The 56,483-nt window shown below is 48.3% G+C and carries 48 protein-coding genes and 1 pseudogene; 30 read left to right on the forward strand and 19 right to left on the reverse strand.

The features are described from left to right. Positions 1-156: 156 nt before the first annotated feature. Complete coding sequence (locus tag K4A83_RS05400) at positions 157-894, reverse strand: biliverdin-producing heme oxygenase (protein WP_265263418.1); 738 nt, start codon at positions 892-894, stop codon at positions 157-159. Positions 895-1,103: 209 nt separating this feature from the next. On the opposite strand from K4A83_RS05400, the gene K4A83_RS05405 reads away from it, so the two are divergent. From K4A83_RS05405 to K4A83_RS05420, 4 genes are all read left to right on the forward strand, one after another. Next, positions 1,104-1,427, forward strand: coding sequence for a phasin family protein (locus tag K4A83_RS05405; protein ID WP_265263419.1), 324 nt, complete (start codon positions 1,104-1,106; stop codon positions 1,425-1,427). Between the two features lie 18 nt (positions 1,428-1,445). Next, positions 1,446-2,027, forward strand: a complete 582-nt coding sequence (locus tag K4A83_RS05410) for an FKBP-type peptidyl-prolyl cis-trans isomerase (RefSeq protein ID WP_265263420.1) — start codon at positions 1,446-1,448, stop codon at positions 2,025-2,027. A gap of 133 nt (positions 2,028-2,160) precedes the next feature. Then, the gene (locus tag K4A83_RS05415; RefSeq protein WP_265263421.1) at positions 2,161-2,478 is read left to right on the forward strand and encodes a 2Fe-2S iron-sulfur cluster-binding protein; all 318 of its coding nucleotides are present in this window, start codon (positions 2,161-2,163) and stop codon (positions 2,476-2,478) included. A 126-nt stretch (positions 2,479-2,604) separates the two neighbouring features. After that, entirely contained in the window at positions 2,605-2,787 is a 183-nt protein-coding gene (locus K4A83_RS05420) for a hypothetical protein (RefSeq protein ID WP_265263422.1), read from the forward strand. A gap of 128 nt (positions 2,788-2,915) precedes the next feature. Here K4A83_RS05420 and K4A83_RS05425 read toward each other — a convergent pair whose 3' ends face one another. Further along, complete coding sequence (locus tag K4A83_RS05425) at positions 2,916-3,938, reverse strand: alpha-E domain-containing protein (protein ID WP_265263423.1); 1,023 nt, start codon at positions 3,936-3,938, stop codon at positions 2,916-2,918. Between the two features lie 105 nt (positions 3,939-4,043). Continuing rightward, positions 4,044-5,486: a circularly permuted type 2 ATP-grasp protein gene (locus tag K4A83_RS05430; protein ID WP_265263424.1), complete on the reverse strand. Its 1,443-nt coding sequence runs from the start codon at positions 5,484-5,486 to the stop codon at positions 4,044-4,046. A 170-nt stretch (positions 5,487-5,656) separates the two neighbouring features. Here K4A83_RS05430 and K4A83_RS05435 point away from each other — a divergent pair, with 170 nt between their 5' ends. The 5 genes from K4A83_RS05435 (at position 5,657) to K4A83_RS05455 (ending at position 10,703) form a co-directional block, all read left to right on the forward strand. After that, positions 5,657-6,706: a YihY/virulence factor BrkB family protein gene (locus tag K4A83_RS05435; protein ID WP_265263425.1), complete on the forward strand. Its 1,050-nt coding sequence runs from the start codon at positions 5,657-5,659 to the stop codon at positions 6,704-6,706. Between the two features lie 4 nt (positions 6,707-6,710). Continuing rightward, positions 6,711-7,535, forward strand: a complete 825-nt coding sequence (lgt, locus tag K4A83_RS05440) for a prolipoprotein diacylglyceryl transferase (protein ID WP_265263427.1) — start codon at positions 6,711-6,713, stop codon at positions 7,533-7,535. A gap of 64 nt (positions 7,536-7,599) precedes the next feature. Then, positions 7,600-8,763, forward strand: coding sequence for a magnesium/cobalt transporter CorA (corA, locus tag K4A83_RS05445; RefSeq protein WP_265263428.1), 1,164 nt, complete (start codon positions 7,600-7,602; stop codon positions 8,761-8,763). Continuing rightward, entirely contained in the window at positions 8,760-9,620 is an 861-nt protein-coding gene (locus tag K4A83_RS05450; RefSeq protein WP_265263429.1) for a sulfite exporter TauE/SafE family protein, read from the forward strand. Before corA ends, K4A83_RS05450 begins: the two co-directional genes overlap by 4 nt. A gap of 54 nt (positions 9,621-9,674) precedes the next feature. Next, positions 9,675-10,703: an ABC transporter permease gene (locus K4A83_RS05455; protein ID WP_265263430.1), complete on the forward strand. Its 1,029-nt coding sequence runs from the start codon at positions 9,675-9,677 to the stop codon at positions 10,701-10,703. Positions 10,704-10,926: 223 nt separating this feature from the next. On the opposite strand, the gene K4A83_RS05460 is transcribed toward K4A83_RS05455, so the two are convergent. Beyond that, positions 10,927-12,150, reverse strand: coding sequence for a hypothetical protein (locus K4A83_RS05460; protein WP_265263431.1), 1,224 nt, complete (start codon positions 12,148-12,150; stop codon positions 10,927-10,929). Positions 12,151-12,390: 240 nt separating this feature from the next. On the opposite strand from K4A83_RS05460, the gene K4A83_RS05465 reads away from it, so the two are divergent. The 8 genes from K4A83_RS05465 (at position 12,391) to K4A83_RS05495 (ending at position 19,723) form a co-directional block, all read left to right on the forward strand. Next, complete coding sequence (locus K4A83_RS05465; protein WP_265263432.1) at positions 12,391-13,041, forward strand: class I SAM-dependent methyltransferase; 651 nt, start codon at positions 12,391-12,393, stop codon at positions 13,039-13,041. A 399-nt stretch (positions 13,042-13,440) separates the two neighbouring features. Continuing rightward, positions 13,441-15,384: a P-loop domain-containing protein gene (locus tag K4A83_RS05470; RefSeq protein ID WP_265263433.1), complete on the forward strand. Its 1,944-nt coding sequence runs from the start codon at positions 13,441-13,443 to the stop codon at positions 15,382-15,384. Next, the gene (locus K4A83_RS05475; RefSeq protein ID WP_265263434.1) at positions 15,381-17,747 is read left to right on the forward strand and encodes a beta-propeller domain-containing protein; all 2,367 of its coding nucleotides are present in this window, start codon (positions 15,381-15,383) and stop codon (positions 17,745-17,747) included. The genes K4A83_RS05470 and K4A83_RS05475 overlap by 4 nt, the downstream gene beginning before the upstream one ends. 110 nt (positions 17,748-17,857) lie before the next feature. Then, the gene (locus K4A83_RS05480; RefSeq protein ID WP_265263435.1) at positions 17,858-18,013 is read left to right on the forward strand and encodes a hypothetical protein; all 156 of its coding nucleotides are present in this window, start codon (positions 17,858-17,860) and stop codon (positions 18,011-18,013) included. Between the two features lie 22 nt (positions 18,014-18,035). Continuing rightward, a complete protein-coding gene (locus tag K4A83_RS05485; RefSeq protein WP_265263436.1) occupies positions 18,036-18,287 on the forward strand; it encodes a type II toxin-antitoxin system ParD family antitoxin in 252 nt (83 codons plus the stop codon). A gap of 462 nt (positions 18,288-18,749) precedes the next feature. Beyond that, positions 18,750-19,007: a hypothetical protein gene (locus tag K4A83_RS23045; RefSeq protein WP_407809855.1), complete on the forward strand. Its 258-nt coding sequence runs from the start codon at positions 18,750-18,752 to the stop codon at positions 19,005-19,007. Beyond that, positions 19,007-19,426 (forward strand): pepsin/retropepsin-like aspartic protease family protein, encoded by a 420-nt coding sequence (locus K4A83_RS05490; RefSeq protein ID WP_006616026.1) that lies wholly within the window; start codon positions 19,007-19,009, stop codon positions 19,424-19,426. Before K4A83_RS23045 ends, K4A83_RS05490 begins: the two co-directional genes overlap by 1 nt. A gap of 120 nt (positions 19,427-19,546) precedes the next feature. Then, the gene (locus K4A83_RS05495; protein WP_265263439.1) at positions 19,547-19,723 is read left to right on the forward strand and encodes a hypothetical protein; all 177 of its coding nucleotides are present in this window, start codon (positions 19,547-19,549) and stop codon (positions 19,721-19,723) included. A 270-nt stretch (positions 19,724-19,993) separates the two neighbouring features. On the opposite strand, the gene K4A83_RS05500 is transcribed toward K4A83_RS05495, so the two are convergent. From K4A83_RS05500 to K4A83_RS05515, 4 genes are all read right to left on the reverse strand, one after another. After that, a complete protein-coding gene (locus K4A83_RS05500; protein WP_265263440.1) occupies positions 19,994-21,613 on the reverse strand; it encodes a cation:proton antiporter in 1,620 nt (539 codons plus the stop codon). A 147-nt stretch (positions 21,614-21,760) separates the two neighbouring features. After that, positions 21,761-22,036 carry a hypothetical protein gene (locus K4A83_RS05505; RefSeq protein WP_265263441.1) on the reverse strand — a complete coding sequence of 92 codons (276 nt, stop codon included), beginning with the start codon at positions 22,034-22,036 and terminating at the stop codon, positions 21,761-21,763. 163 nt (positions 22,037-22,199) lie between these two features. Beyond that, positions 22,200-26,027 (reverse strand): CHAT domain-containing protein, encoded by a 3,828-nt coding sequence (locus K4A83_RS05510; protein WP_265263442.1) that lies wholly within the window; start codon positions 26,025-26,027, stop codon positions 22,200-22,202. 78 nt (positions 26,028-26,105) lie between these two features. Then, entirely contained in the window at positions 26,106-28,205 is a 2,100-nt protein-coding gene (locus K4A83_RS05515; protein WP_265263443.1) for a S8 family serine peptidase, read from the reverse strand. A 270-nt stretch (positions 28,206-28,475) separates the two neighbouring features. Here K4A83_RS05515 and K4A83_RS05520 point away from each other — a divergent pair, with 270 nt between their 5' ends. The 4 genes from K4A83_RS05520 to K4A83_RS05535 all read left to right on the forward strand — a co-directional run bounded on the left by K4A83_RS05520 (position 28,476) and on the right by K4A83_RS05535 (position 34,045). Then, positions 28,476-29,051, forward strand: a complete 576-nt coding sequence (locus K4A83_RS05520) for a hypothetical protein (RefSeq protein WP_265263444.1) — start codon at positions 28,476-28,478, stop codon at positions 29,049-29,051. Positions 29,052-29,677: 626 nt separating this feature from the next. Next, entirely contained in the window at positions 29,678-32,062 is a 2,385-nt protein-coding gene (locus tag K4A83_RS05525) for a response regulator (RefSeq protein WP_265263445.1), read from the forward strand. A gap of 264 nt (positions 32,063-32,326) precedes the next feature. After that, the gene (locus K4A83_RS05530; protein ID WP_265263446.1) at positions 32,327-32,950 is read left to right on the forward strand and encodes a 4Fe-4S single cluster domain-containing protein; all 624 of its coding nucleotides are present in this window, start codon (positions 32,327-32,329) and stop codon (positions 32,948-32,950) included. A 123-nt stretch (positions 32,951-33,073) separates the two neighbouring features. Further along, the gene (locus K4A83_RS05535) at positions 33,074-34,045 is read left to right on the forward strand and encodes a GDP-mannose 4,6-dehydratase (RefSeq protein ID WP_265263447.1); all 972 of its coding nucleotides are present in this window, start codon (positions 33,074-33,076) and stop codon (positions 34,043-34,045) included. On the opposite strand, the gene K4A83_RS05540 is transcribed toward K4A83_RS05535, so the two are convergent. From K4A83_RS05540 to K4A83_RS05560, 5 genes are all read right to left on the reverse strand, one after another. Then, positions 34,020-35,135: an NAD(P)/FAD-dependent oxidoreductase gene (locus K4A83_RS05540; protein WP_265263448.1), complete on the reverse strand. Its 1,116-nt coding sequence runs from the start codon at positions 35,133-35,135 to the stop codon at positions 34,020-34,022. The two genes, K4A83_RS05535 and K4A83_RS05540, sit on opposite strands and share 26 nt — an antisense overlap. After that, complete coding sequence (gene psbQ, locus K4A83_RS05545; protein ID WP_265263449.1) at positions 35,132-35,584, reverse strand: photosystem II protein PsbQ; 453 nt, start codon at positions 35,582-35,584, stop codon at positions 35,132-35,134. Before psbQ ends, K4A83_RS05540 begins: the two co-directional genes overlap by 4 nt. 56 nt (positions 35,585-35,640) lie before the next feature. Beyond that, positions 35,641-36,483: an alpha/beta fold hydrolase gene (locus K4A83_RS05550; protein WP_265263450.1), complete on the reverse strand. Its 843-nt coding sequence runs from the start codon at positions 36,481-36,483 to the stop codon at positions 35,641-35,643. Between the two features lie 253 nt (positions 36,484-36,736). Continuing rightward, a complete protein-coding gene (locus tag K4A83_RS05555; RefSeq protein ID WP_265263451.1) occupies positions 36,737-37,726 on the reverse strand; it encodes a PEP-CTERM sorting domain-containing protein in 990 nt (329 codons plus the stop codon). A gap of 582 nt (positions 37,727-38,308) precedes the next feature. Then, positions 38,309-39,205, reverse strand: coding sequence for an NF038130 family PEP-CTERM protein (locus K4A83_RS05560; protein ID WP_265263452.1), 897 nt, complete (start codon positions 39,203-39,205; stop codon positions 38,309-38,311). Between the two features lie 448 nt (positions 39,206-39,653). Between K4A83_RS05560 and rnc the strand changes: the two genes are divergently transcribed. Next, positions 39,654-40,349, forward strand: coding sequence for a ribonuclease III (gene rnc, locus K4A83_RS05565; protein WP_265263453.1), 696 nt, complete (start codon positions 39,654-39,656; stop codon positions 40,347-40,349). Positions 40,350-40,548: 199 nt separating this feature from the next. After that, the gene (locus K4A83_RS05570) at positions 40,549-43,269 is read left to right on the forward strand and encodes a cation-transporting P-type ATPase (RefSeq protein WP_265263454.1); all 2,721 of its coding nucleotides are present in this window, start codon (positions 40,549-40,551) and stop codon (positions 43,267-43,269) included. 210 nt (positions 43,270-43,479) lie between these two features. Here the strand turns inward: K4A83_RS05570 and K4A83_RS05575 are convergent, their stop codons facing one another. Next, positions 43,480-45,063, reverse strand: a complete 1,584-nt coding sequence (locus tag K4A83_RS05575) for an ABC transporter substrate-binding protein (protein WP_265263455.1) — start codon at positions 45,061-45,063, stop codon at positions 43,480-43,482. Between the two features lie 129 nt (positions 45,064-45,192). Next, entirely contained in the window at positions 45,193-46,677 is a 1,485-nt protein-coding gene (locus K4A83_RS05580; protein WP_265263456.1) for a methyl-accepting chemotaxis protein, read from the reverse strand. 559 nt (positions 46,678-47,236) lie between these two features. On the opposite strand from K4A83_RS05580, the gene K4A83_RS05585 reads away from it, so the two are divergent. Next, entirely contained in the window at positions 47,237-47,671 is a 435-nt protein-coding gene (locus K4A83_RS05585; RefSeq protein ID WP_265263458.1) for a hypothetical protein, read from the forward strand. On the opposite strand, the gene K4A83_RS05590 is transcribed toward K4A83_RS05585, so the two are convergent. Continuing rightward, positions 47,672-48,082 carry a nuclear transport factor 2 family protein gene (locus K4A83_RS05590; protein ID WP_265263459.1) on the reverse strand — a complete coding sequence of 137 codons (411 nt, stop codon included), beginning with the start codon at positions 48,080-48,082 and terminating at the stop codon, positions 47,672-47,674. 78 nt (positions 48,083-48,160) lie between these two features. Next, the gene (locus K4A83_RS05595) at positions 48,161-48,664 is read right to left on the reverse strand and encodes an orange carotenoid protein N-terminal domain-containing protein (protein ID WP_265263460.1); all 504 of its coding nucleotides are present in this window, start codon (positions 48,662-48,664) and stop codon (positions 48,161-48,163) included. A 172-nt stretch (positions 48,665-48,836) separates the two neighbouring features. On the opposite strand from K4A83_RS05595, the gene queG reads away from it, so the two are divergent. The 3 genes and pseudogenes from queG to K4A83_RS05610 all read left to right on the forward strand — a co-directional run. Further along, entirely contained in the window at positions 48,837-49,814 is a 978-nt protein-coding gene (gene queG / locus K4A83_RS05600; RefSeq protein ID WP_265263461.1) for a tRNA epoxyqueuosine(34) reductase QueG, read from the forward strand. After that, entirely contained in the window at positions 49,811-50,473 is a 663-nt protein-coding gene (locus tag K4A83_RS05605; RefSeq protein WP_265263462.1) for an HAD-IA family hydrolase, read from the forward strand. Before queG ends, K4A83_RS05605 begins: the two co-directional genes overlap by 4 nt. Positions 50,474-50,825: 352 nt before the next feature. Continuing rightward, positions 50,826-50,963: pseudogene (locus K4A83_RS05610) on the forward strand (type II toxin-antitoxin system death-on-curing family toxin); the annotation flags it as partial. Positions 50,964-50,976: 13 nt separating this feature from the next. On the opposite strand, the gene K4A83_RS05615 reads toward K4A83_RS05610, so the two are convergent. Beyond that, positions 50,977-54,258: a CHAT domain-containing protein gene (locus tag K4A83_RS05615; RefSeq protein ID WP_265263463.1), complete on the reverse strand. Its 3,282-nt coding sequence runs from the start codon at positions 54,256-54,258 to the stop codon at positions 50,977-50,979. A gap of 716 nt (positions 54,259-54,974) precedes the next feature. Here K4A83_RS05615 and K4A83_RS05620 point away from each other — a divergent pair. Beyond that, positions 54,975-55,214, forward strand: a complete 240-nt coding sequence (locus K4A83_RS05620; RefSeq protein WP_265263464.1) for a hypothetical protein — start codon at positions 54,975-54,977, stop codon at positions 55,212-55,214. A 5-nt stretch (positions 55,215-55,219) separates the two neighbouring features. Further along, positions 55,220-55,702: a hypothetical protein gene (locus K4A83_RS05625; protein ID WP_265263465.1), complete on the forward strand. Its 483-nt coding sequence runs from the start codon at positions 55,220-55,222 to the stop codon at positions 55,700-55,702. Positions 55,703-55,913: 211 nt separating this feature from the next. Here K4A83_RS05625 and K4A83_RS05630 read toward each other — a convergent pair whose 3' ends face one another. After that, the gene (locus tag K4A83_RS05630; RefSeq protein WP_265263466.1) at positions 55,914-56,144 is read right to left on the reverse strand and encodes a DUF4926 domain-containing protein; all 231 of its coding nucleotides are present in this window, start codon (positions 56,142-56,144) and stop codon (positions 55,914-55,916) included. Positions 56,145-56,396: 252 nt separating this feature from the next. On the opposite strand from K4A83_RS05630, the gene K4A83_RS23050 reads away from it, so the two are divergent. Then, positions 56,397-56,483, forward strand: an 87-nt coding sequence (locus tag K4A83_RS23050; RefSeq protein WP_407809861.1) for a helix-turn-helix domain-containing protein, incomplete at its 3' end; no start/stop codon positions are given.

The following is a 56,483-nucleotide window of genomic DNA, read 5'->3' on the forward strand; positions in this document are numbered from 1 at the left end:
AGCACAAATTGTCATGCTAAGAGTGATCCCTGAGCCTTAGCTAAAGAGTCGTGCTTCGCTGTTTCTATACTGGTCGGGTTTCATCCCGTCGGTAAAACCGAGGGTCTTCACCCGACATTGCAGATAATATCTAGTCCTAGACCAGAATTTTGGCTTCTACTCGGCGGTAGCTAATTCGCCATCGGTACTCCCACGACTGCGACGACGAGTTAAAGAATTAAACAGCATTTGACCAATAGCTTTGATCAAATTCCCTTCTAATTCTCCGAACATTTTCATATTCATGCCGAACGCATCATTGGCTTCATCAACAATAGCCTCGGCCGTTTGTTGATCCACAGGTAAACTGTCCATTGCAGCCCGATATTGGGTTTTGAACGCCTTCTCATCGGGAATCTGCTCAAACTGATAAAAAGCCGTCCCTTCACCCTCAGAAAGATTCATCGCCGTCTGAGCAATTTTCTTGAGGATTTGTCCCCCAGAGAGATCCCCCAGATAGCGGGTGTAAAGATGTGCCACCAAGAGTTCTGGCTTTTCATTCGCCACATGATGAATGCGATTAACATAGGCTTGACCTGTAGGAGAAAGTTCAATTTCCTCCCGCCAGTTTGCTCCGTAGTAATAGAACAAATCCCGCTCTAAATTAGCTTTCCGATTTAATTCAGGGAAATAGACCTTAGACAAAATGGGATGATCTTTGAGGCGTTCCATTTCTTCTTCCATCGCCCCATAAACATAGTAGAGATTAGCTGCTAATCTACGGTAGGAATTTTTTTCGACTACGCCTTTGAGGAAACATTTAATAAACCCCATATTTTCCGCCATAGTATGGGATTTTTTCGTCCCTTCCCGTAGCATTGTGGCTAAATTCACATCTGCTAAATTAACACTCATGTTATATATCCCGTTTTATGATCTTAAATGAATCGACATTAATGAACTGCCTAATTTGCTAGGTTAAACCGATTTGACAATGATTTGTGTTAAGAATCTTTACGAGCAACGGCAACTAGAACCAGAATTTTGGGGAGAGAGTCCGGTTAACCCCCTAACCATTACCGAGGGGATATGTCATCATAGAGGAGTTGTGAAGCAAGTGCAACATGGATAACAACAATTGGATTCAGGATCTGTTGATTGCCGGAGTGGGGACGACCTCCTTTGTCGCGGAAAAGTTGCGCGAAGTCGGGGATCAACTGGTGAAAGAGGGGAAAATCGACCCGGAACACGCCAAAACCATGGTTAATGATGTGATGGAACGCATCAAAAGTGATCAAGGGAATTTTGAAGAACAGATGCAGCGTCAAATTCGCAATGTACTACAGGATTTAGGCGTTTCCCGTCAGTCTGAGGTAGATGAATTACGGGGAAGGATTGATCGATTGGAACGTCAGGTGAGAGATTTAGAGAATAAGATCTGGCGTTAAGCACCATCAGGAGAATATATGAGAGAGATTTTACTCAGTTTTGGGGTTGTTGTTGTCTGTAGCTTGCTTCTAGTCCTGTCCCTCCTGTTTAATAGTGGTAAGGGCCAAGAGGCGATCGCCTCAGAAGCACTGGCCCAATCTAACCTACCCCGTGCCGAAGTCCCTAGCGGAGTGTTGGCAACACCTCCCCTCGTGGCTTCTGCGGCGGATTTACTACCAGTAGAAAATAACACAGTAGAAAATAACAACGTGGAAAATATCGTAACGACAGACTCCGGTTTACAGTACGAAGAGATTGTTGAGGGGACTGGAGCCAGTCCTCAAAAAGGACAAACCGTTGTCGTTCATTACACCGGAACCCTAGAAAACGGCCAAAAATTTGATAGTTCTCGCGATCGCGGTCAACCCTTCTCCTTTAAAATTGGCGTTGGACAAGTGATTAAAGGCTGGGATGAAGGCGTTGGCACCATGAAAGTGGGAGGACAGCGTAAACTGATTATCCCCCCTGAACTCGGCTACGGAGCGCGAGGTGCAGGTGGGGTCATTCCCCCCAATGCAACCCTCCTTTTCGATGTAGAATTGTTGAAAATCGGGGCTTAAAGCCTTAGTTACACACCACCACCTTTAGAATCCCTCTAACCCTTGAATCCGAGGTTTAGAGGGTTCTCCTTGGCTACTTGTGTCAATCATCTCGTCTGTTGCCTTTTGCTCAATCTTCACCCTATTTTGCCCCATGACCGAAAGTTACACCGTAGAAATCACCCATCAAGGAACCACCTACACCCTGAAAGCTCCCGCAAATCAAACCATTTTACAAACGGCTCTTGATGAAGGGATCGAACTCCCGAACTCCTGCAACGCCGGGGTTTGCACCACCTGCGGCGCGAAAATCCTCTCGGGAGAAATTGATCAAAGTGATGCAATGGGGGTGTCTCCTGACCTACAAAAAGAAGGCTATGCCTTACTTTGTGTCGCCTATCCTCGTTCTGATCTCAAAATTATTTCCGACCAAGAGGAAGAAATTTATAAGCGCCAATTCGGAGCCGGTTAAACCTCCATTCTCCCCCTAATCTCATCTCGATATTAGACATCTCCTAGAATTAGGCTGGGACTTCTAGTCCATGATTGAGGATTCATCCTTGATTCCCACCATTCCTTAAACCCTTTACTAATTACTATGACCACTCATTTCATTACCGCCGAAATTGACCTCCAAGACAGTCCCGTTAAACTGCAAAAAGCCATTGAAGCCGAGTTAGAAAAACGTGGAGAACCCTTGCGCTGGGCGATTACAGAAGTTAACACCGCAGAAGAAACCGTGCAAGTTGAAGCCGTTGTCACCCAAGATGCGATCGCTTGAACTTGATCTGTGACCTGTGGTATAGTAAACCCAGAGAGAAAAGAAAAGAGAACAAAAAGAGGGGGAATCTACCTCCTCTTTTTGTATAATCACCAATTATCTAATTACCAACGGTTTAAGTCTCAACTCTAAGTTAACCCATAGACCTTTTCCAGTAACACCGTTTGACTTTGAGTTTGACTGAGAGGTTCTTCCCTTTCCTCCTCGGGGACATCTTGACCGAAGAAACTAATCGCAATATTCCCCCCCACCTCATTTAAAGAACGCTGCATCTGGTCTAAAAATTCGTGTAAACCAATGTCAATTACATCCTCAATAGTACAGTACCCCAAACGAGAACATAAACGACCTAGGGAACGTTCTGCGGGATTAGACCAACTGCCGACAGGGGTATTAGTAATCTTATGCAGAGATTTTTCCGACCGAGAAACACAGAAATTAATCGAACGCGGAAAATCATGATCTAAAATCAAAAACTCCGCCACCGCAGAGGGATTAATTCGATGTTGTTGTTTGCGGTACATTTCATAGGCACTCGCCGATTTTAACAACGCCATCCATTGAATTTGGTCTAAAGGCGTTCCTACCCATTGAGCAGACGGTAAAAGTATAAAATATTTAACATCTAAAATGCGCGTTGTTTTATCCGCCCGTTCCAATAAGCGCCCCACATAGCCAAAATGCCATCCTTCATTGTGGGTCATAGTGGCATCCATTACCCCAGCAAAACGATGACTAGCCCGCTTCACTTGTCGGTAAAAATCCGGTAACATATCCACGTGAATCTGAGACGCGGCATCTTTGACCATCAGGTAAAAATCATTGACTTCCTGCCACATTTCTGAGGAAATAATTTCTCGAATCGAGCGGGCATTTTCTCGGGCAATTTGCAGGGAAGATAAAATCGAGTTGTCATATTTTGCGTCAAAGGTTAAAAAGTGAATGACATTATCAGCCGTAGCCTCCCCATACCGTTCCATGAATAGTTCATGGTCCCCGGTGGTGGTGACTAAGGGCAACCATTGTTGCGTTACTCCGGGCGGCAAATCTAACATCATATTGAGGTTCACATCAACAAACCGTGCAGTATTATCTGCCCGTTCAATATATCGATTTAACCAATAAATAGAATCAGCAACACGACTTAGCATTGTTAGTGTATCAATTGAGTGTGGATATAGGGTTTAGACAAAGGTCTAGCAAGCGGCAAAAAAGGCAGCCTCATTGATAATTGATAGTTGACAAAGAACGTTCAATTATGGTGTTAAAACCCAAGTGTCTTTACTGCCACCCCCTTGGGAAGAATTAACCACTAAAGAACCTTTCCGCAAAGCCACACGAGTTAAGCCACCGGGATGAACATAAATTTCATCGCCGCGATGAAGAATGTAGGGACGTAAATCTACATGACGGCCTTCGATACGGTCTTCAATTAAGGTAGGAACTCGGGATAAACAAAGGGTAGGTTGAGCAATATAGTTGCGGGGGTTGGCTTCAATTTTTTTGGCAAAAATTTCCCGTTCGGTTTGGCTAGCTTGGGTTCCCACTAACATCCCATATCCCCCGGCTTCGTTGGCCGCCTTGACAACTAATTTGTCAAGGTTTTGTAAAACATAATCCCGGTCTTTCTCTTGCCAACAAAGATAAGTAGGGACGTTGGCTAGAATGGGGTCTTCGTTGAGGTAATACCGAATCATTTCCGGAACATAGGCATAGACCACTTTATCATCCGCCACACCAGTTCCAGGAGCGTTGGCCAGGGCAACTCGTCCAGCGCGATAGACTTCCATTAAACCGGGGACTCCTAGTAAAGAGTCGGGTCGGAAGGTGAGGGGGTCGAGGAAAGTGTCATCCACTCGTCGGTAGAGGACATCGACGCGGCGGAGGCCTTTAGTGGTCTTCATTTGTAGGTAGCCATCGACCACGACTAAATCCCGACCTTCGACCAATTCTACGCCCATTTGTTGCGCTAAAAAGGAGTGTTCAAAGTAGGCCGAGTTGTAAATTCCGGGGGTGAGGACGGCGACGGTGGGGGTTTGCAGATAGGGGGGGGCGAGATTGAGCAGGGCTTCGAGGAGGTGACTGGGGTAGTCGTCTACGGGTTGGATGGCGAGGTTTTGGAAGATTTTGGGCAGGGTACTTTTCATGACCCGACGATTTTCCAAGACGTAGGAAATGCCCGAGGGGACGCGCAGGTTATCTTCTAGAACATACCATTGACCATTGCGATCGCGCACTAAATCCGTCCCCGTAATATGACACCATACCCCCGTCGGCGGTTCCAGTCCCTGACAGGGAGGCAAAAAACCCGGTGCCGATTGAATAATCTCAGCAGGAACCTTCCCATCCTGCACAATCTTCTGGTCGTGATAAATATCATTGAGAAACAGGTTTAAAGCCGTGATGCGTTGTTTAAGACCCTGTTCCAACCATTGCCAATCCTCAGCCGAAATGATACGAGGAATAATATCAAAGGGTAGCACCCGTTCCACCCCTTGAGTATCGCTATAGACATTAAACGTCACCCCCAGTTTAAATAAGGCAATCTGTGCCGTTTGATGATGTTGTTGGAGTTCCTTGGGGTTTAACCCTTGCATCCATTCCAGTAGGGGGACAGCAGCAGGGCGAGGTTTGCCCACAGCTTCAAATAATTCATCATAGTACGTTGCGCTCTCAGGGTCATAGGTTTCTAGTTGCACGGCGGTTTCCCTCCAACACCCTATACATATTTAAGCTTTGATTAAAGTTGTCTCAGCGACTGTAGCCTCAAATACATTCTCTCAGAAGGATGGGCGCAAGCAACGTTACAATAAGTAAATTTTCGCAACTTTTTCGGTAGCCTAGAAAGTGTCCAAATCCTAAAGCTGTAATGCGAGTACCGCGTTTTTTTCGTTTTTTCCGTTATCTCAACTGTTTCATCCTGCGCAAAACCCTGACGCGGAGTTTCCGGCAACGTCTCACAGGACTCTCGGCAGAAATTGCCTTTAACTCCATGTTGGCGGTTTTCCCGGCAATTCTCGCCATTATTACCGCTATTGGTCTATTTGAAGAATCCATTGTCTCAAGTGTACGCTCATTCGTCGTGCAGTTTTTCCCTGAAGAAGAATCCATTCAAACCGCCCTACGAGAATTAGCCACTAAATTAAAAATTGTCGCACCAGATTTAGTCTGGGGTTTGTTAAGTAATTTTGTCCAAGAAATTACCCAAGTGAAGAGTAAAAGTCTATTTTCCATTAGTTTTGGGGCGGCGATTTGGGTATCTTCGGCGGCCATTAATGCCGCCATGAATGCCCTCGACCAAATTCATTTAATCCCTCGCCGCAGACGGCGACCCTTTTGGCAAGCTAAACTCATTGCACTTTTACTGACTTTGGGCAGTATATTTTTATTATTAGTTGCTTCTATTTCAGTCTTAATTGGGGATGCTTTAGTTCAATTTTCAGTTAACTTAATTCAAGCTATACCATTACGAGAATCAGATCAAGGGGCTGATTTAATATTAGAACTATGGAACTTGTTAAAATGGCCCGTTTCCTTAAGTATTGTTATCGTTGCCTTTGCCTTAATTTATCGTCTCGGCCCCAGTCATTGGCGCAAGGGAACCCCCATCTTACCGGGGGCTATTGTTGCCGCGTTATCTTGGGCAGGAATTTCCCTTTTATTCCGGGTGTATGTAAACAATTTTGCCAACTATAACAAAGTCTACGGCGCATTGGGGGCAGTCATTGTCTTAATGTTGTGGTTATATTTAAGTGCCTTAGTGATGTTGATTGGGGGGCAACTCAATGTTACTGTCGGAGAAGCAATGCGCGCTGATCATCGTCGTCGTCAGATCATAGCACAACCTCCCCCCCCTAGCACCTTTCCCTCCTCCCTCCCCTCCTCAGAGTCTGGGGATTCTTCCTCTAGTCAGTTATAACGGTATGTTTTTACTCACCTTTCAATCCCCCGGCCCCATCTTATTTGAACTAGGTCCCTTAACCCTTCGTTGGTATGGTTTACTGATTGCCAGTGCGGTTTTAATTGGAGCCACATTAGCCCAATTTTTAGCCAACAAACGCCACCTAAAAACCGATATTATGTGGGATTTAGCAGTCTGGTTAGTTATTGCTGCCATTCCCTGCGCTCGGTTATATTATGTATTTTTTGAATGGGAACAATATGTCAATCGTCCGGGGGACATTATCGCCATTTGGCAAGGAGGAATTGCCATTCATGGGGCAATGATTGGGGCTATTTTAGCCACCTTTATATTTTCCAGAGTCAATCGAGTTTCCGTCTGGCAACTGTTAGATTTAATCGCTCCCTCCGCCATCCTAGGTCAAGCCATTGGACGCTGGGGAAACTTCTTTAACTCCGAGGCCTTTGGTCGTCCAACCGATTTACCGTGGAAACTCTACATTCCTTTACAATCTCGCCCCCTCGGATGGCAACAATTCGACTATTTTCACCCGACCTTTCTCTATGAGTCTTTATGGAATTTAGGGGTTTTTGCACTACTTTTAGCCCTATTTTTCTGGGGAATGGGTCAAGGAAACCGCTTAAAAGTCGGAACCCTATTTTTCGTCTATGCCTTGGGGTATAGTACCGGGCGCTTATGGATTGAAGGACTACGCATGGATAGTTTAATGTTAGGAGGATTGCGAGTCGCTCAATTGGTAAGTTTAGGGGGAATTTTAATTGGGGTATTGGGTCTAATTTGGCTCTATATACTAAAAGGTTCTCTCGCCCGTGAAAATCGTTCTTAGTATTGTATAAAACCATGCAAAATAGTTCGAGCATTAACTTAAAGTCAATTAAATATTAATAAAAATGACAAAATCATCTTTAGACCTTGACAAAATGACCCTGAAGATATCTAATCAAAATTCAGAAGAGGAAGAAGAAGATTATTTTGAATATTTCTTTGATGAACCCGGAAGTGAACCCGGAACACTCAGTATTGACCCCGATGCCACTCCTTCCAGTATTGTTCTCATTGATTATTCCCCGAAACACGCCACTCGTCGCGCTAATCTGACCCCTCTTGATTGTGTTTCCTATTTGGAAAGTGAATCAGTTTCTTGGATTGATGTGCGGGGTTTAGGGAGTGAAGATATTCTGAATCAATTGGGTCAAGTCTGTAAAATTCACCCCCTTGTTTTAGAGGATGTAGTGAATGTTCCCCAACGGCCAAAAGTGCAGGATTATGAGGAGCAATTATTGGTCATCTTACAGATGGTTTTGCCCCTACCGGATGAAGATGGGTTTGATTATGAACAAGTGGGTTTTGTTTTAGGTAAACACTATTTAATTACCTTTCAAGAAGAACCGGAAGAGGATTGTTTTGAGCCGGTACGGGTACGAATTCGGGAGAATCGGGGGAAAGTTCGCCAAGCGGGACCCGATTATTTAGCTTATGTGTTGATTGATTCTATTATTGACGGATTTTTCCCAGTTTTAGAGGATTATGGGGAGCGGATTGAAGCTTTAGAGGATGAAGTAGTGGACAATCCGACGCGGGAAACGGTGGAAAAAATCTATGAAATTCGGCGAGAATTATTAGCCTTACGTCGTATGATTTGGCCTCAGCGCAGTGTGATTAATATTCTGATTCGGGGGGATAATGAGTTAATTAGTCAGGATGTACAGATTTATTTTCGAGATTGTTATGATCATGTCATTCAGCTATTAGATATTGTGGAGACGTATCGGGAACTAGCTTCTAGCATGATGGACTTATATATGTCTGCCATGAGTAATAAAATGAACGAGGTAATTAACTTATTAACTCTCATCTCAACGATTTTTATTCCCCTCACATTTATTGCGGGAGTCTATGGCATGAACTTTAAGTATATGCCAGAGTTAGAGTGGCAGTGGGGCTATGGTTTAATTTGGGGAGCCATGTTAGCTATTGCGGGCAGTTTGATTTATTTCTTCCATAAAAAGGGCTGGTTTGATACCTTTTATTTTGTCGGAAAACGGGATAAATGATGAGTTTAGACTATTGGTTTATGTTTCCGGTGGCCATTGGGATTGCAACGGTTGCCATGGCTTCTGGAGTTGAGGGGGCTACTTTTTTTACCCCTTTATTTATTTTGGGCTTAAACCTGCCCACAGATGTGGCCATTGGGACAGGTTTAATGACCGAGGTTTTTGGTTTTACCAGTGGTTTATTTGCCTATGGCTATCAGGGTTTAATTGATTTTAAATTGGGGAAAATGTTACTGGCTGTGACTATTCCGGTGGCTTTGTTGGGAACGGTATTCGCCCAATGGATTCCGGGGGATGTCTTGAAGATTGTATTAGGTTTAGGTTTGTTGGTTTTGGCGGTCAGTTTTTTGCGTTCTGACCACACCTCGGCTGGAGAATCGCCTGTTCTCATGCCCTCCCCAGTTTCTTTCCCCTCCTTCACTCTCACCAGTCGCCGGGGGGATGTGTTCCACTACAGTATCACCCGTCCCCGAGAAGGGCGTATTTTGGCGAGTATTGGCGCGTTATGTTTAGGCATGGTGTCTACAGGATTGGGACAACTCAATGGGTTTTTCCTGCTGCAACGGTCCCGGGTGCCGAGTCCTGTGGCGATTGGCACCAGTGTATTTATTGTGGCGATTACGGCTTTGATTGCTTCTGTTGGTCATATGGTGCAGTTTGCCCAACAGGAAAACCCACCTTTTGGGACGATTCTCAGCTTGATTAGCTTCACGGTTCCTGGTGTTCTCTTGGGGGCGCAACTGGGTTCAAGATTGGCGATACGGCTCCCTCAGCACATTCTGGAACGCAGTATGGGGCTATTATTTATTGTTGTGGGTCTGTTGCTCATCCTAGAAAATTTTCTGCGTTCATCTTAGTGGATGACCCTTGAGCAAAATGTAGCGTAAAACCCTTTTCTTAAAGATGTCAAAATGACCTTTGCTAAGTCTCTAGAATCTGTCTTAATTCCCCTGGGGGCGATTCTTTTCGCCTTGGTGTTATTCGGGTTGTTTTGTGCCTTTGCGGGGGCGAATCCTGTTGAGGTCTACCATTCGATTTATCGGGCGGCCTTTGGACAATGGAGTTCTTGGCAAAATACGCTGATTCGGGCTTCTCCGTTGATGTTAAGCGCGCTCTGTACGGCTTTACCGGCCCGTTTAGGTTTGGTGGTGATTGGCAATGAGGGGGCGTTAGTGTTGGGGGGTTTGGGGGCGATTATTGCCGGGTTATCTTTGGGGGAAAGTTTGCCTCCTTGGGGGGTACAAACGGCGATGGCGTTGTTGGGGATGGTGTTTGGGGGGGTTTGGATTGCGTTGGTGGGATTTTTGCGCCATTACCGGGGGGTGAATGAGACGATTAGTAGTTTGTTGATGAATTATATTGCGATCGCCCTCCTCAATCATTTAGTCGAAGGCCCGATGCGGGACCCCTCCTCCCTCAATAAGCCCTCCACCTTCCCCCTCGCTGTCCTCAATCGTCTCCCAGACCTCCCCGGCACCCGCATCCACTACGGTCTAATTTATGGCCTCGTGGCCTGTATCCTCGCCTATATTCTCATTCAGCGCACCCCCTTCGGTTTTGCCGCCCGCACCACCGGAGGCAATATCCGCGCTGCTCAAATGGCTGGTTTACCCGTCGGGCGCTTAATCCTCATCATCTGCTTTTTAGCTGGGTCCTGTGCCGGATTAGCTGGGATGGTGGAAGTGGCAGCCGTTCACGGACGAGCCAATCAGTCCTTAAATGTGGGATATGGTTATGGGGGGATTTTAGTGGCCTTTGTGGCTCGTCATAACCCCTTAGCGGCCGCGTTGGTGTCGGTTTTATTGGGGGGGATTCTCGCCAGTGGGGGCATTTTACAGCGTGTCCATGATCTCCCCGATGCCACGGTGTTAGTCTTTCAGGGGTTAGTGTTTTTAGTGGTTTTGTTTAGTGAGTCTCTTTATCAGAAAGAGGGAGTTTGAGGGAGCGATAAAACCCCGTCCTCAAAGTTTAGGGGTCTTATCTTAACGGATCATGGTTTGGGGAGACGAGGAGGGGCAACTTGAGCGCCATTCCAGCCCATAGCCAATAATAAATATTAATGGGATCTGTATCGAGGGGATACCAGTATTGATTACAACTCACGAGGAGGACGAAAAGCCAAATCAGGAGGGCGTATCCTTGGAGTTTGGGATCTAAAAGCGATCACCCTTGTTGGAACACAACCCAGCTTAACGTCACCACTACCCCTAGAAAACTCAGCAATCCCAACACCCCCACCTCGAACAGTATTTTAGGGTAAAAGGTTTCCATCAGCTCTGTGGGGCCAAAAATTCGCGCCGCGTTGGTAGCACTCCCCAAACCATTCCCCAAGAATCCCGGATTTTGAGTCAACACCCAATTAAACTGATCCGTGACAAACTCGGTGGATAAAATAATAGAACTGACCACAATAAAAACAACGGCAAAAATCCCAAAACCTTGAACATTTTTTGGGTTTTGTTTCCAATCGGGATGAACCACAAAGTAAGACAAAATGCTAATGGTCGGAACCAGTTTAATCGCTAAATCTTGCCCGGATATTATACTAGATAACGTGAGAAAAGTCAAGGTCAAAAAACTAATCTTTTTCCAGTATTTATTAGGGTCACACCAAGCGCTAGCGGCCACCATAAACGCACTGGAAATTAAGAACCAAGACCAATGCCAAGGGGAGGTAAAAGTGCCGGGTAAACGGATGATATTATGTTCAGGATTAAAGGCCACTGTTCCACCCACAAAGCATTTAGCCTCAAGAGTAGCCTTGAAAAGGTCTTGACCGACTAATCCCCTTGTTCCTTCACAAATTCCCGTTGTGAGTAGCCCATACTGGATGATAGCCAGTCCTGAGCAAATCAGGGCGAGGATGACAAATAAACGGCTAAAAAAATGTAGGTCTTTAACCTGACGTAAGAGCAGAGAACCCACCCCAATTAATGGGATATAGCCAATCCAGGTCTTTAAGCCTATCAACCCCATGAGGATAGGGATTCCGTCCTGATCCCCGGGTAAGATTTGCTGGGCTAAATTGACAGTAATTAGGGTTAATAAACTGAAGCAAAAAAGGATAGTGATTGACCATCGTAGCGGTTTAGGAATACTGACAGGATTGGTTTCTTTTCGGTGAACATTAATTAAGCCAATTAAAGCAGGAAAGTAGAGAAAATCTTTTAAAAATGTACTCCCTACATTACCCGATAAAACTTGATAGGTAATTGTTCCCGCAAAAGGAAGATAGATCAGCAAGAGAATAAAAGCGGTTCGCGGGTACTGGAAGGATAAAATACAAACCAGAACAAGACCGCCTAAAATGGCAAAGGAAGGCTGAAAGACGGCCAGAATTAAGAGAGCAAGGCTGAGGATAATGATGAGCCATTGAGCTTTTTTCATGAATTTTGCTAGAAGTGACGCCTAGGTTAATAATAATGTGCAAGGAGAGAGCAAGAGAGAGACGGTTCAACTTTGTTCTGACCTGTTTAAACTCGGTGAGAGCGGTTTGAGGAGAAGCTACAGGCAAAAAATTGACGATTCCGGATATCTTGCTTCTGGAGTAGCGGCAGAAGCGAGGCACAATTCACCCGGTGTTTGCTTTATGCTGTGGAGTGGAGATCCTACAAATGCCTGTGAACTATGCTGTTGAAACCCGAAGCACGCACAAAATACGATAGCGGGAATGATGAGTTCTTCTATTCGGTTCCCCGCTTGGTGACTCATGTGGATGATCATTTTATTGACCAACTGACTCAACTCTATCGAGAACGCTTAAAACCCAACAGTCGTATTCTGGATTTGATGAGTAGTTGGGTGTCTCATTTACCGGATGAGGTGGAATTTGCTCATGTTGAGGGCCACGGGATGAATGAGGAGGAGTTGCGGAAAAATCCGCGACTGAATCATTATTTTGTGCAGAATTTAAATAGTACCCATCAACTCCCCTTAGCCGATGGGGACTTTGATGCGGTGTTAATCTGTGTGTCGGTGCAGTATTTGCAATATCCCGAAATTGTCTTAAGTGAAGTTTGTCGCATTTTAAAACCGGGGGGATTGTTGATTATCAGCTTTTCTAACCGGATGTTTTATCAAAAGGCGATCGCCGCTTGGCGGGATAATAGCGAAATGGGGCGGGTGGCTTTAGTTAAGGCTTATCTTAAAGCCATTTCTGGGTTTAATGAACCGGAGGTGATTATTCAACGTTCTGAACTCCCCAGTTTCCTACAAATGTTAGGCATGGGAGGACAAGATCCCTTTTATGCGGTTATTGCAGAACGCAAGGTGGAGTGAGGGAATCGATAATTAGGGTCTTTCGTCGGGAATTATGAAACAGTGGATTGTCCATGATGATCACTTGTCCCGGTTCTAGGTTTGACCATAAAAATTTAGCCAACTAGGACTCAATTAGGCGATCGCCCTAAGTAAGGAAGAGGATTTTTGCTCCTTGGAGTTGTCGAGCCAGTCTTTGAAATAAGTAACTAACCATCCGTAGGTTGGGTGAAGCGAAGCGCAACCCAACACCCCTAATCAAGAGATAAACCTTCACCTCCCCAACCCAGAAACCGGGTTTCTGTTCAGAAGTAGCGAGACAACCAAGGAGTGCAAGAAACTCGGTTTCTCCGTGACCCAATTTTTTTGGTATCTTGAGAACAACTTGAATCGTCCTGTTGCCCGATTTTTCAAACCTCCATGAACCCCTCTCACCTGCTCAGACTGAACCAAAGACTCCTAGCGGGAACAGCCATCCTAGGCATAGGTGCCATAGTCACTGGAGCCTTAAGCAACCCAGTTTTTGCACTGGGAACCAATGTCACCTACGGTCTGATTGTCAATAACTTAGGGACCTTAGCCGATAAACTGCGTAACAGTGGCAGTATTTTGCGCAACGAAGACATCGCTAAAGCCGCAGGCCGCGCCGTAGCCAAAACTTTGGAGGAACAAGTTAGCCCCCACTATCGGGACATTCAAGGCTCGTTAGACGATTTCGCCACTAAAATCGAGGAGTATTGGGTACAATGGGCCGAGGAAACCCAAGATTTGGCACTGTTTGGGAGGTTACAAGAAGACCAGTTACATCAGGTTTTTGCCCAAGCTCCGGAGAATTTTGGCAATTATCAGGTCCTACCCCTAGAGGAATGGCGGGAGGTGGTGACGTGGTTATTCCAACAGGGATGCAAGCAGGGGGTATTGCTCGATACCCTCGACAGTTATCAGGATGTCATCGAGGAGTTAACCGGAGAATTAGCGGCGAACTTCAATAAACACCTGCGCCAAGTCCTGAAAGATGATGCCAACAACGGGGGGAAAGCCTTTGTGGGGATGTTGTTTGACCTCCATGGGGCGACGTTGGCGAAAATTGATGAGATTCAGGAGTATTTACCGCAATTGGCGACCCGTGAGGATGTTTGTCGGGCTTTGCAGCAGTTGGAAACGGGGGTGCGGGATGAGTTGGTGCAAATTCGTGAGTTATTGCAGCAGTATTTAGAACCCAATCAGGCGCGTTTGCCGATTCCTCAAGATTGTGCCGCGTTTATTGAGGAAAGAACGCAGGATTTTGTCGGGCGGCGTTTTGTGTTTCAGGCGATTCAGGATTTTTTACGGGACAATCCGAAGGGCTATTTTGTCATTGAGGCTGATCCCGGTGTGGGTAAGAGTGCGATTATGGCGCGGTTGGTGCAGCTTTTTAAAGGGGGATGTTTAACCCATTTTAATATTCAATCTGATGGCATTAACACCCCTGAAAAGTTCCTCAGAAACATCTGTACCCAACTGGTTAACAGCTTTAATTTAAATAATGGTCGTTTACCGGAACACGCTACGGAAGATAGCAATGTCTTAGGGCATTTATTAGCAGAGGCAGCGAAGAAGCTTGGGCTGGGCAAAAAGTTGGTGGTGGTGGTGGATGCTTTGGATGAGGTGGATTCATCCCGACAAACTCCACGGACTAATCTGCTATATTTGCCGGATGCTCTACCGAATCAGGTTTATTTCATTATGAGCAAGCGTCCACAGCCGTTGGATTTGCCGTTAAGTGATTATTTATTTCATTTTGATTTGATGCAGTATCCAGCGAAAAGCGCTGAGGATGCGCGGCATTATGCAGAAAAACGCTATGGGCGAAGTCCTCAGATTCAGGATTGGGTGACAGCGCGGCAATTAACATCGGAGCAATTTTTAACAAATTTGGTGGCTCGCAGTGAAAATAATTTCATGTATTTGCGCTATGTTTTGAGTGATATTGAGAAGGGACTTTATGAGAGTGAAAGTCTGGAGAGTTTACCACAAGGCTTGAGACCATATTATCGGAGGCATTGGCGATGTATGGGAATGTTGGCTGACCCGTTCCCGATTGATAAGGTGCGCACGATTTATGTGTTGGCGTTGGTGCGGGAGGCGGTGTCTCGGCGGTTGTTGGCGGAGTTGACGGAGTTGGCAGAATATCAACTGCGGCCGATTTTGCGGGAGTGGGAACAGTTTTTGCGGTTGCAGTCGGTGGCGGGAGATACGCGCTACACGATTTATCATGCTTCTTTTAGCGATTTTCTGCGGGAGGAGGCTGAGGAGTCGGGGGTGAATTTGGAGGATATTAAACGCCGCATTGCTGACAATTTCAGTAAAGGAGCGCCGCTATGATCACGGCTTTGGGTGAATGGTTAAGGGAGCAGGATGCGGAAAAGCGTTTACATTTGTTGCGCCACCAGCCGAGTTATTTTGCGGATGTGGGAGAGGTGGAGCGGTTGCGGGATTGGTTGACGGATTTTGGGTTTTTGCAGCAGAAGTTGGAGGCGGTGGGGATTGTTGCGCTGATTAATGATTTTGATTTGGCGTTGCCGTTGTTGTCGGGTGAGGAGCAGGAAACGTTAAGTCTAATTCAGGGGGCGTTGCGTCTATCGGCTCATGTTTTAGAGCAGGATAAAACCCAATTGGCGGGGCAACTGTTGGGGCGGTTATTGTCGTTTCCTCAGCCTGAAATTGTCGCGCTATTGGAACAGGCTAAACCAACCCAGGAAAATCCCTGGTTTCGTCCCCTCACTGCCAACCTCACCCCACCCGGCGGGCCACTCATTCGCACCCTCACTGGGCATTGTGACTCGGTAATGGCTGTGGCCATTAGTGCTGATGGACAATGGGCAGTTTCTGGTTCATACGATAACACCCTGAAAGTGTGGAATTTAGCGACGGGGGAAGCGGAACATACCCTCACCGGTCATAGTGCCTTGGTACAAGCCGTAGCCATCAGTGCTGATGGGCAAAGGGCCGTTTCGGGTTCAGGTGATAACACCCTGAAAGTGTGGAATTTAGCGACGGGGGAAGCAGAACGCGCCCTCACCGGTCATCGTAACCAAGTATCTGCCGTAGCCATCAGTGCTGATTGGCAACGGGCGGTTTCGGGTTCAGAGGATAAGACGCTGAAAGTATGGAATTTAGTGACGGGAGAAGTGGAACACACCCTCACCGGCCATAGTGAGGTGGTAATAGACGTAGCCATCAGTGCTGATGGCCAACGGGCGGTTTCTGGCTCATGGGATAAGACCCTGAAAGTATGGAATTTAGTGACGGGGGAAGTGGAACGCACCCTCACCGGTCATAGTAACTCGGTAAATGCCGTAGCCATTAGCCCCGATGGGCAACGGGCGGTTTCGGGTTCAGGTGATAACACCCTGAAAGTGTGGAATTTAGCGACGGGGGAAGCAGAACGCACCCTCACCGGTCATAGTAACTTGGTAACAGGCGTAGCCATCAGTGCTGATGGGCAACGGGCACTTTCTGGTTCAGATGATAATACCCTGAAAGTATGGAATTTAGTGACGGGAGAAGTGGAACACACCCTCACTAGTAGCTCACTGACAGTCGTAGCCATCAGTGCTGATGGTCAACGAGTGGTTTCCGGTTCACATGATAGGACTCTGAAGGTGTGGAATGTAGCCCCAGGAGAAGCGAAACAAGCGAAACGCACCCTCACCGGTCATAGTAACTCGGTAAATGCCGTAGTCATCAGTGCTGATGGGCAACGAGCAGTTTCCAGTTCATGGGATAAGACCTTGATGGTGTGGAATTTAGCTACGAGGGAAGTTGAACGCACCCTTAACCTCACCGGTCATAGTGGCTCGATAACAAAGGTAGCCATCAGTGCTGATTGGCAACGGGCGGTTTCCGGCTCAATTGACAAGACCTTGCAAGTGTGGAATTTAGCTACAGGAGAACTAGAACGTATTCTCACCGGTCATCGTAGATCGATAACAGCGGTAGCCATCAGTGCTGATGGGCAACGGGCGGTTTCCGGTTCAGGGGATGATGTGTCCGGGTTAAGTGATGATATGAAGGTATGGAATTTAACCACAGGGAAAATAGAATATACTCTCAAAGGTCATAGTGGCAAGGTAGACTACACGATCATCACCAGTTTTTATGGTGAACAGAAGATGGTTTACGGTTCAGTATTAGCCGTAGCAATTAGTGCTGATGGCAAAAAAATGGTTTCCGGTTCAAATGATAGAACCCTAAAGGTGTGGAATTTAGTAACAGAAAAAGTGGAACGTACCTTCACCCGCCGCCAAGCCTTCAGAAGGATTCTAAAGATGTGGAATTTGGCTACAGAGGAATCAACTCTAGTAGAGGAAGCAGAACATACCCTCACTGGGCATAGTGGCATGGTAACAGCCGTAGCCATCAGTGACGATAAGCAACGGGCGGTTTCTGGTTCACTAGATGAGACTCTGAAGGTGTGGAATTTAGTGACGGGGCAAAATGAACGCACCCTCACTGGGCATAGTGGCATGGTAACAGCCGTAGCCATCAGCCCCGATGGGCAACGGGCGGTTTCCGGTTCATGGGATAACACTCTGATAGTGTGGAATTTAGCCACGGGGGAGGAAATCGCCAGTTTTACCGCTGAAGCATGGTTTAATGCTTGTGCCTTTGCCCCGGATGGAGTGACAGTGGTGGCGGGGGATAATAGGGGGCGGGTGCATTTTCTGCGGTTGGAGGGGCTGTGAGCAACCCGGTTAGATCAGCCTGGGGAAAAACCGGCAACCCCCAGCAACCCGCTTGACCATCGTGGGGCGCAAGCGTTCCCTCCCTCCGAATCACCAACCCGACAGCTATAATGGCGAAAAAACAACTGTCTGGAGAGATGCAAATCCCCTTAAACAAACAACAAAAAGACTTTTTACCCAGTAAAGGCGAAAAACTTTTGTGCCTCCGGCAGGCTTACGCCAACGCCCCCACACCCATCAAATCCACAACCCAATTCCTCAATTAAATTAATCTCTATGTGAGCCACCATGAGTTTATCCCTGACACCAGAAATTGAACAACGCATTGCCCATCAATTAAATCGGGGAGGCTACCAGTCAGCAGATGAACTGATATTAGCCGCCTTGGAACTATTAGACAAAAGAGAACAATATCTAGCCGAACTGCGCCAACAAATCGAAATCGGAGAAAGCCAAATTCAACAAGGAAAAGTTACAGAGGGAGAACTTGTATTTAATCGACTGCTGAACCGCTTACAGCAACAAACTGAAGATTCCTGATGGGAAATTATTCATTCTCTGATGCTGCCCTAGCCGACTTAGACGAAATTTGTGCATCCCTGTCGGCAATAAACCCAGACATAGCGATTAGATTTTTTGAAAAAGTCCGGGATAAGTGCCGTTAGTTTGCTCAATTTCCCAACATGGGCAAAAACTACAGTCACATTAAAGCAAATCTCCGAGGTTTGATTGTGGAAAATTACATCATATTTTACCTTCCACGACCTGACGGGATAGATGTTGCTCGCATCATTAATGGGTATCGAGACTTAGAATCATTGAATATTTGAAAATCTGTAACCGGGCTTCTCTACTCAGCTTGGGGAATAACCGGCAACTCCCAGCAACCCGGTTTCTGGTTTGTGGTGATGGGAAAGCAACCCGGTTGCTAGAACCATCCGATAAAAGCCTCAAGGACAGTCAAACCTATAATGGAGAAGCACATTTCCCGGAGCCGACTCTATGTTACTCAGCGAACTGTTACCTACCGTTAATCAGTTATCTCATCAAGATAAACTTCGACTGCTTCACTTTCTCCTCTTGGCAGTCGCTCAGGAGGAAGGGTGTAGCCTAGAACTAACTGGAGAAGTTGACTCAGCAAATGAGTTGCTCGAGCAGCTTGCATCGACTCAGGCAGTGGTATGGTCGCCGCAAACAGATAGCACATCTGTTCAGGCTTTGTCGGATCTTCTGGTGGCAGCAAAGGAAGGTAGCATCTAATGCTTGATGGACAACGATATTCATTCACCGAACGCATTGATAGTCTTGGGCGCTCTGCCATCATGCCCTATTTACCCTTGACGCTCACGTTAGGCGATCGCTCTGTGGACGTGACGGCGTTGCTAGATACAGGCGCGAGTGTCAATGTTTTGCCCTACGAGATCGGTTTACAGCTAGGAGCAATCTGGGAAAATAAGACGGTTTCAATCCCTTTAAGCGGTAATTTGGGTCGAAGCGATTCACGAGGTTTGGTTGTATCGGGTGCGATCGCTCAGTTTCCTCCCGTGCTACTTGCGTTTGCTTGGACTGAATCGCGAGATGTACCCGTTATTCTTGGACAAATGAACTTCTTTGCAGAGTTCAAGGTGTGTTTTTATCGACATGAGTCGGCTTTTGAAGTTTGCCCGAAGGATAGATGAAATCAATCAACTTATTCGGTGGGGATTTGTGGGGGTTGCCGACTTAACCGATTCCGAAAAACAACAAGCAAAATATGTCGCTAAACAGATGGAGCGATCGCCCCCGACGGGAAACGAGCGGTGTCTGGATCGACTGATAAAACCCTGAAACTGTGGAATTTAGCCACAGGGGAAGAGATCACCAGTTTTACATCTGATGCAGGGTTTAAGGTTTGCGCCCTTGCCCCGGATGGGGCGGGGGTGGTGGCGGGGGATAGGTCGGGGCGGGTGCATTTTCTGCGGTTGGCGGGGCTGTGAGTAACCGGGTTTCTAGGTCTTGGGGCGCAAGCGTTTCCTTCCCTCCCTCCAAATCAACGACCCGACAGCTATAATGGCGAAAAAACAACTGTCTGAAGAACGTGAGGCACATCCCCTTAAACAAACAACAAGAATTTTTACCCAGTAGGGGCGAAAAATTTTTCGCCCCTACACCCATCAAATCCATAACCGGATTCCTCAAGTGAACTACCCCATCCTCGCCAACGGCAGGGTGGGGTAGTTCACCCTGTTGCCCTGATGCACTGTTCACTATTCGCCAACAATAATCACGGGAATAGCGGCCGTTTCTAAAATGGCTTGGGAAACCGAACTCACTAAAATTTGCTCAGATAAACTCCGTTCCCCTCGTTTCCCCATGATAATTTCATCCACTTGATACTGTTGAGCCGTGCGGACAATTTCCTCAGAAATCGACCCAGTGACTGTCAGGAATTGATAGCGAATATCAGCGAAGACTTGCCGGGCGTTTTGTTTCAGCTTATCCAGTCCAAGGGGGTCATCAGTGCAAAGGACGTGCAGCACAATGACCTCACTGTTGCCCCGTCGGGCGAGGTCGGCCGCTTTGACCATAATGGGATAGGAGAGGGGGGAAGTGTCTACGGCCACCAATAGACGCACTTGGCGACTGATATTCACTTTAGTGGGGTCTACTTCCCCTTGTTCGAGGAGTTTGGGGGCAAAAGTGGGAATCGCCCAAGCGCCGAGGGGGGCGGTGACTAGAATAGACAGGGCGGCGATCGCTAAAATAATCTCCCCTCCCGCAATACCATAGGCCAAGGGAATCGCCCCAATGGCCGCCTGTACCGTAGCTTTAGCCGAATTCCCAGCTAATAAAAATAGGCGTTCTGAGGGAGTCCAATTACTGCCTAATGTGGACAGATACCAACCTAAACCTCGTCCAACTAGAGTACCAAGGGCGAGGAGAAGTAAACCGGGGAGTAAAATATCTCCCAAGACAGAAAGTTGAACACTCGCCCCCATCAGGACAAAGAGCATAATTTCTGCCCCAATCCATAATCCATCAAAGCCTTTACGAATTTCCCGGGCTAGGGGAGCATCGAATTCCAGTAAAAAATAGCCCGTTGCCATGACAGCCATATAACCGGAAAAGAGGGGGATTTGCTCCGCCGTCACGACCAAAAGTAGGGCAATTCCGGCCACCACGAGGGTATCTTGTACCGTGTTTTGCGTCCAATTTTGCCGCACTAACAGAGAAATAAGCCAACGGGCGGCACAAAATCCTAAACCAATCCCCACGGCAATTTGACTAATAACTTGCAGGGGCAGTAATTCCAAGGCATTTAAGGTCAGGCCTCCGGGGAGGGTGATTCCGGTGTCCATGCCTTGGGAGAGGAAATTGAGCAGGAGGTTAAAGACGAGGAGGAGCAGGACATCTGAGACGGCGCTTCCGGTTAAAATGGTGTCAGGAATGCCTTTGATGACACCCCAGCCTAAACTTTTGAGGCGTAACATTCCGGGGACAATAACGGCCGGGGATTCTGCCCCCACGACACAGCCGAGGAGGAGTCCAGTCATCCAGTCCAGTTGAAAGAGGAACAGGGAGGCGATCGCAATAACTACCGCTTCAAAAGTAGCCGGGAGGAATCCTAAGCGAATCGCAACAGTACCCTGTTGAGCCAATTTTTCCCGGTCTAATCCTAGCCCTGCTTTCATCAAGATAATCATAACCGCAATGGTTCGCAGAGCCTGAGCCGATTCCAGCAGTTCTGACCTGAGAACGTTCGCCACTTCTGGCCCCAAGATAATCCCCGCCAGAATCATCCCAAACAGGGGCGGTGCTTTTAAACGCCGGGCAATTTGACCGACAAAAAAGCCCATGAGCAGAATCCAAAGAAGGCTAGTAAGCATTACCGATCAATCATTAATAGGTGAACTACTCCACCCTGCCGTTGGCGAGGATGGGGCTTCCTGATTAAACATAACGAAATCCCCTATCCAAAACCAAGGGGTAGAAGAATAGGGGAGCAGACTGGTAACTTTTCAAAAAAGAGGGCTTTAATCCACCCGTTCTAATTGCCAGAGAATTTGATTCCCTTCTCTGCGGACTCTAGAAATTACCCAATTGCGCCAAGACCAGTGATCTCCGCGACTCGTGACAGCACTAGCATTCACGTCCATGAGGTCAGCTAATTCAGAACTGCTAATTAAGTAACCTTTGGTCGCAATTTCCTCCGCAATTCGCAAGGTGTCAATTAAGTTTTGCAGTTGGGTGACTCGCACTTCGCGAGGAATTTGCACATCTTCAAGGGTGTTCGAGTTCATTTCACTCATAATTTGGTTGACATCCACTAGAAAAAGGGCTGTTGCTTTCTTGATAACCTATCCTTAGATGTAGTTTCAAGTCTGACAAGCCTGTTACAAAGTCATAGGGGAGCATGAAAGCCCCCTCTAGGCAAGGGCGGGGATCCTCAACAATCCACGATTGAGGGACAATTCAAGTATTCCCAGAGAGGGTAAAGGCTGCCCAGTAATAAGGATGAGCATAAGGGGTGAGGTCGCCCTTGCCTTGATTTAGGGCTTCTTGGCGTTGACGGGCCGCACTGACTAACTCTTCCGATAGAGATTGGGGATAGGTTTCCAATTCCTGCGCTCTATCTAAGTACCATTGCACTAACTGACGAACGGTTAAATGGCGTAACCATTGTTGGGTTTGTTGGAGGGCGACGGTGGCCCTTTGACTGTGGGCAATGCGTCGGTGAAACTCCACCATAAACAACAGCCGCACGGTGGGATCTAGAGGCCAGAGGGGACGGAGGACGGCTTTCACCCCTTGGCTATTCAAGACAGTAGCAACACCGCCATAGTCGGGGTTCTCTTCTGGGTATCCCGTGACGGGAATCTCGGCAGCCCCCAAGGTGACGAGAGAATAACGGGAGAGGGAGAGGGAAGAGAGTTGGCGCAAGGTAAGCCGCTCCGACCCTTGAAGGACTAGGGTAGATTGGAGGGGATTAACGGTGTTGTAGGTGGTATAGGCGAGGAGGTGTAATAAACCTTGGCCCGAGGCAATAGCATCTAAACATTGCCGTTGACTGATAGAAGTGGGATCTAAACGCTGCATATTCCCCACAATTACGCCCAATAAAGCCGCTTCTAGGCTCGATTGACTAAGGGACTCTCGATTACTCCCAGAAGGCGCTGTAGGGCATTCTAGGCACAGTAGAGGCTGGCTTGAGGTGGGGGCTGTAGTCCCGGGTTCTTCCCCTTTTAACCAAGGATCCGCTAAGTCCTCAGAGGAGGATTCTGGAATCTCGGAGGCTTGTCCCAGTTGTAAACTCGGGAGGGTGGTGATAGTAACCCGCTCCCCAAATAAGGCGGGCAGGGGGAGACGGTGCAAGTCTTGATGGGGAATCAAGATCATTTGGCTAAGGGATTCATCCTCCAATTCCTCCCAAATTTCGGGGATTTGGAGAATGTCTTGGAGGCGTTCTAAACAGGCGGGGAGTTGATCGGCAAAGTGTTCTAAGTCCTGCTGGGCTTCCTGCCACACCCCTAACCACTCTTTGAGATATAGCAACCGTTTCCGGGCGGCGGTGTACTCGTCTACGTTCTCTTGGGTGCGTTCTTTTTGTTGAGGGGTTGTATCGGGTTTACTGGCTTTACGGCGGGGTTCTTCCCCTAGACCCAACAGTTCCAATAACAAATCTAGGGAGGCCTCACTGTCGGCCTTAGCGGATTCTACCCGAGAACGCAGGGAAGGACTCAAGACTACATTTAACACCACATTGGGGGTATGTCCCACCACTACGGGTTCCGGGGCATTGGGTTTTAAAATAAAGGTGGTGAGGGTATTGGGGCTAATATGCCAGTAGACCAGGGCCGTCTGAGGTGGCATGAGGCGCTGCATGGCTTCCCAGTTTAAGCGGTTTTGGCGCAATTCGGGACGGTCTAAGAGCCAAGAGAGAACCCAGTTGCGGCTGGCTTCGGCGGCTTCGAGGGCCTGTTTAAATTCCCCGTTTTGCAGGGCAAGATCCACGGCTAAGGCGTTTAATCCCGCTAGTTTCAAACTCAGTTGCTTTTGCTGTTCTGGGTTGAGGTTGCTACTGGTGAGCAGGTTTTGTTGCAGGGATAAGGCTTTTTGATGAACGGCTTCGGCTTGTTTTAACTGTTCTAAGCAGAGATGGGTTTGAATTTGCTCTTGCCAGAGTTGCAGGGTGAGCAGGGGGAAGGCTTCGGGAGTTAGGACATCTAAGGCTTCGTTACTACAGTTCAAGGCGGTTTGCCATAAACCTTGGGGTTTTTCTTCTTCTAGGGCTTGTTGGTAGTGGGCGAGGGCAATTTGTCGTTGCAGTTGCCCCCAAGCTTCGGGGTATAGGTCCGGGGAAAGGGCGCTTAGACCCCGTTCTAAGTTGGCTAATTGCCCCTCGTAGCCTCGGAGGTTTAAGCGGGGGTCATTCTGCACAACGGGACTCAAGGCCATTAACAATAGGTCGGCTTCTCCGGAACGTTTGGCGGCCCGACTACGCCCTGACCAGATTTCCCACTCTTCTCCAGCGAGTTGTAGGCAACGGTCAAAACAGCCAATGGCTTCCTCGGGACGGTTGAGGGCGAGGAGGGTGAGGGCGCGGCCTTTCCAAGCGAGATCAAAGTTGGGTTCACAGGAGAGGGCGTGGTTATAACTATCGAGGGCTTCGGGGTAGCGTTGCCATTGATAGAGGGTGTTGGCGCGACCGTACCAGGCTTCGGTGAGGGTTTTATTGTGGGCGATCGCCTGATCATAAGACATCAGGGCTTCATCGTTGCGCCCCAAGGTTTGCAGGACATTCGCCCGACTACACCACACGGCCGCAAAGTTGGGATTGACGGCAATCACCCGGTCATAATCGGCGAGCGCCTGTTCCCACAGTCCTAAGTCAGCTTTGGCATCCCCTCGACTCCAGAGGACGGCGTGATCATTGGGGCGTAATTCGAGGGCTTTTTCATAACTGGCGATGGCTTCTTGTTCTCGTCCTAGGGAGGCGAGTGCCAGACCTCGGTTATACCAGATTTCCGGGTCGTCTAATTTCAGCCGCAGGGCCCCGTCATAACTCATGACGGCTTCTTCATACATCCCCCGACTTTTCTGGGCATTCCCCCGACTGGACCAGGCCTTATAAAAGTCTGATTTTAAGTCAATGGCTCGGTCATAACAGGCTACGGCTTCCTCGTAGCGTCCAATGTTGTCTAAACTGTTGCCGCGACTGTACCAAGCTTTATGGAAATCCGGTTTAATTTGTAATACTTGGTCGTAGGAGGCGATCGCTTCTTCATAGCGCCCCAACTCATCCAAAGCCAGACCGCGATTATACCAAGCCTTATGAAAGTCCGGCTTTAAACCAATGGCCCGATCATAGGACTCAATGGCTTCGGAATAGCGACTGAGGTTTTTTAACCCTAACCCCCGATTACCCCAAGCTTGATAATAGTCGGGTTTTAACTCAATGGCTTTTTCCCAGGCCGCGATCGCCTGTTCAAAACTCCCCACCTCGTAAAACTGCACCCCTTGATTAAAGGCAGCCTCGGCGGCATCACTACTCGACACCGGAGGCGGCGAGGTGGCGGGGATGCCTTGGGCGGCATTCCGTTGATTAATTTGCCGCACCAACTCCTGAATAATCTCTTGGGGGTCATTGGACTGTAACCCCAAACGTTGGGCGACCTGTTGCACCAAATTCTCATCCTGTTGTAGCCGCACCAACAATTCATCTAGGGTAATGGTGCGATTGTCCCCTGTGGGGATGGTTTGGGGGTTGAGGGGAGGAATCCCACTGCTGGGGGGAGGAGGTAACACCGTTTCCGGTTCTGAGGAGGGAGGGGGATCCGGTTGGGGGCGATACACTGGGGAATCACTATATTGCCAAGTGTCACTATCTCCTTGACTCTCTCGCGCCACTAACAGGCGACCAATTCCCCCGGCCGTCTCGCCTACTTTTTGGTATTGGGGGAGCGATCGCGTAACTTCACCCAACGCCACCAAACGTCTCGCTAAATCCTGATTTGAGTTAGAAGAAGCCAGAATCTTAGCTCCATAACGTTGTAGCCACTCTACCCATTGTTCGATCGTGCCACGACTTTCGAGGGCTTCAAAAAACCGTTGAACGCGAATCGGTTGCCAACCATGTCCTACCCCTTCCAAGAGTTGGGTAAACAAAAACTCATAATCTTTATCGGTTAGCGGTTGAGTAGATTCCTCCGCCGCTTCCTCGGCTGCCTCCGGCACATCCTCCGGGTGCATATGGGTTTGGGGGTTCAGTTGTTGGGAAAGATTTTTGAGCCACTTTAACATTGTTTCTAGTCCTTTCTCGTTGGGAGACACGACGGGTCGGCCGTGGGTGTTCCTGGGTTAATTATTAATTCAAGGGGATTACAGACGTAAACTAATTTTTAGCCCCCAACTCCACAACTGCCCAGTATCCCCCAGGGCATGATCAATTATCCAGAGTTGCCAATTGCCTCGCCCAGACTGTCCTTTTAGACGCTGGAGAAGGGGAGTATTGAGGGAATTATAAGTGGCGCGTAACATGGTTTGGTTGCCCAGACTGCGATTTTGTAGGAGTAAGGTTTCTCCGCTAGGGGGGAGGAGATAAACTTCCAAATCCCCCAGAAACTGATGTCTGAGTTCTAGTTGCACCTCGACCTGTTCCACCGGTCCGCCTTGATTGAGGGCGATCGCACTGACTACCCCCCTCGGCTCATGATCTGGGATAGTTAGGGGCTGATTTTGTCGCAATTCTACAGTTTGTACCTTGTCCGTCCTCCCTCCTTGGGCCTGTTGTTGTTGGGCGGCTTGCACCGCCCGAAAAGCGTTCACTTTCCCGTAGCCAAACCATTGGGAATGACCTTGTTGATTGTAGGTCCCCAGTTGTAACCCCAGTTGGGGGTCGCGATCGCGGTCTACAATCTTATCGGCGCTATTTTGCAGCAGTTGCTTCACTTGTTGAGCCGTTAGGTTCGGGTTAACCGATAACATCAAAGCCGCCACCCCAGCCACCACTGGGCAAGCACTGGATGTTCCCCCAAAACTACGAGTAAAATCCCCCGCATCATAGCCCAAATCTCCCAGTAAATCTGTGGTAAAAATCCCCCGTCCCGGCAACCAAGTTGTCACTCTCGGGGCCGTTTGCACAAAACCCGTTTTTTGAAACCACATCCCCGGTGGGGCGTTATTACTCGGCGCGCAGACGGAAATATGTTCCCCCCAATTACTATAGGCCGCCTTCTTATTCAAACTGGTTGAAGCTGCCACCGCAATCACATCGGGATGAGCCGCAAAACCACTTAACCAATCTGTAGGCCCATTGAGGAGATTATTCGGCCAATCTCGCTCATAGATTTTCCCCTGTACCGGACGGTTGGCATTGCCAGCCGCAAAGACAATCACGCAGCCCTTGCCCTCTCGCCCTTGGGTTGCCGCTCGGTGCAAGGCCGCCCGTTGTCGCAGAGAGAGGGGAAAATGGACTACGGCGGCCCCCCAACTACAAGAGATCACATCAGCCTTATTTTCCACTGCCCAATTGAACAATTGTTCAATCGACCGATCATCTAAATAACCCGTCGTCCGCAACGGCATGAGGGCGCAATTCGGGGCAACACCGATGATTCCCTTGCCGTTTTCTTCCGCCACCGCAATCCCCGCGCAGGCCGTGCCGTGACTTTCTTGGCGGTTGCCGGGGAGGGGTAAAAAGTCCTGATCTTTGAAGTCGTAGGGGGCGACAATTTTCCCCTTGCCTTGAAAGTCCGGGTGGTTTAGGTCAATAGCATCATCGGCAACGGCCACCACCACTGACCGCACCCCCCGGGTAATATCCCAAGCTCTTTCTATATCAATATGGGAATTAACGGCTAATTGATTCCCCCCTTGGTGGAATAAGTACCACTGTTCGCTGTAATGTTCTTCTTGGGGGCGATAATAGGCCGCCTGTTGCAAGATTACATTAGGTTCGGCCGTGAGGATGTCGGGATGGGCGCTTAAGCGATTAGCCAGCTTGAGGGGGTTTTCTGGGGAGGTGGGGGTGAGGAAATAAATAAAGGTGTTGGGGATGCCGGAGATGGCTTCTTGGCGGTCTAATCCCCAACTATCGGCAATAGCTTGTTGTTCGGTTTCGGTGAGGGAGTCCCGGAATTGTAGGGTTAATTCCCGACTCAAATAGAGCAAGGTTTCAGGACTCTGTTGGAGTTGGTAGACATGACTGGCAAAGGCTACCTCGGGGTGTTGCCGAGCGAGGGCGATTTGTTCCTCCAAAGCTTGGGGGGTAACTTGCACCTCCCATAATTCACTGGGAGGAATCGCTCTCAAACGCCACTGTTGAAAGGCGGCCGGGATTTCTTGGGTCTTGAGCGCGAGGGTAAAGCGATCGCCCACCTTCAGCAAGGGTAGTTCTTCCCCTCCCCGTTGTAAAATTAAGCCAATTTTCGCTTCAACTACCCCACGAGGGGACAATTCCATATCTTCCGGGTTTGTCATACTGTCCCATTCCGAAATATTGATCAACACCCATCAGGTTTGAGAATGACACCCCGTTTAAGGTTATCCTTCTCCACCCCTTCAGCCCAACTCTGAGGAAGTTGTTCCGCGATAATTATAGAACAGACCTGCGAAACCCAGTCTTGCTTACCAAAAGGGCAAGTTCCCCAATTGTTCCAACAGAGTGCTAAAATCGTATGCCAACAGATAGGACGATCGTCCTGTCACGATTGTGTTGTGTTTTGCGGCCTTGGCCTAAGAGGTTATTCAATGCTATTTTTCGGAACGGTTCGCCGCTTCAACCTTCAACTTCTGCTGTGCGCCCTTCTCGCGGGGATGATTCTGCCCACTGCGGCACAAGCTCAAGTCCCTTTAGAAGATGGCGATATTGACCCCAATTTTACGCCCTCCGATGGGTTACGTCCCTTACAACAAACGACCAGTCTTTTGAGTATTCCGGGGGGACAACGGTTATTAGATGAAGCGAGTCAAGCGGTAGGCAACCAAAACTATGATTTAGCCGCCCAAAGACTCCAAGAAGCACGCCAAGTCTTCAACCAATTGTCTAATTTTTATCAACAACTCTCTTCGACTTTTTCGGGGATTGATAACCGGATGTCGGAGTCTCACCGGAGAAATGCCCTCAATACAGCCCAGTTGCGAGATCAGGCGACCTACCAATTAGCCTTAGTCCATCGCGCTCAAAATAAGCCAGATTTGTCTGTGCCGTTGTTGATTCAAATTGTGCGATCGCAAAACCCTACCACTGAATTGGGCAAAAAAGCCTATCAGCAACTGTTTGAACTCGGTTTTGTTGAAACCCCTTTTCCCCGTCCTCCTCAATAGAGTGCATCAGTGACCAAAATTTTGGTATGCAAACCCCGCCCTTTGCTATAGCAGAGGGCGGTTTCAATTTTGTCCCATTGAAAGTTCACTTTATCAGTTACCGATGCCCTATTACCCTGTTGAGTCTAGCGTTGGGTTTTTTCAGCAAGCCCTAAGTACAGAGGTGAGGGAGTGTCAATCAAGTTAAAAACTGTGAATAGAACCGTCCTTTAGGAAAAATTTGTACTATGCTGGAAGACCAGCCCTTGATCAAAGTCCGAAATCATGATCAACTTGCTATTCATCTATCCAAAGCGATCGCCGAGTTTTTAAAACATTGTAAGGGGAAAAAACTATCCCGTAATTATCAAAACATGGTAAGGGAAAGCTTCACACTTTAAAGCCCAGATGTGCTGTGCGACCTAGCTTCCTTAGCTTGGGTCAAAATCCAAAAGATCAGCTATCCTATCTCTGCTCTGTCAGATCCGGTTCAAACAGATCCGGTTCAAACCCTGATTCTCCCGTTTGCTGTGATGACGAAAATCCGTTAACCCAAGCCTATTATAAGCGTTGCAAAGTGGTTTTAACCGGGGGGGATGTCAACACCATGAAACTGCATGAGCTATCCTTTATGTTGTGATCCTATCGTGAAAATTTTAGTAGTTGAAGATGATCCCGTTACCGGGGATTTTCTGACGCGATTATTAACTCAACATCATTATGTGATAGACCGAGCAACAGATGGTCGTATCGGCTTAGATTTAGCCAGTAATACGGACTACGACCTCATTCTGTTAGATTGGTTAATCCCCCATCTCGACGGCTTAACCCTATGTCGTCGTTTGCGTTCGAGTGGCTACCAAAAACCCATCTTACTGTTAACCTCTAAAGCCTCCCATCAGGATGTCGTGGCTGGATTTGAGGCAGGGGCTGATGATTACGTCACCAAACCCTACACCCCCTCAGAACTCCTAGCCCGCATTCGCGCCCTACTCCGACGGGCTGCCCATCCCCTCAACCCCAAAATCCTGCGCTGGGGAGAACTCTGTTGTAATCCCGCCACCGCAGAAATCACCTATCAGAATCAACTGATCTCCTTAACCCATAAAGAATATAACTTATTACAACTCTTCTTAGAAAATCCTCAACGGGTCTATAGTCGTAGTGCCATTATTGATCGGCTGTGGTCAATGGATCACTGTCCTACAGAAAGCGCGGTGACAACGTTAATCAAAGAATTACGGCGCAAATTGCGGGCGGCTGGGTTGCCCATTGATCCCATCGACACCTTATATGGTCTAGGATACCGTTTAAAGCCCCAAGACACCGCCCACCCTGCCCCCAATGTATCCAGCCTCAAAACCGATAAATTAGCCCGCTTAGTGACGGTTTTAAAGCAATATCAGGACAGTTTTCAAGAGCAGGTGCAGCTTTTAGACAAAGCCGCAGAAGCTCTGAAGGACAACACCCTAACCAAGGAGTTACATGAACAGGCCAAAATCAACGCCCACAAATTAGCCGGGAGTCTCGGCACCTTTGGCTATCCGATGGGATCTGAGATAGCCCGGAAACTAGAGGAACTTCTCGACCGAGCAACCCCCTATACAGCCCTCGAATCGGTTTATTTTAGTAATCAGGTTGCCCAGTTAAAACATATTCTCTGTTGTCCTCCTCGTCTTGATGACGAAACCGGACAATTGCCCACCCCCTTAGTGTTAGTGATTGATGACGACCTGAACTTAACCAGTCAGTTGATGCGGGAGGCGACCCAGTGGGGGGTGAGAATTGAAACAGTCCAGACTATTGAGGAGGCGCGACTGTGGTTAAAACAACGATTACCCGATGTAATTTTGCTGGATTTAGTCTTTTCGGAAACTGAGCAAAATGGCTTGCAATTTTTAGATGAATTAACCCATCGTCTGCCCCAGATTCCGGTGCTAATGTTTACGGTACGAGGGGGCTTAGGCGATCGCCTCACCGCCTCCCGTTTAGGGGCAAAAGGCTTTCTCCATAAGCCCATTGCCCTCCCCCAAATCGTCCAAACTATCACGCCCCTCCTCCTTCCCCCCACCAGCACCGATGCTAAGGTGATGATTATGGACGATGATCCCCTCACCCTCAAAACCTTACGCAGTTTATTAGAACCTTGGGGACTGGAAATTACCAGCATTAAGCATCCCGAACGATTCTGGGAGATCCTCACCCAAACCGCCCCAGATTTATTGATTCTCAACTTAGAAATGACCGTTGTGCAGAGTCTGGAACTCTGCCGCGTAGTGCGTCAAGATGCAGAATGGGGGGATTTACCCATTATCGGCATTACAGACCGTTCTCAAGCCCAAGCCATTCAAGAAGTTTTCGCGGCCGGAGTGGATGATTTTATTTGCAAACCCGTAGTTGGACCGGAATTAGTGACTCGTGTTCTCATTCGCATTGAACGGATTCAACTGCAACATCAACTCAAAACCTTACAACACCACGAAAAACAAAAATTACAATATCAAGCCCGCATTGATGGGTTAACCCAAGTTGCCAATCGTCGCCATTTTGAGGAATATTTACAACAAATTTGGTTACAACACCACCGAGAAAAGGAATCCTGTAGTTTACTATTGGGGGATCTAGACTACTTCAAACTTTATAACGACACCTACGGTCATTTAGCCGGAGATCGTTGTTTACAAAACGTTGCCCATCTTCTCAATAGCTCCTTAAATCGCCCCGGTGATTTATTAGCCCGTTATGGTGGGGAAGAATTTGCGATTATATTACCTAAAACTAACTTAACAGGAGCGGTTCGTGTCGCTCAACGCATCCGAGACAAACTGAAAAAAGCAGAGATTCCCCATATAAAATCCCCCGTGTGTGATGCCGCAGGAATTCCCTACAAACAGGTGACAATGAGTTTAGGGGTGAGTAGTGGTATTCCCCAGGGCAATCAGTCTTTAGATCAATGGCTGCACATTGTCGATCAGGCATTATATGAAGCTAAAATACAAGGGCGAGATCGGTTTGTGTGTTTGCCTTTTTGATATACTTCTCTATAGTGGTTCCATTTGAGTTTTGTAGTCCACAAGGTAATAGGGAATAGGGAATGGGGAATAGGGAATGGGGAATAGGGAATAGGGAATAGGGAATGGGGAATGGGGAATAGGGAATGGGGAATAGGGAACCGGGAACATTTGGAAACGCTATATCGCTACATTGGAGTAGAAATCTTAAAAAACTCTAAAGAAAAAGCCAGAAGGTGGCAATTTTAGGGAGAAAGGGAACAAGGCTCTTTAGGTTTTCCTCCCATGACACCATTTACTGATTACGCTTCTCCTACTCCCGTTGAAATTCCAGCCCATCATCTCAACATCATGGGGTATGTGGATGAATCCCAAGTCAATGGTCCGGGAATTCGGGCGGTGGTGTGGGTTCAAGGATGTAAACGAGAATGTCCGGGTTGTTTTAATCCGGCTTCTTGGTCTTTTGAAATTAATCAATTAGTGGCTGTTGAAACCTTAGCTGAACAAATTTTAAAAAATCCCAATAATCAAGGGGTGACGTTTTCGGGGGGTGAGCCTTTTTGGCAAGCTTCGGCATTAGGGGAATTAGCCGAAATCTTGAAGGCTGAAGGCTTAAATGTGATGTCTTTTACGGGGTTTACCTTAGAGGAATTACGCCGGGATGATGCCCCGAAAGGTGCGGATGCGTTGTTAGCCCAGTTAGATATTTTAGTGGATGGACCCTATGTTGAGTCGTTGGCCATTCATTCGCCGGATTCTCCGGTTTCCTCGCGCAATCAACGGATTCACATTTTTAATCCTGCTTTTCAAGATCAAATTACTTGGGCGAGTGATCAGATGGAAATCCACATCTTAAAGGATGGCAGTCGTATTATTACGGGATTTCAAGGACAGTTGGGGTTAATGTGATCTGAGTCCTTCTGGACTCAACCGGATGGGTCGGGAAGGACAAGCACGAACGATGTATCTCTTTTTCGGATAAGCTTGAACTGGCATGAATTGCTAGTTAGTGTCGCTTTCAATCTATCTCCCTTGAAGACAGCCTTAATTTGTGGAATTTCTGGACAAGATGGCGCTTATCTGGCGGATCTCCTTCTACACAAGGATTATCAAGTGTGGGGAACTTCGCGAGATGCTCAAATGTGTTCCTTTGGTAACTTGCAACGGTTGGGACTGCGCGATCGCATTAAAGTCGCCTCGATGTCCCTCAATGACTTTCGCAGCGTCTTGCAAGTCATCAACAAAGTACAACCTGATGAAATCTATAATCTAGCCGGACAAACCTCCGTCGGTCTTTCCTTTGAACTTCCTGTCGAGACAATGGAAAGCATCAACGGAGGCACCTTAAACCTCCTAGAGGCCATTCGCTTTACAGGAGCCGAGATCAAATTCTACAATGCTGGGTCTAGTGAATGTTTTGGCAATACGCCTGATCTTCCTGCCGACGAAATGACTCCCTTTCGGCCTCGGAGTCCTTACGCGGTGGCCAAATCGGCCGCCTTTTGGCAGGTGGCCAACTATCGGGAAGCCTATAATATTTTCGCTTGTTCGGGGATTTTGTTTAATCATGACTCCCCCCTCCGTCCCCAACGCTTTGTAACTCAGAAAATCGTCTCAGCGGCCTATGCCATTGCTCAAGGTCAACAGGATAAACTCCACCTCGGCAATACATCCATTCAACGGGATTGGGGATGGGCTCCGGATTTTGTTGAGTCGATGTATTTGATGTTGCAACACCCGGAACCGGATGATTATGTCGTCTGTACCGGAGAAACCCATAGTCTAGAGGATTTTGTCGCCGAAGTTTTTGCCTGTTTAGGTTTAGATTGGCGAGATCATGTCATTACAGACCAAAGTTTATTCCGTCCCACAGATATCGCGGTCAGTCGTGGTAATCCCCACAAGGCTAAGGAAAAGTTAGGCTGGGTTGCTCGTTATAAGATGAAGGAGGTGGCGCAACAGATGGTTCAAGCGGTGATCAATCAGGAGGGTGAGAACTGTTGATCATCCAATCCCGCACAGCTAGGGCTGTGGCCGGGGCTAGGAGAACCCCATTGCGATAATGTCCCGTTGCTAAGATCACGTTGCTATACCCTTGGAGGGGTTCAATGATGGGGGCTGGGCGACCTTCGGGACGGGGGCGCTGGCCGGACCAGGTGCGGATAATTTTGGCGGTGGCGAGGTCGGGACAAAATTCACTGGCCCGTTGTCGCACTTCTTCTAATAAGAGGGGGTTGGGGACTAATCCCCCTTGATTGTTGGGAAATTCCACCGTTGCCCCTAGCCAGTATTCTGAACCGCCGATGGGGACAATATGCACATCTTCCCCGGTGATGACGGGTTGAAAGGAGTCGCTGAGGGGATGATCTAGTTCTAGATGCAGGGCTTGTCCTAGGACGGGGCGGAGATCCACGGGAGTGGCGAGGGCTTGGGTGAGGGCGGTTGAACCTAACCCGGCTGCTAGGACTAAGCGATCACATTCAAGGGATCCTAGGGTGGTTTGAACGTGGTTGCATTGCCGGGTTTCTGAGCCTTCTGGGGCTGTTGTGGAGAAATTTTGCACTTCAACCCCAAAGTGACAGGTCACGCCGCGATTTTGGGCGGCGGTGAGGAGGGCTTGGGTGAGGGCGGTGGGGTCTAGTTGCAGGTCTTGGGGGGAGTAGATGGCGGCGATCGCACGGGAGGTTTGAATTTGGGGGGTGCGATCGCGCAGTTGAGCGACATCCCACAGTTCCAGAGTCCAGCCCTGACTCGCCCGTTGTTCAATGAGCTTTTGCCAACGGGGGAGTTCTGTGGGGTCAAAACAGAGCATCAAAATCCCCTGATTATTGTGGGGGATGGGTTGCCCCAGTTCTGCGGTCAGTTGGGGGAGCAGGGTGGCGTAGCGTTGAATACTGGTAGCCCGCAATTGCCAGGCCCTGCCTTTGTGTTTCTGGCTAATGGCCCCCATGAGTACGCCGAGGGCGGCGTTGGTAGACCCCGATGCAGGAACAGAACGATCGAACAGGGTAATCTCTAGCCCTGCTACTAAACTTAACTCATAAGCGATCGCCGCTCCGACAATCCCCCCCCCGACAATAACCACTCGACTCATGAATCACTCTGGGTGGGAATCAAGTTAATAAAGGCATCAAAATCCCCCACGGCCCCTTTATACTCAGCCAAAGCGAGTTTATAGGCGCGACCTTGGGCGGCTTCGTCGATACGTTCAAAATGGGCGAATAGTTCTTTCGCCGTGTCTTGCGCTTTGGGTTGATCTTTGGTCAACAGGGCGCGGGTGACAGCGCTGGTGCTGGCTCGTAAGTCTCCCAGGGGACCGTGGATAAAGGAATCAACGTCATTCCAGGCTTTTTGTTCAATCAGTTGTCCTAACTCGGGCATCCGTTCTCTAGCGGCTTTGACGGGGGCTAGATAGGTGGAAATTTGAGCTACTTTCTCGGGGGTATAGGTGGGGGGCGCTTTAGCCACACCGCTCCCACAGGCTACGAGGAAGGAGGTCATCAAGACCAAGAGCAAAGCCAGAATAGACCTTAGCTGTTTCATAATGGTTTGTTGCCTTAAATCGATTTGATATCACTAGAATACAGAGTTTCGCGACCTTAAACGAACTGACGGCGCAAAAAAGTTACTAAATCGGGTTCGATTTCTTCTCCCCAGTGTTCTTGGGGGTAGTGTTTGGCTTCGGGCAGTTTCACCCATTCCACATTGGATTGACTCGCGAAGGGTTCGACCATGGCACTGTCGAGCCAAGGATCTAGCATTCCCCAGATAATTTGGGTGGGTTTACGCCAGGTTTTCAATCCGTCGGCTATTTCGGCTGTCGCTTGGGGGAGTTGGAGGTTTTTGATGGTGGCGACGAGGGAACGCCCGGTGGAGGAGGTTTGCAGGAAGGGGCGACGGTAGATGTCTAGGTCGTCGTCGGCAATTTGGAACCCACTGCCTCCTTCTAAGGTGCGGTCAATGAGAAGGGGATCTTGGGTTAACATATCGCCAACTAGGGGGATGCCCCACTGCTGCATTTTCCAGGGGAGTTTAGCACTGGGACTGAGGGGGGTATTAAAGATGATCAGGCGTTCAAGGCGATCGCTATGGCGCAAGGCAAATTGTAGCCCAACGGAGCCTAAAAAGCCCTGGACGGCCAGAGAACAGGTCTGAATTTCTAACGCATCCAGAAGGTCGCTGAGGGCTTGTATATAAGCGTCTGGGGTGTAGGCAAAATCCCGTTTATCGGGTTTGGCAGAAAACCCGTGACCAATCCAATCCGGTGCGATCGCATCCCTTCCCTGTTCTGCTAGGGCTGGCATGAGCCACCGCCAACTATAGCTTTGGGAGGGAATACCGTGGAGAAGAACCACGGGGGCTTTATCGGTTTCTTGTTCTGCTTGGACTTTTCGGTAAAACCAATCTAAGGATCCGACGGAAATCGACTCTTTTGTTATCACAGGCTTGATTTATGATTGCTGAATCAAGAGCATTTTAGGTGCAATCCGTCGCCCTGATCAAATGAACCACCCCAATATATTGGGTCTGCTGAAAAAGCCCAACGCTGGACTCAACAAGGGAATTGATAATTGATAATTGATAATTGTTCCCCCTCTCCCCTGCTCCCCTGCTCCCCCTCTCCCCTGCTCCCCCTCTCCCCTGCTCCCCTGCTCCCCTGCTCCCCCTCTCCCCGAGTTATTCAGCAAGCCCTACCTATTGTTGGAATCGTTTGCGCAACAAGAAAGTGGCGATCGCACCTAAACCCAACAAAGCCGAAGGCTCCGGTACTTTCGTTGTCCCCTCATCGGTGTTTTCCCCGTTGCCATTACCGTTGGTGACATCAGTCCAATCTACCTCTCCACTGTCCCCATTCCCAGAGTCTGAATCATTCCCTCCCCCATTCCCGGAGTCTGAATCATTCCCCCCAAAATTAACATTCCCCGCCGTTGTATCGACCTGTGCAGAAAACAACGTCACCCTAGCATGACTGCTGGGACTATTATCACCCAAAAACAGATAATTCGTCTGGGCGTAAGGATTAAAGGGTAAAGGATTGCTGGACCGTTGGCCATATTGCTGTAATTCCCCCATTAATAATTCAGTCCCATTGACCAATAACCGATAGGTCTGATCGAGAACTTGTAAATCATACTGGGTATTGCCACTGGTGTTATAACTTGCCGTTTGAGCGGCGGTAAAACTCCCAGACTGGCTGAAAATACTATTTTGGGTAAAGCCTAACTCAATCCCCCAACCATTATCTGCGATCGCCAACACACTAAAACCGGCCTCATTGGGGGAAGGATTAAACGCCTCATGAATCGCCAAATTAAACGACAGCGTAAAACCCACCGTTGTATCTAACGTCGGGAAATCACTGTTCACAGGTATCCCAAAAAAAGGACTGTAATTGCTATAACCGGCATAAGTAGCATTGTAACGACTCCCCACCAGCGTATTCCCCACCGCATTTGTCACCAAAGTCGCACCACCTTCACCCGTGGTCACAAAACGAGTTTCATTAGAAAGCAGACTGGTATTATAAAAAGCCCCAAACGCAAGCTCACCTTGTTGACTTGGTAAAGTATTCGCTGTTCCATCATAGAGAACAAAGGTGGCAGCTTCTGCGATTTGTCCTTGCCCTCCTCCCATCAGAATCATGGCCGCAAGGGAAGCCGTCAAAGACATTTTTTGAATACTCATAATACTAAAGCCCCATAGATATTGTGAATTTGTCTAGACTGGCACCCGACGATATTTTGGGGGAGATTTTGGAAGTACACCAAGACCCTATGACTTTTTCGCAAGAGAGAATCATCGTTAGAACAAACTACTTCTCTAGTGAGTCTGCTTGACCCCCTCTGGTTAACTCCCAACGGTCAGACTGTAGACCTGTCACTTAGGATATAGCGAAAAATTCGGAGTCTGTAACAGACAATTGCACCCTCTTGTTTCAGTGATCTTACTGAATATTATATGAAGCTACGGTAAATGATTAGGGCTTTTTTGTAAAGTTTCGATGAATTTCCGTGAAATAGCGGAGTATCACTCAAAAAAAGAGGCAAAATTCCCCTTATCTTGCGGTTGCTTTCATTAGATTTTTAATCATTGCTAAAAAATAGCCTTCCCCATCATGGAGAAGGCTAGGGAAAATATGGAGAAAGGGAGTAAACGAACTCCCCTAGACCTAGACGCAACTTGTTCCTCAAGGGTGAGGCTGATTGTAGAGACTCAACAGGTGCTGATTCAGCCTCAACTGAGAGAAAAAGCTAGGAGAGAAAAAGCTTAGGATTTGCGTTTGGAGGCGACTACTGCACCACCCACTAAGGCTAAACCAATCATGAGAGAAGGTTCAGGAACATCAGCCCGATCTTTTTCGGGAGTGCCTTGGAGGGCGATGGTGTAACGTCCGGTGTGAGAGGAAGAATCACCCACGCCTGCATCAGCCGCTAAAACCCCAGTTTCCACCGCAGAGAAGCCATAAGCGTAGGACACTTTGCCATCAATGGTCACTTTAGCAATTTCGCTGATTTGCAGCAGGGGAACCGCTTGTTTGAGTTGAGTCATCAGAGAATTAACACCCATCGCTACCATCCAGACAGGCATTCCAGTTTGAGCAGACATGATTTGAACTTGTTCATTGATAGCCAGTTGCAACCAAGGAGCATTCCAGATGTTGTGGTGGCCGATTAAGTCCATCTCAATAACGCCCGTTGTACTATCTTTCGCCATATAAGAGATGTTGGGGTCGCCAGCACGTCCGATGACGGTGGCGGCGGTGTCCGCAATCATGGAACCCAGGTTCATCCCCATGAAGCTAGCGCCAGCGATGGCTGGATAGGCGGCGGTAAAATCACTTAACCATTGAGCGCCTAAACCACCACTCCAATCATCGGCGTTAATCCCTTCTACTTTAACGAGGGTAGAGCCTAAATTTCCTGTAAAGCCTGTGGTATTGGTGCTAAGGTTTTCATCAGCAGCGTTTAACTCAATATGGCTGTAGCGATCGGTATCTGTTAAGGCAGTAATGGCATCATCGGCACCATAGACCAGATAATCATCACCAAACAATTGCACGTTGGTTAAGTTTAAAGTAGCAGCCAGAGCGGAGCTAGTTGCGATCGCGCTCATCCCAACTGCCATCGAAGCACTGATTAATAAAGATTTGATTGTCCCTTTCATGGTTATCTCCCTGTCGTCTTGCGGTTTAGCTGTTGTTGACAATTGTTACGTTCTTGAGGAAGTCAGTCAAAATGATGTAGTTGCCCCTCGCCCTGTTCATCCGTTTGTTTATCGGTCTAAGATTGACTCCAGATAGACTAGATCAAACAACTTCCCTCAGATGAACTGCTCCGGTGTTAGGTCATGCCCTCAGTAAACTGTCGTTTAACCTATTCCTATTAAACGGGATTTTTGGCCTTAATAGGTGAAGGTTCTGTAAAGTTTTGCCGGAGTCAGTTAAAGATTATGTGGGTTTTCCTTTACCGGAGAAATAACCCAACACTTTTGTTGAATTCTAGTATGATCAGTAACCGTCCTGGGGTCATCGATCAACCACACCATCCTTGTGTGAGTTTGATCACAGGTTCTTCCGGGCAGTTTCATCCGTAAAATTACGGTCATTTCAAACATGGTGCAAGAACTTCCTCCCATTCAAGATCAAAAATTATTACAACAAGCCTTAACCCATCGTTCTTATATTAATGAACACCCTAACGCAGGACAACATAATGAACGGCTCGAATTTTTGGGGGATGCGATTTTAGGCTTTATTGTGGGTGAATTCTTGTATAACAAGTATCCTCATTTCGATGAAGCTCAACTGACTCGTTTACGTGCCAACTTAGTGAACGAACAACAGTTTGCTCATTTTGCGCGTCTTTTAAAGGCTGGGCAGAAAATGCGCCTAGGACGAGGGGCAGAAAAAGACGGCGGAAGGGATAATCCCGCCCTACTCTGTGATGTTTTTGAAGCTTTGATAGGGGCTTATTTTTGCGAGGCGGGAATTGAAGCGGTGAAACGTTATGTCGAGCCTTTTTTAGCATTAGGACTCGATACAATTACTCAGTCTTCCCCAAAAAACCCAAGCCCTAAATTCATTGATGCCAAGAATCAGTTTCAACAATGGGCGTTAGCGGAACATGGGGAAACTCCCCAGTATGTGCTGCGGGAGGAGTTTGGCCCCGACCACGCGAAGGAGTTTATCATCGAGGTGCGTGTTGGGGGGAAGGTCTACGGAGTGGGGCAAGGTCGCAAAAAACAAGCGGCCGAGAAGCAAGCGGCGGAAAAAGCTTTAAAAAAATTAGGGGGAATTGATAATGGATAATGGATAATGGATAATTGATAATTATTCCCGACTCCCCCTCTCCCCATCTCCCCTGCTCCCCTGCTCCCCTGCTCCCCTGCTCCCCCTCTCCCCTGCTCCCTCTCTCCCAATTCCCCAATCAAAAATTCTCCCTGTTTGCTGTGATTTCCGTGGAGAGGATGTCAGAATGATGGGGACACAGGGTTCAGTCGGAGGTATTATGCCACCTAAGCTTACAAATCACCCCTATCATGCTGTATCCGATCAAGGGGTGATTGAATCATTTAACACGAATTGGGAAAAGGGGCTAACGGCCGAAGAAACAGCAAGGCGCTATGAAGAATATGGCCCCAATGAACTAGAGTTTCAACCCGCTAAACCCGCTTGGTTGAGGTTTCTCTTACAATTTAATCAACCGTTACTTTATATTCTCCTCATTGCCGGGTTGGTTAAAGCCTTGTTGAACTCTTGGACCGATGCCTCGGTGATCTGGGGGGTGACATTAATTAACGCGATTATCGGTTTTGTACAGGAAGCCAAGGCAGAAGGTGCGATCGCCTCCCTCGCCAAAGCCGTCACCACTGAAGCCATCGTCATCCGCGACGGACAAAACTATCCAGTCCCGTCTCAAGAATTAGTCCCCGGCGATATTGTCCTCATCGCCTCGGGGGATAAAGTCCCGACCGACTTACGACTCCTCAGCCTGCGCAGTTTACAAGTCGATGAGTCCGCCCTCACCGGGGAATCTGTCCCCGTGACAAAAACCACAGAAACCTTAGCCGAAGATACCCCCCTCGCAGAACGCCATAATATGGCCTATGCCGGGAGTTTCGTCACCTTTGGACAAGGCAGAGGGGTAGTGGTTGCTACGGCCAATCAAACGGAAGTGGGCAAAATTTCCCAATCCTTACAAAAACAAGTTAGTCTTAGCACCCCCTTAACGCGCAAGTTTGCTAAATTTAGTCACACCCTGCTCTACGTCATTCTCGGTTTAGCGAGTTTTACCTTTGCCGTCGGTTTAGGACAAGGGGAATCCTGGGTGCATATGTTTGACGCGGCCGTTGCCTTAGCCGTCAGTGCCATCCCCGAAGGACTTCCGGCCGTTGTCACCATTACCCTAGCCATTGGGGTCAATCGCATGGCAGCGCGCAATGCTATTATCCGCAAACTGCCAGCCGTGGAAACCTTGGGCAGTGCGACGGTGATTTGTTCCGATAAAACCGGCACCCTGACCGAAAACCAGATGACGGTACAAAGAATTTATGCTGGGGGGGAAAATTATAAAGTCACGGGAGGGGGGTATAGTCCCAAAGGAGATATCTTACTCGCCACTGATGACCCCGCTCATCAAAACATTCGTCTTGATGATCACCCGGTCTTAGATGAATGTCTCAAGGCGGGTTTATTGTGTAATGATTCCCGTTTGGAACAAGAGGGGAATGATTGGTCTGTGATTGGAGATCCCACCGAAGGGGCGCTGATTACGGCGGCCAAAAAGATGGGCTATAGTAAATCAGGTCTAACGGGGTCTATGCCGCGCTTAGATAGTATTCCCTTCGAGTCGGAATACCAATATATGGCTACTCTTCATGATCATTCCCCTCGGGTGATTTATGTGAAAGGGTCGGTGGAAGCCTTACTCCCTCGTTGTTCCCACACCTTGAACGCTCGGGGAAAAACCATCCCCCTTGACCCTCAACCTGTGGAGCAACAGGTGGAAGTGATGGCCGCCCAAGGATTGCGGGTGTTAGCCTTTGCCCGGAAAATTGTCCCCAATCAAACCCACTCGGTGGATCATGGAGATTTAGAATCAGGGCTAGAGTTTCTGGGTTTACAGGGGATGATTGATCCTCCGCGTCCCGAAGCGATCGCCTCGGTTCATGCTTGTCACTCGGCCGGAATTCAGGTCAAGATGATTACCGGGGACCACATCACCACAGCAAAGGCGATCGCTGAACGGATGGGATTAGGGAAATCTAACCCGGTGATTGCCTTTGAAGGGCGAGAGTTGAGCAAAATGGCCGATCACGAACTCACCCAAGCAGTAGAGGATGGGGTGGTTTTTGCCCGGGTAGCCCCTGCCCAAAAATTGCAACTGGTGGAAGCGTTGCAAAGTAAGGGCGAAGTGGTGGCGATGACGGGGGATGGGGTGAATGATGCCCCGGCCTTGAAACAGGCTGATATTGGGATTGCCATGGGCAAAGCAGGGACGGATGTGGCGCGGGAAGCTTCGGCCATGCTGTTAACTGATGATAACTTTGCCTCCATCTCGGCGGCGGTGGAAGAAGGGCGCACGGTGTACCAGAATTTGCAAAAAGCGATCGCCTTCCTCCTCCCGGTGAATGGGGGAGAATCGATGACCATTCTCATTAGTGCAGTTTTGGCGCGAGATTTGCCCATTCTCTCCCTACAGGTTCTCTGGCTGAATATGATTAACTCTGTCACCATGACGGTTCCCTTAGCCTTTGAACCCAAATCATTGGGAGTAATGCAGCAGCCGCCTTTGAATCCCAAGGCCCCCCTACTTTCAGGAAAACTCCTCCAACGAATTGGCTTAATTTCCCTGTTTAACTGGATTCTGATTTTCGGGATTTTCGAGTGGGCGCGAACCACGACAGGGGACATCGCCATTGGGCGCACAATGGCCATTCAAGCCCTCGTGTTGGCGAGGATTGTCTACTTACTCAGTATTAGTCAGTTAGGGGTGGCGATTGTCCGTCGTCTGCGTAAGCTACCGAGTCCTGAGTCTAATTCTTCGGCCATTTTCTTTGGGGTAGGCAGTGCGGTACTCTTACAGGTTATCTTCAGTCAATGGGGTGTCATGAATGATTTATTTGACACGGCTCCCCTTTCCCTGAATCAATGGCTGATTTGTGCATTACCTGCCATTCCCATGATTCCGGTGGCTTTGTTGGCTAATGTCTTGGATCGTCGTCAATAGGTAGGGCTTGCTGAATAACTCGGGGAGAGGGGGAGCAGGGGAGCAGGGGGAGCAGGGGAGTCAGGAGTCGGGTGTAATGTCATTGACTAACTTTAGCCAGAAACCGGGTTGCGTTCATTGTCTAGTTTTCTCGATACACCCTAGCAAAAACCCGGTTTCTAATATCAATTATCAATTATCAATTATCAATTATCAATTCCCTTTGTTCTGCTAAAACTCGAATCTCTCTAACTGCCGGGTTAAATATTCCGGGGGATTCGTCGGGTCAAAACGGTCATATTTTAAGTCTTCAATGCGCATAATCAATGTCGGGGGATTTTGACCTAACTGCTTGCTCAACTGACGCGCTAAAGCCGTCATAAACACCTCATCGGCGATATCCTCGTGGTCAATATTCGGATCTGATAAAAACCCCCAGCGCTTAAATTGAGTTGTCATCCAATAGGAAAAACTTTTCCAAGGATAGGGATCAAAATCAATGCGATTGGGAACATTGCGCCGATTCCCTAAACCATCTTCAAATTGCCCTGTAAATACACTTTCTAAGGCCGTTGGGGAAACATTTAAGTATTCTGCCCCCGCTACGGCTTGGGCGGCTTCACGGCGATTTTCTGACCGTCTGGTGTAGTAGGCACTTTCAATAATGGCTTTATTCACCGCCCGGAAGGTACTGGGATACTCGTCAATCCACGCTTTCGAGGCTGTAAAAGAACAACAAGGATGTCCAGCCCATAATTCCTGACTCAAGAGATGAATAAAACCTATATTTTGATCAACGGCTAATTGATTAAAGGGTTCTGCCACTAACATGGCATCAATCGACCCATTGCGTAACTCTTCCAGTGCCGCCATAGGAGAGGCCACCACAATTTCCACCTCCCGATCCGGATGAACTCCTCCGGCGGCTAAATAGTAGCGCAACAGGAGATTGTGCATGGAGTAAATATAGGGGACAGCAATGCGAAAACCGTTAAAATCAGCCGCTCCCTGAATGCGTTCTCGATGACGGAGGGCGACGACAATGGCGTTGCCGTTGTTGTTTTCAATACTAGCCAAGCGAATCGCTGTCGCTTGAGAACCTAATCCCAAGGACATGGCGAGGGGCATGGGGGATAACATATGGTAAGCATCAAATTCTCCGGCGATCGCAGCATCCCGTAATTCAGGCCAACTGTTCATCTTCACCAACTCCACCGTTAGCCCATGTTTTTCATAAAACCCCAACGGTTGAGCGATTACAATGGGCGTTGCACAAGCAATGGGCAAAAAGGCAATTTTTAAATGGGTCTTTTCTAGGCGACGCTGGGCTAAACTATCCTCGTCCTCCGATAATGTCGCCTCCCCGCAATTGGCTAACGTGACCAACATCGCCCCGATTAACAGGTTTTGGATAAACTTGCGGCGACTGAGAGGATAACGCTGTTGGCTATCTTGCGCCAACTGGGTGGCCTTCTCCCCAAAAGCAGCCCGAAAAGCGGCATCAAAGCCCCCCGCTTGGCGGATTAACTCTTGCACCCAGCGGGTTGTTTCGGGGTCATTCCCGGCGATTTTCTCCACTAACAGGGCTTGGCGCATCTCCTCTTCCATCTGGTCTTGAGCCACCTTAAAGACAGAGGGGGGCTGTAATCCCAGTTTGACCTGTTCTTCTAGCCAGTCCACGGGATTGGTAGGACAATCTATCCAGAAGGGGTGATGGTCCCGCCGGGTCTGGGAAACCGAATCGAGGCTTAAATGGGTTTTGCCACAACGGGGACAGAGGGCAGTGGGGGCTAGGGTCGGGGCGAGATTCGTCATGGTATAGCTAGGATTGAAAGGGCTTCTCGGCGGGGAGCTAAACCAATCTCCCTTAAACTTTGTTGGCTGGGAAGCTCGCGCTGTAATCGTTAGCGAAGCTTGCTCGAAATAGAGTCAGTGTCGGGTAGTTCAGACCAAGGCTTTGAGATTTTCTAAGGCAACGTTGAGGAAAGACACACCACTGCGAACTTGGGTCACACTGGCCGCATTATTTTGGGCGGCTTGGGTGATTTCATTCATAACCTGTAACATTTGCTCCATCGCCGCGACCTGTTGTTTGGCATTCAAAGCTAACATCTGATTGTTATTGACCACACTTTCCACGGCATCCGCTACCCCCCCAAAGGCCTGGGCCATTTCTTGACTAATGACGACTCCTTGCTTAACGGTTTCTGTCCCAGCTTCTGTGGCCTGGGCGGTGCTAGTAATTTCGAGGCGAATTTCCCCGATTAAGTCCCCAATATTCTGAGCGGAGGTTTTACTTTCATCGGCCAAGCGACGGATTTCTGTGGCAACTATGCCGAAACCTCGACCCTGTTCCCCGGCCCGCGCTGCTTCTACGGCGGCGTTGAGGGCGAGCATATTGGTTTGGGCGGCCAGTTCCCCCACTAATTGACTGATGGTTTCAATGCGGGAGGATTTTTCCCGCAGTCGTTCGGTTTGGTCGCGAATTTCCTCGACTTTGTTTTCTAGGATTTGCATTCGCTCTAGGGTTCGCTGGACGGCGAGTTTCCCGTTTTCTGAGAGGTCAAGGGCATGACTGGCATCGACGGCGGAATGGGCGGCCTGTTCTTCGGCTTTACGGAAGGAGGCATTGAGTTCATCAAAGGTAATGCTGGCATGGCTGACGGCTGCTACTTGTTGGGAGGTGTTCCGTTCCTGTTGTTCCATGGTGGCGGCAATTTCTAGGGAGGATTGGGTAATGGCACTGGCTTCTTGGGTGAGGTGGTGACTGACGGCTGAGGCAATGCTGACCCCAGAGACAAAGGCAATGCCTCCGGACAGACAGGCAATGCTAAAGACTAAGAAGGTTAAAAATTGCAGGGCGGCCTGTTGTTGTTGGCGTTCTTGGGCGAGTTGGGCTTGTTCGTAAGCTTCAAAGGTGTTGACTAATTCGCTCAGATTTTGGGTGATGGCTTGGACTTGCCCCTGTTGCCAGATTTGTTGGGATTTGCTGCGGTTGTTGAGTTGAACGTAGGAGATCAGACGGCGATAGAGTTCATTCATGCGATCGCCTACTTCGATAATTTCATTTAAAGTCTGGCGTTGTTGAGGATCGTCGATTAAATCGCGAATAATTTCTGATTGCTCATAAAATCGACTATCCCATTGTTCATAAATCCCTAATTCTGCACTTTTCTCTCCCATTAAGTAACCCCTTGCTGCTTTTTCCATGGCAGAGATACTAAAGGCAAGGTCTTTGACTTGATTAATATGTTCATGTAACTGGGCAACTTGTTGGGTTTGCTTTTCCACTTGTCGCACCCCCTGCACATAAACCACCAAGGCCGTCACACCGGATAACACAATGGGAATAGAATAACCAACTAGAATAGTGTTGCGTAGCTTGAGCTTCTTGAGCAGAAGTGTTAAGGAAGACAGGTTAATAAACATACAGTCAATCCAGAGAACTGTTCGGTTTGAGTTATATCTAGGCAAAGAAGTTCGCTAGTTTTAGCCGTTTGGAGCAGTCAGGAATCTGTCTGGGGTCAAGAAGAGATTTTAGCCAGAGATCGAGTTTTCTCGGGACTATTCGTTCTCATAGATGCACACTAATTTTTGGTGAGAATGAGGGGACATCATGACCTGCTGTCTCTAGGGAAACTCTAAGGGGAAAATCTAAAATTTTCCCGTTTTTACAGATTAATTAAAGCTTATGATGTTCTCCCCACTTGGGAGGTTCGGAGTTGACATCCTGATCCCACTCCATCCCAAGATTGGCGATCTAACACCGAACAATCGCCCAAACCTTTGGCGAAATGTAAAGTTATGTTACGAAAATTAGTGACTTTAGGCTGTAATGGTAACTTTTGTAAAGTTTTTGCCCATTAATAAAACAGATTATTACCATTTGAAAACAGTATGGGGCGCGGGCTTTCATCTCACAGCTTGATCTCACAGCTTGTAAGTCCCATGCCGTTGATTGCTAATTAATGAAACATCCTGCATAACCATGACAGAGCCTTTTGTTCTTAGCCCCCGCTATCGCCTTGATGATGAGTTCCCCTGGTTGATGGGTGTGGATCCCTCTCGGAATTACTGGATTTGGGTCAATGGTGAATCGGATCTCACGGTGATGATTCCGGGTTTGCTGGTGACGGATTTAGAGGCTTGGAAAGGGTTGATTCGGCAGTTTAGGCGGTTACAGCCTCAAGAAAAAATGCAGATTGAGCGGGTTGCCCAATCTGTGACAGTATATTGTGTTAGCACGAATTGTTATGCGATCGCCTCGGAAGTGAATGGGGCTCCGGTGTGGCACTTGTTCGACCGAGAAAGTCTCGAAAGTTTGTTAATGACCAGCCATCCTGACTGGCAATGCGCGCCCAAGGATGTAGAATTAGGACGCAGTTGGTTGGCGCGGGCCTTTGCTCAACCAGCCCAAGTTTAACTAACGGCGTAAACTCAGCAATTCTTCGAGAGAAGCCAAGAGTTTCACCTGCACCTGGAGGATTTCTGAGTTGGGGTTGAGCAGGAATTGCCAAGCTACATTGACGCTAAATACAGGGGTATGTACCCGACCTTTCACTTGCACTAAGGTCATGTCATTGTCTCGTGTGAGGGTTTCCCCTTGTTGGGGTTCGCAGCGTAATCCTTGGGCTTCCTGTTCTAAGTAATGTTGGATGGCGCTTGGGCCGGCGATCGCTTCTTCAAAGGGTGGATATAACTCCCCTTGTTGGGCAAAGAGTTGAGCCGTTGCCGCAAAATCGCCAGCATTTAAAGCCGTGAAATACTGACCAATCACAGCTTGATTAACACCTTGAATGGTCAGAGTATCAGAAGAATGAAGGGAAAAAACCATTTATTTTAAGTGTTTAAAGTTTTGACTACGAACGACATTGCAAGGGGGCGCAGTTTGCGCCCCCTTTATTCTTGAAACCTAGGCGAGAGGGTCAACTCCCATATCCACCACGGCATTCCTCAACACGGTGATTTGTTGACCAAACTCTAGACGTTGCAGCACATCAAAGGCCTTTAACACCCCATCGCTCATGGTGTAGCCACTGGGAACGGGAATCACAGTTCCCTCTTCCATCATTTCCGCGAGAGTGTACCAGAAGGCCAGCTTCGTGTTAACACTCAAAATCCCATAGGCCCGAGAGATGGGAGTATTGACTTGATTCACCAAGTCCCGCATGGCTTGTAACTGTTCATCCCGGGACATTTGACGGAATTGGTTTAGGAGGCCTTCTGCAAACTGGAGACGAGCCGCACCGGGTGCCGCCGGGGTGATAGAACGACCTAACTCGGTATAAGCCAGCCAGAGTAAAGCCAGTTGATCATCAACGCTGAGGCGTTTCAGTTGAGCCGTGGTTGCGGAGACTGGATTAGCCAACTGCTCTGCATTAATGGTGTTGATGGGAGAAGTTGTCATGTAAGTCATAAAGTCTCTCTCAAATTTTCGTCTTTGTGTGAATGAAGGTCGCTTTTGGCTTCCTTGTTTCCTATTATGCAAAGTTTTGTAAAGTTATGCAAATAAAAGTCACTAAAATTTGCCTAAATCCACCTTAGTGTGTATATTGGTTTGTTTGTGATCACTATCACAGGCAAAATCCGTGACCCTCGATAATATTCACCTCAAAGCCGAGACAGTCAAAGCCCAAGCGATCGCCCTCGGATTCCACAAAGTCGGTATTGCTTACCCTGTGCTAGAGGAGAACGCCACAGATCCCCTCAAAACATGGTTAGCATTAGGTTATCAAGCTGAGATGGCTTGGATGGCCAACCCCAAACGCTTTGATGTCCGCGCTCTCCTGCCCACTGTTCGTTCTGTGATTTGTGTCGCCCTCAATTACTACACCCCCCATGCCCACTCGACAGATCCCGAAGTCGGGAAAATCTCCCGCTACGGTTGGGGGCGGGATTACCATAAAGTGTTACACAAGAGGTTAAAAGCCCTGACTCAATGGTTAGAAGCCCAAGGAGAGGGCATAGAAGCGCGATTTTATGCCGATACCGGCCCCATTCAAGATAAAGTTTGGGCGCAACAGGCCGGACTGGGGTGGATTGCTAAAAATAGTAATGTGATTACGCGGGAATTTGGCAGTTGGGTTTTTTTGGGGGAAGTGTTAACCAACCTAGAACTCGAACCGGATCAACCCCATAGCCAACATTGCGGCACCTGTACCCGTTGTATAGAAGCTTGTCCAACCCAAGCGATTAAACAGCCTTTTGTGGTGGATGCTAACGCCTGTATTGCCTACCATACCATTGAGAACCGCGCCGAAACCTTACCCGAGGAGATATCCGCTCGTCTCTCGGGTTGGGTGGCTGGGTGCGACATTTGCCAAGATGTTTGTCCTTGGAATGAACGCTTTGCCCAAGAAACGGATCTTGGGGAATTTCAACCCTATCCCCACAACCTAGCCCCTAAACTGGCGGATCTCGCTACCCTATCTGAGGCAGAATGGGATCAACGGTTTCGTGCTTCTGCGTTACGACGAATTAAACCCGCCATGTGGAGACGCAATGCTCGTGCTAATTATAGGAATCATCCGCCCAACAACCACCCGCCCCCATCCGGAACATCATGACCCTACGTTTTATTGTGTTTGATTTTGATGGAACTATTGCCGATACTCGCCCCACCTTTATTCAGATTCTTAACGGTTTAGCGGGGGAATTTGGCTATGAACCGGTGAATGAGGATGAGGCGCGACAACTGAGACACCTCAGTTCTGAGGAAATTGTCCGTCAATCTAAGCTTTCCCCCTTTAAAATTCCCTTTCTCTTGCGCAGAGCAAAACGAGAGTTAAATAAGGAGATTAGTCAGATTGCTCCGATCTGGGGTATGGATAAAGCACTTGAGCAGTTAAAACAGGAGGGTTATGAGTTGGGTATTGTTACGTCTAATTCTCAGGAGAATGTGATCAAGTTTTTAGCGGCTCATCAGTTGGAGGATTTGTTTTGTTTTATCTCGTCTGGGACAACGATTTTCGGGAAACACAAATTAATTCAGCAGTTTTTGCGCTGTAATGAGTTAGTTCCCTCGGCGATGCTTTATGTGGGGGATGAAACGCGAGATATTGAAGCCGCCCGTCGGTGCCAAGTGCCTGTGATTGCGGTGACTTGGGGGTTTAATTCAACGGATATCCTCACCCAGTATAGACCCGATGGTTTGGCCCATCATCCTCAAGAGTTATTGCAGGTTATACAAAAGGCTGCGATCGCCAAAAACTTGACCCCAACCTAAAGTCAGCAGGGGTCGCCCGTTATACCCGAAGGGTTAGCGGGGGAGAACTTCACATTGACCTTTTCTTGGATTCCTTACCCCTATGTCGGTTGCACTTTTTCGCATAAAATCTCATTCACAGGCTCAGATCGCTCAGTTTAGTGGGTCTCATGGCATCCGCGATCAAGAACTGCTTGAATCTGCCCTAGCCCAACCTCAAGCAACCTTTGGTGGTCAATATCTAGGGCTTGCTGAATAACTCTACTCGTGGGGCTAGGGAACAGGGAACAGGGGGAGTCGAAAAAAGGCAAGCCTTTTTGATTATTTATCCCTAAAACCTTGCAGTTTCTCGCTCTTAAAATGGTCCAAAGCCCTAATGAATCACCCTTTTCTGGATGGCAATAAACGAACCGCTCTGGCTACGGCGATCGCATTTCTGGAGGTTAATCATTATCAGCTACAACTCTCTCAAGATAAGGCCTATGACCTAATGATTCAAGAAAAGTTTTAAAATCGGCGGTTAGCTAACGGGGGTCGCCAATCAACACCAAGGGCGACCAGAAAAACGGATGACGGTGAGACTGACTTAACTTCGCCTGACGCAACGCCTCCACCTTGGTTAACCCCTCCTGCATCACCAGACGATAAAATTCCGTTGTCACTGCCTCTGTCGCCTGGTCATCCACATTCCACAACGTCGCTATCAACGCCCGGGCCCCGGCACGTTCCCAAATATAAGCCATCCCCATAATCGCATCTCCATCGATATTGGTCTGTAACGCGGTCTGACAGGCGGTTAAGGCCACCAATTGCGTATCCTGTAACCCCAGTAAGGCCGCATCCGCTAGGGGATATTCTCCATCGGCAAATAACAGGGTGTTGGGTTTCATATCGGGTTTATAATCGGGACAATTCTCCTGCAAACAACAACCCAATTGCTGAAAACAGCCGTGGGTGGCGAGATGTAGGTAGCGATGACGGGCGGATTGACGTTTGAACACCTCCAAGGTGGCCTGTTGGTGGCGGTAAATCTCACTCTCTGGGGCGAGGCGGAGGAGGGCATCGACTTCCGCTTCGGCTCCCGGTAGATTAAATTTTTCCGGTCGGGGATTGGCAAAACCTAGCACTCGGTAGTCCCCAGAGAAGTGGGGGGAAAGGGTGGCGGTGACTAGGGCGACGGTGAGCAAAGTTCCCCCCAGTTTCCAATGGTGTTTGACTGTCGCCCCAATGCCCAGGACTCCCAGGAGGAGGGGAATCGTCCATAGGGGAAAGGTGAGAAACCGGGAGGGGGAAGGATTGGCGAGGAGGGAACGACTGGAGAGACGAGTGAGGTAATGGATGGGGTACTGTTGCAGGAGGAAACGGTCGGTTTGTGAGTCCCGGAGGGTTTCAAAGGGGAATTGTCGCAGGGACCCGGTGGCGATGATGGCGAGTTGTTGGGGGTTGAGTGCCTCAATGTCTTGGGCAACGGGGCGGATGAGGTGGTCGTAGAGGGAGGCAGAAACCCGACGATAGCCAGAATTGCGGCTTTGGAGCATCTGGCGATAGTCTGTCACCCAGTTGTTAAATTCATCGGCATCGATGGGGACTTTCTGGACGCTGAGGCTGTCACGGCTGAGGAGGAAGAGGGCGATCGTGCTGGGAACGTTTTGGATGTTGGTGAGGAGGACGGGTTGCAAGACGACGGTTCCGGGGGGGAGACTGGCTTGCAGTTGGCTGAGGTCTTCGGGTTGAATTTCAAAGAGTTCGGCGACTTCGGGGTAATTGGCGGCGAGGGTTTCCGCTTGCTGGAAGACTTGGGCTTCTAAGTCGCGCAGTTGGTCCACGAGGGCGGGGCTGAAGTTGTCTTGCAGTTGTTGGCGGAGGGCTTGCAGTTGTTGGGATTGGTCGTTCCAGTCATCGAGGGCGGCTTGGGCTTCCGGGTTGGCGACTCTCACACCGATGAGACGGTTATAGTCGGCGAGTTCGTAGGTGGTGAAGCGGTTGGCCCATTCAAAGGCGCGTTGGGGCTGGTTTTGGTCGATGAGCAGGTCAACGATGGCGACGGCTGGGCCGCGATTGGTTTGGAGGAAAGTTTCGCGGAATTCTTTTTGCAGTTCACCTCGGAGTTCAAGGAGGATGTTGAGGGAGTCTTCCAGATAGGTGATGGCTTTGTCGGGTTGGTTGGTGTCTCGGTAGACGGAGGCTATGTTGCTGAGGGTGTTGGCTTCTTCAGGGCGATCGCCCACTTTTCGGAAAATTGACAAAGCCTGATTGTAGTAGTTCAGGGCTTGAGTCCGGTTGCCCAAGACATTGTACACCAAGCCAATGTTATAGAGAGTTGCGGCTTCCCCAGGGCGATCTCCCACTTCTCGGCTAATCAGTAAGGCCTGATTGTAGTAGTGCAGGGCTTGAGTTCGGTTGCCCAAGGCATTGTACACCAAGCCAATGTTATTGAGGGTGGTGGCTTCCCCTGAGCGATCGCCAACTTCTCGCAGAATGGGTAAAGCCTGATTGTAGTAATTCAGGGCTTCAGTCCGGTTGCCCAAGTCCTTGTACACAGAACCAATGTTCCCTAGAGTCCTGGCTTCCCCTGAGCGATCGCCCACTTCTCGCCTCATTGGCAAGACTTGATTGTAGTAGTTCAGGGCTTCAGTCCGGTTGCCCAAGTCCTTGTACACTGCACCAAGGTTATTGAGGATAGTGGCTTGCCCTGAGCGATCGCCCACTTCTCGCAGAATGGGTAAAGCCTGATTGTAGTAGTTCAGGGCTTGAGTCCAATTGCCCAAAGCACGGTAAACTTCACCAATGTTATTGAGAGTCCTGGCTTGCCCTGAGCGATCGCCCACTTCTCGCAGAATGGGTAAAGCCTGATTGTAGGAATTCAGGGCTTCCGTCCGGTTGCCCAAGGCATGGTACACTGCACCAGTACCATTGAGAGTCTTGGCTTCCCCTGAGCGATTGCCCACTTCTTGCTGAATGGGCAAGGCTTGATTGTAGTAATTCAGGGCTTCTGTTGGGTTGCTCAAGGCATTGTAAACTTCACCAATGTTAGTTAGGATGGCAGCTTCCCCTGGGCGATCGTCCACATTTCGGAAAATTGACAAAGCCTGATGATAGTAGTCCAGGGCTTGAGTTCGGTTTCCCAAAGCATTGTACAGGCTACCAATGTTAGTAAGGGTGGCGGCTTCTCCAGAGCGATCGCCCACATCTCGGAAAATTGACAAAGCCTGATTGTAGTAGTCCAGGGCTTCCATTCGCTTGCCCAAAGCATTGTACACTCCACCAATATTATTGAGAGTGGTGGCTTCCCCTGAGCGATTGCCCACCTTTCGCTGAATGGGCAAGGCTTGATTGTAATAGTTCAATGCTTCCGTCTGCTTGCCCAAGGCATTGTACACTCCACCAATATTATTGAGAGTGGTGGCTTCCCCTGAGCGATCGCCCACTTCTCGCCTCATTGGCAAAGCCTGATTGTAGTAGTTCAGGGCTTGAGTCCGGTTTCCCAAAGCATAGTACACTAAGCCCATGTTATGCAGAGTTGTGGCTTCTCCTGGGCGATTACCCACTTCTCGGTGAATTGGCAAGGCTTGGTGGTAATAGTTCAAAGCTTTAGTCCGATTGCCCAAGCCATAGTACACCAAGCCAATGTTGTTGAGAGTGGTGGCTTCCATAGGGCGATCGCCCACTTCTCGCAGAATTGGCAAAGCCTGATTATGATAGTCCAGGGCTTGACGGCGGTTGCCCAAGGCATTGTACACGCTACCAATGTTAGTAAGAGTGGTGGCTTCTCCATGGCGATCGCTCACTTCTCGGTGAATCGGCAAAGCTTGATTGTAGTGGTCCAGAGCTTTAGTCCGGTGACATTCTCCCCTGCACCAAAACCGTCTGTGCCTCCACCCAAGGCGACAGAGAACCCATCCCCAACAGCAGCGAAACCGTCAACAGCGAACTTACCCAGCGTCTAGTCATGGCTCAACTCTCCCTGTAACTGCCTCTCCTCTATTATTGCCCGAAGGCGCAGAAATTGAGTCGCCCCAACAGCCTCTGTCAGGACTTACATATAAACCCTAAATGTAGGGGCGATTCGCGAATCGCTTCTATAGATTGATGGTTGGCCCTTCCCAAATGCGTAAGTCCTGACAGAGCCATGATTTGAGTCTCATCGCCCCTGCCGTTTCTCCACTACTATAATCAAGGTAATCACGCTCTTGCTGATGCCATGAACCTATCCCTCACTCCAGAAATAGAACAACGGATTGCGGAGCAACTCAACCCAGGAGACATGACCAATCCACCTATGAGGTCATCTTAGCCGCCCTAGAACTCCTGGACCAACGCCAGCAATACCTGACTGAACTGCGTCAGGAAATTGCGATGAGTGCCACTCCAATTGAACAGGGACAAGTTATAGATGGAGAAGTGGTCTGCGATCGCATCCTCAACCGTTTACATCATTTTTCCTCGACCCGATAGCATCGATATTGCTCGGACTATCAATGGGTATTCGGATTCATAATCACTGAAAAAACCAGAAAAAATCATGAAAAACACAACCCAATTTCAAGAAATTGCTGCCGAAGTGCAACTGTTTAATGATATCGAACAAAAGGAAAAATTTGTTTTTGTCGTGGGTGCTTTAGTTTCTCGATTAATTAGCCTTCAGAAAGGAGCAGAAATCATGGAGATGGAACAGGAAATGCTTTTGAAGATTTTGCAAATGATGAGTATTGATTTCTCTTATCTTACTCCTGAAGATATTAAGATTGAGAAAACTTGGTAAAATCGATGAAAATTGTTTTCAATTGTTCTCCGTTAATTTTTTTGGCTAGATTAGACTTCCTAGAAAATTTCATCAATAACGAACATCAATTTTATATCCCCCTAAGTGTTCAATTAGAAATCAATGCCAAACCCGATTCAGCATCAAAATACGTTAATCGACTGATTTTAAATCAGAAATTAGTAGTTCAAGAAATTAAATTGTTATCTTTGGCGAATCGTTTAAATGATAGGCTAGGTCGAGGAGAATCGGAAGCAATTTCTTTGGCAATAGAGTTGCAAGCGGATTATATAATTTTAGATGATTTTGCGGCTAGAAAGGAAGCCCAAAGATTGGGCTTAAATGTCAAAGGAACCTTGGCAGTGGTTCGTAAATTACACTTAGAAGGTCAGATTTATATTTCAGATTTTGATGTCTTGTACCAAAAAATAACAGAAATGAATTTTCGAGTCAAGCGAGAAGTTTTTGATGAGATTTTTGATGATTAAATTAGGAATTAAACGAGTCAATTAGTCGGTTGATTTATCCGATATACCATACAAAAAATCCTGAAATGTTAGCTACAGTCTTCTGGTGAATTTTGGGTTTCGCGATCGCTAGACCCAATATACAAATAGCACTTATCTAGAACTTAGTAAGTTGGAGCGAATCGTGGTTTTCCTACGCAAAAAAACGTTTCTGGTTTTCTGAAACCCCCATTTATGATGATGCTAGAATCCGCGCTTGAGCAATTTCTCTGTCTCCAATTTCCCGCACTTGAGAACTCAAGAGAGAAACAATGGCAACGGTTTCTCCGGCGATCATCATAAATTCTACTTCATAGCCCAAACCTTCTTGATGGACTAAGACAACGGTGCCCATATCGCCGGATTTTAAATCATATTCCGGTAAATCTACGGTTAAAACAACTCTATCTAATTCACTAATCATGGTTTACTAAATTTTAGGGGAGTGGATAGGCACTGACCAGTCTAGGGATATTATCTCCAGTAGAAATAAACCAAACAGTTAGATGTTTCATCAAAAAACTCCTTGTATATCCGTTACCGATCATGTTTTCTTGAAAGCCCCGATACTTTAGGACGGGGATGAAAAGAAAAACAGTATGTAACCCGCGAAGCGTCAACACTTAATGAGCCTTTCCAGTTTTATTAAGTGTGTTATAATGGGAGCATGATAACGATGACCTACGATTTCAAACTCAAGCCTAAAAAGTCTCAAGTCCAAAGGATTGAGATGCACCTTGAAACGTGCCGACAAGTTTATAAC

It is taken from the genome of Spirulina subsalsa FACHB-351, assembly GCF_026130165.1.
GTDB lineage: Bacteria > Cyanobacteriota > Cyanobacteriia > Cyanobacteriales > Spirulinaceae > Spirulina_A > Spirulina_A subsalsa_A.

Excerpts from the sequence above, each read along its gene's own strand:
- K4A83_RS05400 (WP_265263418.1), bottom strand. The coding sequence starts at position 894 with ATGAGTGTTAATTTAGCAGATGTGAATTTAGCCACAATGCTACGGGAA.
- K4A83_RS05405 (WP_265263419.1), top strand. The coding sequence starts at position 1,104 with ATGGATAACAACAATTGGATTCAGGATCTGTTGATTGCCGGAGTGGGG.
- K4A83_RS05410 (WP_265263420.1), top strand. The coding sequence starts at position 1,446 with ATGAGAGAGATTTTACTCAGTTTTGGGGTTGTTGTTGTCTGTAGCTTG.
- K4A83_RS05415 (WP_265263421.1), top strand. The coding sequence starts at position 2,161 with ATGACCGAAAGTTACACCGTAGAAATCACCCATCAAGGAACCACCTAC.
- K4A83_RS05420 (WP_265263422.1), top strand. The coding sequence starts at position 2,605 with ATGACCACTCATTTCATTACCGCCGAAATTGACCTCCAAGACAGTCCC.
- K4A83_RS05425 (WP_265263423.1), bottom strand. The coding sequence starts at position 3,938 with ATGCTAAGTCGTGTTGCTGATTCTATTTATTGGTTAAATCGATATATT.
- K4A83_RS05435 (WP_265263425.1), top strand. The coding sequence starts at position 5,657 with ATGCGAGTACCGCGTTTTTTTCGTTTTTTCCGTTATCTCAACTGTTTC.
- lgt (WP_265263427.1), top strand. The coding sequence starts at position 6,711 with ATGTTTTTACTCACCTTTCAATCCCCCGGCCCCATCTTATTTGAACTA.
- corA (WP_265263428.1), top strand. The coding sequence starts at position 7,600 with ATGACAAAATCATCTTTAGACCTTGACAAAATGACCCTGAAGATATCT.
- K4A83_RS05450 (WP_265263429.1), top strand. The coding sequence starts at position 8,760 with ATGATGAGTTTAGACTATTGGTTTATGTTTCCGGTGGCCATTGGGATT.
- K4A83_RS05455 (WP_265263430.1), top strand. The coding sequence starts at position 9,675 with ATGACCTTTGCTAAGTCTCTAGAATCTGTCTTAATTCCCCTGGGGGCG.
- K4A83_RS05460 (WP_265263431.1), bottom strand. The coding sequence starts at position 12,150 with ATGAAAAAAGCTCAATGGCTCATCATTATCCTCAGCCTTGCTCTCTTA.
- K4A83_RS05465 (WP_265263432.1), top strand. The coding sequence starts at position 12,391 with ATGCTGTTGAAACCCGAAGCACGCACAAAATACGATAGCGGGAATGAT.
- K4A83_RS05470 (WP_265263433.1), top strand. The coding sequence starts at position 13,441 with ATGAACCCCTCTCACCTGCTCAGACTGAACCAAAGACTCCTAGCGGGA.
- K4A83_RS05475 (WP_265263434.1), top strand. The coding sequence starts at position 15,381 with ATGATCACGGCTTTGGGTGAATGGTTAAGGGAGCAGGATGCGGAAAAG.
- K4A83_RS05480 (WP_265263435.1), top strand. The coding sequence starts at position 17,858 with ATGGCGAAAAAACAACTGTCTGGAGAGATGCAAATCCCCTTAAACAAA.
- K4A83_RS05485 (WP_265263436.1), top strand. The coding sequence starts at position 18,036 with ATGAGTTTATCCCTGACACCAGAAATTGAACAACGCATTGCCCATCAA.
- K4A83_RS23045 (WP_407809855.1), top strand. The coding sequence starts at position 18,750 with ATGTTACTCAGCGAACTGTTACCTACCGTTAATCAGTTATCTCATCAA.
- K4A83_RS05490 (WP_006616026.1), top strand. The coding sequence starts at position 19,007 with ATGCTTGATGGACAACGATATTCATTCACCGAACGCATTGATAGTCTT.
- K4A83_RS05500 (WP_265263440.1), bottom strand. The coding sequence starts at position 21,613 with ATGCTTACTAGCCTTCTTTGGATTCTGCTCATGGGCTTTTTTGTCGGT.
- K4A83_RS05505 (WP_265263441.1), bottom strand. The coding sequence starts at position 22,036 with ATGAGTGAAATGAACTCGAACACCCTTGAAGATGTGCAAATTCCTCGC.
- K4A83_RS05510 (WP_265263442.1), bottom strand. The coding sequence starts at position 26,027 with ATGTTAAAGTGGCTCAAAAATCTTTCCCAACAACTGAACCCCCAAACC.
- K4A83_RS05515 (WP_265263443.1), bottom strand. The coding sequence starts at position 28,205 with ATGACAAACCCGGAAGATATGGAATTGTCCCCTCGTGGGGTAGTTGAA.
- K4A83_RS05520 (WP_265263444.1), top strand. The coding sequence starts at position 28,476 with ATGCTATTTTTCGGAACGGTTCGCCGCTTCAACCTTCAACTTCTGCTG.
- K4A83_RS05530 (WP_265263446.1), top strand. The coding sequence starts at position 32,327 with ATGACACCATTTACTGATTACGCTTCTCCTACTCCCGTTGAAATTCCA.
- K4A83_RS05540 (WP_265263448.1), bottom strand. The coding sequence starts at position 35,135 with ATGAGTCGAGTGGTTATTGTCGGGGGGGGGATTGTCGGAGCGGCGATC.
- psbQ (WP_265263449.1), bottom strand. The coding sequence starts at position 35,584 with ATGAAACAGCTAAGGTCTATTCTGGCTTTGCTCTTGGTCTTGATGACC.
- K4A83_RS05555 (WP_265263451.1), bottom strand. The coding sequence starts at position 37,726 with ATGAGTATTCAAAAAATGTCTTTGACGGCTTCCCTTGCGGCCATGATT.
- K4A83_RS05560 (WP_265263452.1), bottom strand. The coding sequence starts at position 39,205 with ATGAAAGGGACAATCAAATCTTTATTAATCAGTGCTTCGATGGCAGTT.
- rnc (WP_265263453.1), top strand. The coding sequence starts at position 39,654 with ATGGTGCAAGAACTTCCTCCCATTCAAGATCAAAAATTATTACAACAA.
- K4A83_RS05570 (WP_265263454.1), top strand. The coding sequence starts at position 40,549 with ATGCCACCTAAGCTTACAAATCACCCCTATCATGCTGTATCCGATCAA.
- K4A83_RS05575 (WP_265263455.1), bottom strand. The coding sequence starts at position 45,063 with ATGACGAATCTCGCCCCGACCCTAGCCCCCACTGCCCTCTGTCCCCGT.
- K4A83_RS05580 (WP_265263456.1), bottom strand. The coding sequence starts at position 46,677 with ATGTTTATTAACCTGTCTTCCTTAACACTTCTGCTCAAGAAGCTCAAG.
- K4A83_RS05585 (WP_265263458.1), top strand. The coding sequence starts at position 47,237 with ATGACAGAGCCTTTTGTTCTTAGCCCCCGCTATCGCCTTGATGATGAG.
- K4A83_RS05590 (WP_265263459.1), bottom strand. The coding sequence starts at position 48,082 with ATGGTTTTTTCCCTTCATTCTTCTGATACTCTGACCATTCAAGGTGTT.
- K4A83_RS05595 (WP_265263460.1), bottom strand. The coding sequence starts at position 48,664 with ATGACTTACATGACAACTTCTCCCATCAACACCATTAATGCAGAGCAG.
- K4A83_RS05605 (WP_265263462.1), top strand. The coding sequence starts at position 49,811 with ATGACCCTACGTTTTATTGTGTTTGATTTTGATGGAACTATTGCCGAT.
- K4A83_RS05620 (WP_265263464.1), top strand. The coding sequence starts at position 54,975 with ATGAAAAACACAACCCAATTTCAAGAAATTGCTGCCGAAGTGCAACTG.
- K4A83_RS05625 (WP_265263465.1), top strand. The coding sequence starts at position 55,220 with ATGAAAATTGTTTTCAATTGTTCTCCGTTAATTTTTTTGGCTAGATTA.
- K4A83_RS05630 (WP_265263466.1), bottom strand. The coding sequence starts at position 56,144 with ATGATTAGTGAATTAGATAGAGTTGTTTTAACCGTAGATTTACCGGAA.